This window comes from Streptomyces griseus subsp. griseus, from assembly GCF_000720255.1.
Classification (GTDB): Bacteria; Actinomycetota; Actinomycetes; order Streptomycetales; family Streptomycetaceae; genus Streptomyces; species Streptomyces griseus_I.
Map to the genome: position 1 here is coordinate 57,156 of NZ_JOJE01000017.1, position 57,123 is coordinate 114,278.

A 57,123-nucleotide genomic window follows, 5' to 3' on the forward strand; every position below is an offset into this window, starting at 1 on the left:
CGGAGGCGGGCGTACCGGGCAGCGAGGCCGCTCGCGGGTGGTCCGCGTGCACCGCACCGCCCCACGGGCGGGGGCCCGTCATGTCTAAGGGGCCCTTTTACCGTGCCCGCCCGGGTCGCGCGGCCCGGCACCGCACCTCGCCGCGTTGCCGAAAAGCCCTGGCAGCTCCACTGCAAGAACCCTCCGGCGCCTTGCGATGCACGGCACCAGACCACGCGACCTCACGGGCGCTCATAGTGAAAGGACCCCTAAGGTGGGCCGTGTGACGGAAACGGGGGTGGTGCGGGCGCTGTGGCACGTCCCGCGCCGGCTGCGGGTGCTGCGCGACGACCTGCTGACGCTCAAATCGGACCCGCTGCCGCCGTCCCTGTGGGTGCGCTGGCTGCCGCACGGCCTGCTCTGCCTGGTCGGGTTCGGTGTGGCGTTCGGAGCCGTGGCGCAGTTCGTGGACAACGGGGGAGTGGGCCCGCAGCTCGCCCTGCTGCTCGGGCTCGCGCAGGGCGGCGCGGTGGTGCTCGCGCTGCGGCGTCCCGTCCCGGCCTGGCTGCTCACGACGGCGGCCATGGTGGTGAGCGCCGTCGAGGTGCGGCGCCATCTGCTGGCCGGTGGCGCCCACGACTTCCCCTGGCCCTGGGCGGCGGCCGGGATCATCGGGCAGATGGCCGTGCTGCTGCTGCTCGCCCTGCGCGTGCCCACCCGGGTGACCGTCGAGGCGCTGGGCGTGACGGCGTTCCTCACGTACGTCGTCCAGGGCCTGCTGGGTGCCAACAGGTACCAGCCGACCGGGCTGCTCTCGATCATCCTGTTCACGGTCGTCGCGGTGCTCGGCACAGCCCTGCGCGGCCGCCGCGAGGCCCGCGCGGAGCTCGTCGAACAGACCACGCTCACCGCTGAGGAACGCGGCCGCCGCACCCTGCTGGAGGAGCGCAGCCGGATAGCGCGCGAGCTGCACGACGTGGTGGCCCACCACATGTCGGTGATCTCCATCCAGGCCCAGGTCGCCCCGCACCTGGTCGAGAACCCCTCCGACGAGCTGAAGGAGAACCTCGACGGCATCCGGCAGAACGCGCTGGAGGCGCTGACCGAACTGCGCCGGGTGCTGGGTGTCCTGCGCTCGGAACAGCTCGGCGTGCCCAAGGCGCCCGACGGAACGGGAGCGGAGGGCGACACGGCCCCGCACGCCCCGCAGCCCACCCTCGACCGGCTCGACGCGCTCGTGGAGAACACCCGTACCGCGGGCCTGGCGGTGAGTCTCGAGGTCACCGGCGACCGGCGGTCGTTGTCGCCGGGGGCGGAGCTGTCGGCGTACCGGATCGTGCAGGAGGCGCTGAGCAACGTCCTGCGTCACGCGCCCGGCGCGAGCGTCCGCGTGATGGTCGAGTACCACACGTTCGGGTTGAGCATGATGGTCGTCAACTCCCGTCCGACCCGGCCCGCCCCGCCGTCGTCGGGTGCCGGGCACGGACTGCTCGGCATGCGGGAGCGGGCCGCGATGCTGGGCGGCGGCCTGTGGGCGGGCCCCGAACCCGACGGCGGCTACCAGGTGTCCGCCTTCCTCCCGGCGCAGGTGCCCACCGACGGCCTCGACCACGTCTTCCCGGCCCCCGCCCCCGCTTCGGACCCCGACCCGGCCGCCCCGGCCACCCACCCGAAGGACTCCCCAGCATGACGAGCAGCCCCATCCGTGTCCTCATCGCCGACGACCAGCAGATGGTCCGGCAGGGCTTCACCGTGCTGCTCAACACCCAGCCCGACATCGAGGTGGTCGGCCAGGCGGTGCACGGCCTCGACGCCGTCGCCAAGGTGGCCGAACTGACCCCGGACGTCGTCCTCATGGACATCCGCATGCCCGAACTCGGCGGCATCGAGGCCACCCGCCGCATCACCGGTGAGCGGCCGGACATCAGGGTGCTGGTGCTGACCACCTTCGACCTCGACGAGTACGTGTACGACGCGCTGCGCGCCGGCGCGTCCGGGTTCATGCTGAAGGACGCGTCCGCCGATCAACTGGCCGAGGCGGTACGGGTGATCGCCGCCGGTGACGCCCTGCTCGCACCCGGTGTCACCCGGCGGCTGATCGCCGAGTTCTCCCGGTTGGACGACAGACCCCGCGCCCCGGTGAAGGAACGCGTGGGCGGCCTGACCGAGCGGGAGACGGAGGTGCTCGCCCTGATCGCCCAGGGCCTGTCGAACGCGGAGATCGCCGAGCGTCTCTTCGTCGCCGAGCAGACCGTGAAGACCCACGTGGGCCGCATCCTGGTGAAGCTGGGCCTCAGGGACCGTACGCAGGCGGCGGTGTTCGCGTACGAGTCGGGACTGGTGAGGCCGTCCGGGTACTGATGGCGGTGCCCGGTCCTCGCCCCGGTCGTCCTCGTCGCCCCCGTAGTACCTGAGGTGGATGCCGAAGGACCCCCCTCACTGGTGACGACCGCTACCACCGTCGCGGCCTACCGTTCTGTACGTGACCGAGACGACCCAGCACCTCAGCTCCCCGGACGAGGGGACCAGGCCGCGCAGTCCGGAGTTCCGGATGGCGGTGGAAGCCCTGCGCGGGCTGCGACAGGACCTGTTCCACGACGCCTTCGCCTATGACCCTCTTCCGCGCATGCGGGTCGACGGCCCGTTGACCAGGTTGCTGCCCCCGCGCCTTCGGCACTACGCGGTGTGGACGCCGCACGCCGTCGTGGTGTTCATGGGCCTCATGGCGATGATGATCGGCGCCTCGTCGGCGGGCTATGGGGGCTATGGGGGCTACGGGGGCGACTACGACAGGCTGCTGATCGGCTTCCTCTCGCTGGCCCCGGTGCTGCTGACGCTGGTGCGACCGGTCGGCGCCTTCTGGTTCTCCCTGGCGGCCACCCCGGTCACCGCGGTGCTCGCCGACAGCTGGGACGAGTGGCCGTGGCAGGCGGGCAGCTTCGCCTGCCACCTCGCGGTGCTGGCGGTGGTGGCGCTGCGGACCGGGCCCCGCGTCGCCGCGTGGATGTGGGCCCTGACCGCGGCGTACGGCATGGTCGTGACCGTGCTCCTCGGCGCCGGCCACTACTCGTCGAACACCGCCCCCCTGCTGGTCATATCCGCGCTCGTGCTGCTCGGCGTCACCGTCTGGCACACCCGCCGTCAGGCCCGGCAGGAGGTGACCGCCCAGCAGACGGTGACCGCGCACGAGCGGTCCCGGCGCACCCTGCTGGAGGAGCGCACCACGATCGCCCGCGAGCTGCACGACGTGGTCGCCCACCACATGTCGGTGGTCGCCATCCAGGCGGAGGCCGCGCCCTACCGGGTGGAGAACCCGCCGCCGGAGCTGGAGCGCGCCTTCGTCACCATCCGGGAGAACGCGGTGGCGGCCCTGACCGAACTGCGCCGCGTCCTGGGCGTGGTCCGCGCCGAGGACTACGAGGCTCCGGACGCCCCGCAGCCCACCCTCGCCGACCTGGAGGCACTGCTCGACAACGTGCGCGACGCCGGCCTCGACGTCGACAAGGCGGTCACCGGCGCCGTCCGCGAACTCCCGCAGGGCGTCGAGCTCTCGGCGTACCGCATCGTCCAGGAGGCGCTGAGCAACACCCTCCGGCACGCCCCCGGCGCGAGCGCCCGCGTGGAGATCGGCTACGTCCTCGGGGGCCTGGGTCTGCGTATAGTCAACGACGCTCCGCCCGCGCTGCACCTGGTCAAGCCCTCGCCCGGCGCGGGTCACGGCATCACGGGCATGCGGGAGCGGGTGTCGATGCTCAACGGCGAGATGACGGCGGGCGCGACGGACGACGGTGGCTACGAGGTGACGGTGTTCCTGCCGGTCCCCGCCCTGAACGAAGGTGACGCATGACCCCGGGCACGATTCGCGTGCTGATCGCCGACGACCAGATGATGGTCCGGGAGGGCTTCTCCGTCCTGCTGAACGCGATGCCGGACATCGAGGTCGTCGGCGAGGCGGTCAACGGCCGCGAGGCGGTCGACCGGGTCCGTGAACTGGCCCCCGACGTGGTCCTGATGGACATCCGTATGCCGGAGCTGAACGGCATCGAGGCGACGCGCGAGATAGTCGCCGCCGACGGCACGGCGAAGGTGCTCGTCCTGACCACCTTCGACCTCGACGAGTACGTCTACCAGGCGCTGCGCGCCGGCGCCTCCGGCTTCCTCCTGAAGGACGCCTCGGCCCGCCAGCTCGCGGACGGGGTACGGGTGGTGGCGGCCGGTGAGGCGTTGCTGGCCCCCTCCGTGACGAAGCGCCTGATCACGGAGTTCTCCAAACTGTCCGACGCCCCCCGCCTCCCCGCCGCCGCCCAGGCGGCCTACGGCGACCTCACCGAACGCGAGACGGAGGTCCTCGTGCTCATAGCCCAGGGCCTCTCCAACGCGGAGATCGCCGAACGCCTGGTGGTGGCCGAGTCCACGATCAAGACCCATGTGAGCAGGGTCCTTGTGAAACTCGGCCTGCGCGACCGCACCCAGGCAGCCGTCTTCGCCTACGAGGCCCGTCTGGTGACACCGGGATAGAGGGCAACTCGCCCTCCCCGTCAGCACATGAGAAAGGCAAGAGTGAGTACCGCCCCACCTCTTGCCACTCTCAACATATAGCGCACCGGGGGGCTTGCGGCAAGGCCCCCCTCGTGCCGCAGAATCGCAGGCCAAAGCCAAGTACCTGCGGAAATGAGGGCCACGCCACATATGTGCAGTGCTGTCCGTCCAGTGAGTGGAGCCGGTGCCGTGAACCCCGTGACCACCAGCGCGTTCGACCTCCCCGCCCGCCTCTCCGCCAAGGCCGACCCGGCGCTGATCGCCGGCGACGAGCAGCACTTCGCCGCCATCGCGGAGAGCCTCGAGCAGACGATCGCCGAGCTGTCCGACCGTCTCGAGGCCGAGCTCAGGGCACCCGGCGGCAGTGGCAGGCAGGCGATGGACCGGGACGCCGAGGTCCACCGGCTGACCGCCCGCCTGCGCGCCCTGCGCCGCTTCGGGCTGGACCTGTGCCTGGGGCACATGGTCGGCGCGGACGACTCCGAACCCCTGTACGTGGGGCGGCTCGGCCTGACGGACAGCACCGGTCGCCGGCTGCTGGTCGACTGGCGTTCCCCCGCGGCCGAACCGTTCTTCGGGGCCACCCACGCCAACCCGATGGGCCTGGCGAGCCGCCGCAGGTACCGCTGGAGCGGCGGCCGCGTCAGCGACTACTGGGACGAGGTGTTCACCTCGGACGCCTTCGCCGGGCACGCGGCGCTGGACGACCAGTCCGCCTTCATCGCCAGCCTGGGCAGCGACCGTTCGCCCCGGATGCGGGACGTGCTCGGCACCATCCAGGCCGACCAGGACGCCATCATCCGCGCGGGTTCCCGCGGCGCGCTCGTCGTCGACGGCGGCCCGGGAACCGGCAAGACGGTCGTCGCGCTGCACCGCTCCGCCTACCTCGTGTACTCCGACCCGCGTCTGGGTCACCGTCGCGGCGGTGTGCTGTTCGTCGGCCCGCACCAGCCCTACCTGGGCTATGTGGCCGACGTCCTGCCCAGCCTCGGCGAGGAGGGGGTACAGACCTGCACCCTGCGGGACCTGGTGGCCGAGGGAGCCGCGGCGGCGCCCGAGACCGACCCGGAGGTGGCCCGCCTGAAGTCGTCCGCGGACATGGTGAAGGCGATCGAGAAGGCCGTCAGGTTCTACGAGGAGCCGCCCGCCGAGGGGATGACGGTCACCACCGAGTGGGCCGACCTCTGGCTGAGCGCCGACGACTGGACCGAGGCGTTCGAGGCACCCGGGCCGAGCACCGCGCACAACGACGCGCGTGACCAGATCTGGGAGGAACTGGTCACCATCCTCATGGACAAGCACGACGGCGACGTCCCGCGCGAGCAGTTCCGCCGGTCGCTGCTGCACGACAAGGAGCTGGTCGGGACCCTCAAGCGGGCCTGGCCCCTGCTGGAAGCGGCCGACCTCGTCTCGGACCTGTGGACGGTGCCCGCCTACCTGCGGATGTGCGCTCCCTGGCTCGGCCCCGACGACGTACGCAGGCTGCAGCGCGCTCAGGCGCAGGCGTGGACGGTGTCCGACCTGCCGCTCCTGGACGCGGCGCGGCAGCGGCTCGGCGATCCGGCGGCGGTGCGGCGCAGGCGTCGGCAGGAATCCGCGCTCGCCGCCCAGCGCACCCGCATGGCGCGGGTCGTCGACAACCTGATCGCGGCCGACGACGACGGTGAAGGACTCATGACGCAGCTGCGCCGGGCGGACTTCCAGCGCAACCTGGTCGACGAGTCCGAGCTGCCGACCGCCGAACCCGACGTGCTCGCGGGTCCGTTCGCGCACGTCGTCGTGGACGAGGCGCAGGAACTGACCGACGCGGAGTGGCAGATGCTGCTGCAGCGCTGCCCGTCGCGGAGCTTCACCATCGTCGGGGACCGCGCCCAGGCCAGGCACGGGTTCACGGAGTCGTGGCGGGAGCGGCTGGAACGGGTCGGTTTCGACCGGATCACCCTGGCCTCCCTGAGCGTCAACTACCGCACCCCGGAGGAGATCATGGCGGAGGCCGAGCCGGTCATCCGGGCCGTCCTCCCCGACGCCAACGTCCCGACCTCCATCCGCAGCAACGGCCTCCCCGTCGTCCACGGATCCGTCCGTGAACGGGACTCCATCCTCGACACCTGGCTCACCACCCACCCCGAAGGCATCGCCTGCGTCATCGGCGACCCCACCTTCCAGGCCACCCCCCGCGTCCGCTCCCTCCCCCCGGAACTCTCCAAGGGCCTCGAGTTCGACCTCGTCATCCTCATCGACCCCGACACCTTCGGCACCACCATCGAAGGCACGGTCGACCGCTACGTGGCCATGACCCGGGCGACCCGGCAACTCGCCATCCTCACCAGTTCCTGAGGCCGGCACCGGACGCGAGACCGCACGACACCCCTGGTCAGCCGGGGGTGTGCCGGGCTAGCGTCCGGACATGGCTGCCTTCGATCCATGGGACCCGGCGTTCGTCGCCGACCCCTACCCCGCCTATGCCGAGCTGCGCGCACAGGGCCGGGTGATCCGTTACGAGCCGACCGACCAGTGGCTCGTGCCGCACCACGCGGACGTCTCGGCGCTGCTGCGGGACCGGCGGCTGGGGCGGACGTATCAGCACCGGTTCAGTCACGAGGACTTCGGCCGCACCCCGCCACCGCCGGAGCACGAGCCGTTCCACACGCTCAACGACCACGGCATGCTCGACCTCGAGCCCCCGGACCACACCCGCATCCGGCGCCTGGTGTCGAAGGCGTTCACCCCGCGCACGGTGGAACGGCTCAAGCCGTACGTGCACGGGCTGGCGAACGACCTCGTGGGCGCCCTCGTCGAGGCGGGCGGCGGCGATCTGCTGACGGACGTGGCGGAGCCGCTGCCCGTCGCGGTGATCGCGGAGATGCTGGGCATCCCGGAGGCGGACCGCCCGCAGCTGCGGCCCTGGTCGGCGGACATCTGCGGGATGTACGAGCTGAACCCCTCGCAGGAGACCGCGACGAAGGCGGTGCGGGCGTCCGTGGAGTTCTCCGAGTACCTCACGGAGTTGATCGCGGCCCGCCGCAAGGAGCCCGGCGACGACCTCGTCTCCGGGCTGATCGAGGCGCACGACGAGGGGGACCGGCTCACCGAACAGGAGATGGTCTCCACCGCCGTTCTGCTGCTGAACGCCGGCCACGAGGCGACGGTCAACGCCACGGTGAACGGCTGGTGGGCCCTGTTCCGCAACCCCGGCCAGCTCGCCGCCCTGCGCGCCGACCACTCCCTCGTCCCCTCGGCCGTCGAGGAGCTGATGCGCTACGACACCCCGCTCCAGCTCTTCGAACGCTGGGTCCTGGACGACATCGAGATCGACGGCACGGTCGTTCCCCGTGGCGCGGAGATCGCCATGCTCTTCGGCTCCGCCAACCACGACCCGGCCGTCTTCGACCGACCCGAGCGTCTCGACCTGACCCGCGCCGACAACCCTCACATATCCTTCAGCGCCGGCATCCACTACTGCATCGGCGCCCCCCTGGCCCGTATCGAACTGGCCGCCTCGATGACGGCCCTGCTGGAGCGGGCCCCGACGCTCGCCCTTGCCCAGGAGCCGCGGAGGAAGCCGAATTTCGTGATCCGGGGGCTGGAGGGACTCGACGTCGTGCTCTGACGACGGAGTGAGAGACCGCCAAAAAAGTCCAATTAAATCCGTTTTGTTCGATTAGCTTCTCCTTCCGGTGGTTAGACGGTGGGCCTACCGCTGAAAAACCACATGTGAAGGAGGGTGATCGTGATCACCCGCGAGCAGCTGTCCACCGTTCTCGACCATCCCGTTTACGACGATCATGGCGACAAGATCGGCGAGGCCAAGCACGTCTTCCTGGACGACACCACCGGCCAGCCCGAGTGGATCAGCGTCAGGACCGGCCTCTTCGGGATCAAGGAGTCGTTCGTCCCGATGCGGGACGCGACCGTGGCGGGGGACCACATTGAGGTGCCCTACGCCAAGGACCGCGTGAAGGACGCCCCGAACGTCGACGTGGAAGCAGGCGGTCATCTCTCGGAGGACGAGGAGCACCGCCTCTACGAGTACTACGGCGTCGACTGGGACGCCGCCTGGCAACAGCAGGCGGGCGGCCCCGGTGACATGCCTGCCGGTACCGCGGCCGGTCCCGCAGAGCAGTTGGACCTCGAGGGAGCGGAGGGCACCGGCGATGACGCGATGACGCGCTCCGAGGAGCGGATGCACGTCGGAGTCGAACGGCACGCGACCGGGCGGGCCCGGCTGCGTAAGTACGTGGTCACCGAGGAAGTGCAGCAGACCGTCCCCGTACGCCACGAGGAGGTGGTGGTCGAGCGTGAGCCGATCACCGACGCCAATGTGGACGCCGCGCTGTCCGGCCCGGAGATCACCGAGGCGGAGCACGAGGTGACCCTGCACGAGGAACGCCCGGTCACCCGGACCGAGACCGTACCCGTCGAACGCGTCCGGCTGGGCACCGAGGAGCGCGTCGAGGAGGAGACGGTCGGGGGTGAGATCCGCAAGGAGCGCATCGAGACCACCGTCTCCGACGAAACCGATGAAACCGGTGGCATCGGCGAAAAGGGCGAACGCGACCGGTGACCCGGCTCGCGCGGGGCGGCCGTGCTCGACCGCACCTTCAGCGACACGCAACGGAGAAACCCATGGCCCAGGTCACCCAGCCGCTCACCGATGACAGCATCAAGGTCCGGCAGCTCAACCACTACCAGTTCAGCTGGGTCGCCGGAGAAGCCGGCGCCCGGGGCACCTTCACCTTGCAGCTGGTGCTCGACGAAGGCGCCTGGGAAGAGGTGCTGACCCTCGACGCCGACGACGCCGACGTTCTGCAGGACCTGCTGCAGAACACGGAAACCGTGCACTACGACGTGGGCCGCCGGACCCTGATGTTCGGCGTCACCTCCGCCGGCAGCTGAGGCGTGACCGCCCATCCGCGATCGCGGCTGACGGTGCCCCCGCCGCCCGGCGAGCGCACCGTCAGCCCTCAGCGTCCTCCACCGCATCGGGAACGGCACGGCGTCACCGCTCCTTCGTCTCCTCCAGCACCGTCCGCCCCAGGAGCGCGTACCGCTGCGGCGAGCGCCGCTTGAGGTACTGCGCGCAACCCACGCCCGTCCCCGCGACCAGCGCCACGATCCACGGCGTCGCCTTCAACACCAGCGAACCCGACTCCGAACCGGCCGCGGCCCCCATGTTGGACACCAGCAGCACGACCACCGCGAGCATCGCGACCCCGCCCACCAGTGGAGCCGCAAAGGTCCTGAACCAGTGCCGGCTCTCGGGGTGGTGGGAGCGGAAGTAGACCAGCACCGCGAACGAGCACACCGCCTGCACCACCAGGATCGCCATCGTCCCGAGGATCGCGAGCAGCACGTACGTACCGCTGTAAGGGTCCTTGCCCGCGGCCCAGAACGCGCCGATCAGCACCGCGGAGACGACCGTCTGCACCAGGCCCGCGATGTGCGGGGAACCGTGCCGGGCGTGGGTGCGGCCGATGGTGTTCCTGAGCGAGGGCAGGACGCCCTCGCGTCCCAGCGCGTACATGTAGCGGGCGGCGCAGTTGTGGAAGGCCATGCCGCAGGCCAGCGAGCCGCTGATCATCAGCCACTGCATGACGACGACCGCCCAGTGGCCGACGTACTGCTCGGTGGGGCCGAAGAACAGGGCCAGCGGGTCGGCGGTGGCGACCTTCACGGCCCTCGACTCCCCGGTGCCCGAGATGGCCATCCAGGAGACGAAGACGTAGAAGACGCCGACCCCGAGGACCGAGATCATCGTCGCCTTGGGGATGATCTTCTTGGGGTTGCGGGACTCCTCGCCGTACATCGCCGTCGACTCGAAGCCGACCCACGACCAGAACGCGAAGAACAGGCCGAGCCCGGCGCTGGTCCCCTTGAAGGCGTTGACCGGGTTGACCGGGTCGAGCCCGAAGCCGTCCGGGCCTCCGCCGTGGAAGGCGACCGAGACCGCCATCGCGGCGAGGATCGTCACCTCCGTGCCCAGCAGCACCACGAGCAGTTTCTCGGCGACGGAGATGCCGAACCAGGTGCCGCTCGCGTTGATCGCCAGCATCAGCACCGCGAACGCCCACCACGGCACGTGCAGGCCGGTCTGGTCCTTCAGGGTCGTGGTGGCGAAGGACGAGAAGATCCCGATGAGCGCCGGCTCGAAGACCACGTACGCGAAGGTGGCCAGCAGCCCGGAGGCGAGTCCGGCGGTGCGGCCCAGTCCGTAGGAGATGAAGCCGTAGAAGGCGCCCGTGGACGTGATGTGCTTCGCCATCGAGGTGAAGCCGACGGAAAAGATTGCCAGGACGACCATTGCGACGAGGTAGCTCGCCGGTGCGCCGACGCCGTTGCCGGACGACACCATGAAGGGCACGTTGCCCGTCATCGCGGTGATCGGCGCGGCCGTCGCGACGGCCATGAAGACGACGCCGAGCAGGCCGACGGCATTGGGCTTCAGCCGGTGAACAGCGCTCTCTGCGCCTGCCTTCGCCGCCGGAGCGACTCCCTCGTCCACTGCCATCGGGTGGCCCCTTCCTCACCGGTGCACGATCCTCCGCCGAGCTCCTGCTGAAGGAGGATGCTGCACCCCGGATGAGTCGCTCAAGGGTTTGGACGAGTTAAATATTTGTCAACCAGACCTTTAGAGGGTCGAAGTCGGTGCCGCAGCCGGCCTCAACGGGCCATCGACCGGTCCAGCTCCCGGGCCCGCTCCCGCGCCGCCCCTGCCCAGTCCTGGCGAAGCGGCCCCGGCACCTGGATGTCCCGTCGGCCCTCCAGCCCCACACGAGGTTCCGGCCAGCGCAGCTCGACACCGGCACGCTCCGCGAGGGCCACCGCGGTGCCGAGGAAACCGGCGCTCAGGGCGTCGACGATCCCGTGCCGGGTGCCGTCGCGCCACTCCAGCAGGGCGTTCACGAACGCTCCGTAGGCGACCGGGTCGACCTGGCACTCGTCGCTCTCCATCGGCCCGATCCCCGACGGCACGCCCAGCTCGTCCTCGTACAGGCCCACATGGCGCAGGAACAGCCGGGCCGCCCCGTTGGACGGGTTCCACAGGGTCTCGTCACCCACATCGAAGTACTGGCTCATGACTGCCCCTCCCGGGTCCCGATCAAGAAGGGGCACGTTAACCACGCGGCTCAGCCGACGGCAGCTGAATTATGACGTCACCGGCACCGTCAGACCCCAGGCGTCCTCCCACACCGTCCACGTCCGCCTCCGCACCGGACCCGACACCACCGCGTCCGCCCGGTAGTGGAAGTCCGCGCCCGACACGGTGACCGTCCGCCCCGCCGCCCGCAGCGGCGACGCCTCCGCGCCCACCGACGCCGGCCGCACCTCGACCGTGGCGGCACCGGCGCCCTCCGCCGACACGGACACCGCCGCCACCGGCTGGTCCAGGTCGACCAGCATCACCCCGTCGACCTCCACCCGCAGCCGGGAGGGCCCGGGACCCGGCACGGAGGGCTCCCGGGCCGGACGCGCCGGCACCAGCGTCCGTACCAGCGACTGGCAGTTCCGCAGCCAGGGGCGCCCCGGCACCCCGGACTCCTCCTCCGTCACCGCCCCGTGCACCGGCGGTATCCGCAACGCGTCCAGCACCACCCCGTCGCTGTCGTCGACGAGCATGTCCATCCGCCGCTCCACCCCGTCGAGCACCGCCCGCGCCGCGGCCACCGTCCCCGTCGGCACGCCCAGCGCACCCGCCAGCGACAGCCCGCCCCCCACCGGCACCATCGACAGCACGCATCCGGCCAGCTCCCGCCGCCGGTGCAGCAACGACACCGCCCGCAGCAGCGCCCGGTCGTCCCCGACCACCACCGGCCGCCGCGTCCCGCGCCGTGCCAGCACCCGGTCGAATTCCTCCGGACCGTCCGGGAGACACACTTTCGCGGTCGCACCCGCGCTGAGCACGTCTTTCGCGATCCGTACGGCCTCCCCGTCCGCCCTACGGGCGACCGGATCGATGACGACCAGCAGCTGATCGGACGTCGCGAAAGTCGCCACCTCGGCCATGCCTCGCTTCCTCGGGTAGCATCTTGGTGCAAGAGCCCCTTGCGCTATTGCGCCAGGGGCTTCGTCTATTCCGGGGCATCCGGTCCGACGGGTTGCGGCCAACGAAGGTCGCTGGTGTACCAGGCATGTTCGTGCCATGTCCACCTCTGACCTTGGACATGCCCCGCCCGGAAGGGGTGTACGCGCGTGCCCGCACTTGTGCTGCTCGGTGCTCAGTGGGGTGACGAAGGCAAGGGAAAGGCAACCGACCTGCTCGGTGGCTCGGTGGACTATGTAGTGCGGTACCAGGGCGGCAACAACGCCGGCCACACGGTCGTCGTCGGCGACCAGAAGTACGCCCTCCACCTCCTCCCTTCCGGAATCCTGTCCCCCGGCTGCACGCCGGTCATCGGTAACGGTGTCGTCGTCGACCCATCGGTACTGCTCTCCGAGCTGAGCGGACTGAACGACCGCGGCGTCGACACGTCCAAGCTCCTGATCAGCGGTAACGCTCACATCATCACGCCGTACAACGTCACCGTCGACAAGGTGACGGAACGCTTCCTCGGCAAGCGGAAGATCGGGACCACCGGACGCGGCATCGGGCCGACGTACGCGGACAAGATCAACCGTGTGGGCATCCGTGTGCAGGACCTCTACGACGAGTCGATCCTGACGCAGAAGGTCGAGGCGGCCCTCGACGTCAAGAACCAGGTCCTCACCAAGCTCTACAACCGGCGCGCGATCGCCGTCGACCAGGTGGTCGAGGAGCTGCTGACCTACGCCGACAAGCTCGCGCCGTACGTCGCCGACACCGTCCTGGTCCTCAACCAGGCGCTGGAGGACGACAAGGTCGTCCTGTTCGAGGGCGGCCAGGGCACGCTCCTCGACATCGACCACGGCACGTACCCCTTCGTCACCTCCTCGAACCCGACCGCGGGCGGCGCCTGCACCGGCGCCGGCGTGGGCCCGACGAAGATCAGCCGGGTCATCGGCATCCTCAAGGCGTACACGACCCGTGTCGGCGCCGGCCCGTTCCCGACCGAGCTCTTCGACGAGGACGGCGCGGCGCTGCGCCGCATCGGCGGCGAGCGGGGCGTGACCACCGGCCGCGACCGCCGCTGCGGCTGGTTCGACGCGGTGATCGCCCGTTACGCGACCCGCGTGAACGGCCTGACGGACTTCTTCCTCACCAAGCTGGACGTCCTGACCGGCTGGGAGCAGATCCCCGTCTGCGTCGCCTACGAGATCGACGGCAAGCGCGTCGAGGAGCTCCCGTACTCCCAGACGGACTTCCACCACGCGAAGCCCGTCTACGAGACCCTCCCGGGCTGGTCCGAGGACATCACCAAGGCGAAGTCGTTCTCCGACCTGCCCAAGAACGCCCAGAACTACGTGAAGGCGCTGGAGGACATGTCCGGCGCCCCGATCTCCGCGATCGGCGTGGGCCCGGGCCGGGACGAGACGATCGAGATCAACTCGTTCATCTAGCCCGAGAGGGCTCCGCACACGCCTGTGCCCCTGGCCGACATCGGCCAGGGGCACAGGCGCATCGGGGCCGCGCACCGAAGGGGCGCGGGGAACTGCGCGATCAGCCACGACGGCACCGCAGACGACCGGCGAGGCGGCGCGGCACCATCAGCGGAGCACTAGCGTGCCGTCAGTTTCCACAGGTGGTCGGCGGTGCCGTTGTCCGTCCACTGCAGGACCTGCGCGCCGGACGAGGTGCTCATCTGGTCCACGCCGAGCAGACGTCCGCTGTTGTAGTTGGCGATCTTGTAGAAGCCGTCGCGGGCCGGGATGACCTGCCAGAGGTGGTCGGCGGTGCCGTTGTCGCCCCAGATCAGGGCGGTCCCGCCATCGGCGGTGCTCATCTGGTTGATGCCGAGCAGCAGACCGCTCTTCTGGTTGACGATCTTGTACAGGCCCGAGCCGGCCGCGACCAGCGTCCAGTTCTCGTCCGTGCCCGTGGTGGACGTGGCCTGGACGACCGAGGTGCCCTGGGCGGTGCCCGCGTTCAGGGTGTCGAGGGCGAGGCCGCTGTTCTTGTTGGTGATCTGGTAGCGCCCGGCCAGCGAGGTGTTGGTGCCGCTGGGGGTGACGATCAGGTGGTAGCCGTCGGTGGCGTTCATCGTCACCGGCACGGTGATCGAGCCGTTGCTGACCGTGTAGTCGGCGTCGGAGACGGTGATCGGGCCGGAGGAGGCGGTCGTACGACCGGTGTTGGGGCTGTACTCCAGCTTCACGTGGACCGTGGAGCCGAAGGCCGACAGGGACGACAGTCCGTTGACGGTCACCGCGCAGGAGCCGCTGCAGCCGCCCGCGACGACGCTGATCTGGTTGCCCGAGCCGTTGAGGGAGGCGAGACCGTCGATGCCGGTCTGGGCGGGAGGCGTGGTGACGAGCATGTTGCCCGACATGTCGCCGTACCACTTGTACGTCCAGTACGAGCCGTTGGGCGAGCCGCCGGTGTCGGTCAGGGTGTCGCCGAGGGTGCCGTAGTGGTTCCAGAAGGCGAGTTCCGCGTCCCGGATCCCCGTCCGCTCGAACTTGGCGGCGTAACCGATGAGGGCACCGGAGTTGCCCATCTCGGAGGGCGTGCCGTACTCCTCGATGTCGATCGGGCGCGGGCTGATGCCGAGGCTCGACTCCAGCGCGCGGTACGCGGAGACGTGCGCGGCGATGTCCTTGCTGCCCTGGAGCTCGTGCCAGGCGATGACGTCCGGGACGGTGCCCGAGGCCTTCGCGTCGGTGAGGAAGGAGCTCATCCAGGACTGGTTCCAGGCCGAGTAGCTCGGGCCCTGGATCGGGGTGGTGGCGTCCTTGGAACGGACCTCCTTGAAGGTGCGCGCCCAGCCCGCGTCGAAGGCACCCGCGTTGGTGGTGTCCCACGTCCAGTCGGGCTCGTTCCACAGCGCGTACGCGCTGATGTTGGTGGCGCCGGAAGCCTTCACGGAGGCGACCTGCTTGTCGACCGCCGAGAGCCAGTCGCTCCAGCTGACCCACTTGTAGGGGAAGTTCGGGTACCAGTCCGGCATCCGTACGACCACCTTGGCACCGGCGCGGGCCGCCTTCGGCGCCACGACGAGCGCGTCACCGGCGGGGGCGGGCTCGCCGTTCGGCAGCTGGGAGCCGCCCGGGGCCATCTGTATGAAGGTGTTCGGCTTCAGCGGGGTGACCAGGCTGTCGGCGGGCGTGCTGTTGTCGGCGAGGCCGTAGAGGCTGCCGGTGCCTACATGGGTGACCGAGCGCAGGGTCTGGTTGGCGTTGACCACCAGGGTCGTGGAGGAGGTGGGCACCGCCTCGGCCGGGGCTCCGGCGGCGAGGGCGGCGGTGGCGGCCAGGGCGACGACGCCCAGGACGGCGGTGGACGATCTTGTGCGGCTCATGACAGGGAGTTCTCCTCGAAGGGAGGGAATGGAGAGGGGAGGGGTGTCAGTCCTTCACCGCGCCCGCGGTGACACCCGCGGCCACGTAACGCTGAGCCAGGACCAGCAGGACTGCCGCGGGGACGGAGGCGACGACGGCGGTGGCCATGATCGCGTTCCACTCCTGGTTGTTGTTCCCGATGTACTTGTAGATGCCGAGGGTGATCGGCCTCAGGTCGCCGCCGCCGTCCAGGGTGTTGGCGAAGACGAAGTCGGACCAGGCCCACAGGAAACTGAAGAGCGAGACGGTGACCAGTGCGTTGCGGCTCACCGGCAGCACCACCGACCAGAAGGTACGGAAGGTGCCCGCGCCGTCGATGCGGGAGGCGGCGATCAGTTCACCGGGGATGCCCGACATGAACGCGGTGAAGATCATGACGCCGAACGGCACCGCGATCGTGGAGTCGGCGATGATCAGGCCCCACCAGGAGTTCTGCAGGCCCAGGTCGAGGAAGACGCCGTAGAAGCCCATCGCCATGACGATTCCCGGGATCATCTGGGCGATCAGCAGGACCAGACCGAGCGCTCCGGCGCCCCGTGGGCGGAGCTTGGCGAGGGAGTAGCCGGCCGGGGCGGCGATCAGCAGGGTGAGGGCGACCGTGCCCAGGCCGATCAGCAGACTCGTGCCCAGGTACGGCATCTGGTCGTCGAGGACGGCCCGGTAGCCCTCGAACGTCGGGTGCAGCGGAAACAGATCGGGCGGGCTCTTGCGCATGTCCTGCTGCGGGGTGAGGGACACGTTGAGCATCCAGTACACCGGGAACAGCATCAGCCCGGTGAGGAGGAGACCGATGACCGTGTAGCGGCGGCGCGACTTCACGCTTCCTGCCTCCTCTGGACACGCACGTACAGCAGACCGAAGACGAGGGCGATGAGGATGAGGAGGTTGCCGACCGCGGCACCCGGCCCGAACTTCGGCAGCAGCGTGCCGAAGCCGAGCTGGTAGGACCAGGTCGCCAGGGTCGAGGAGGCGTCCCCCGGCCCGCCCTTGGTCATGATCCAGATCAGGTCGAACACCTTCAGCGTGTAGACGAGCCCGAGGAGCAGCGTGATCGCCGACACCGGCCGCAGCAGCGGGAAGGTGATCCGGCGGAACACCTGCCAGGCGCTCGCCCCGTCCAGCGACGCCGCCTCGTACAGCTCCGCCGGGATGTTCTGCAGCCCGCTGTAGAGGATGACCAGGTTGAACGGGATGCCGATCCAGACGTTGGCGATGATCACCGAGGTCAGCGCCCAGTCCGGCGAGGTGAGCCAGCCGACCGCGTCCACCCCGAAGAAGTGCAGGAAGTAGTTCACCACCCCCGACTCGCTGTTGAACATCCACGACCACGTCGACGCCGACACGATCAGCGGCAGCAGCCACGGGATCAGGAACAGCGCTCTCAGGGTCGGGGCGAGCCGGAAGCGCCGGTTGAAGAAGATCGCGAGGGCCAGGCCGATGACGTACTGGAAGGCGATCGACACGAAGGTGAAGACCATCGTGTGGCGCAGCGCCGGACCGAACGTCGGGTCGTCCAGGACCTTCTGGAAGTTGTCCCAGCCGGAGAACGGCGCGTCCCCGGCCACGAAGGAGCGGACGGTGTAGTCGCGCAGGCTCAGGTCGAGGTTGCGGTAGAGGGGATAGAGGTAGAAGGCGGCGAGGTAGGCGATCAGCGGGGCGACGAAGGCGAGCGCGGTCAGCCGGCTCCGGCGCCGCTGCCTGCGGTGCAGCGGCAGGGCGTCGGAGCCACTCGCCTTCGCCGTCGCGGGCGCCCGTCGCGGACGGTCGACGCGGGCGATGGTCATCTGTGTCGGCCTCAGTTCTTCTGCGCGCTCGCCTGCGCCGTGTCCATCGCGGCCTGCGGGCTCTTGCTGCCGGAGAGGGCCGCCTGGACGGCGGTCCACATCGGCTGCGAGATGGTCGGGTACTTGGTGCCGAGCCCGCCGCTGGTACGGCCCCGGGCCGCGGCCACCGCGTCCACCCACGGCTTCAGCTTCGGGTTCTGCTTGACCTGCTCGGCCTGCACGGACGCGGTGGGCGCCACGTACGTCAGCGTCGTGTCGCTGGCCAGGAGGTTGGCGTCGTTGGTCAGACAGGTGACGATCTTCTTGCTGACGTCGTAGCGCGCGGTGTCCTTCTGCACGGGCACGGTGACGAACTCACCGCCCGTCGGCACCGGCGCCGAACCGCCGCTCTGCCCCGGCACGTTGATGACGCCGTAGTCGAAGCCGGCCTTGTCGGCGTTGCCGAGCTGCCAGGTGCCGTTCTCGCCGAACGCGTAGTCGCCGGTGGCGAACTCCTGCCAGCTGGTGGTCTGCGTGTTCTGCAGGACGTCCTTCGGGGCCAGCCCGTCGTCCACCCAGCCCTTCCACAGCGACAGCGCGGCCACGCCCTTCGCCGAGTTCAGCTTGGTGAGGTCACCGCCCGCGCCCCAGAACCAGGGCAGGAACTGGAAGCTGCCCTCCTCCGTGTTGATCGCGGAGAAGGTGATGCCCTTCTTCCCGGCCGCCTTGACCTTCTTCAGCGCCGCCGTGAGCGAGTTCCAGTCCTTGATCGAGGCCGGGTCGACGCCCGCGGCGGAGAGGACCTTCTTGTTGTAGTAGAGGGCGAGCGTGTTGGCGCCGATCGGCACTCCGTACGCGGAGCCGTCGATCTCGCCCGCGCCGATGATGTTCTTCTGGATCGACTTCGTGTCGAGGCCCAGGTCGCTCGTCTTGTTGAGGATCCCCGCCTCCACCAGCGTCGAGACGACCGGGTTGTCCACCATCATCACGTCGGGCGCGTTGCCCTGCTGGGCGGCCAGCAGCGCCTTGTTGCCCAGGTCGGTGGTGTCGTACGCGGTGCGCTTGACGGTCACCCCGGCCTTCGTCCCGCACTCGGCGACCCGCTTGCCCCACGGGGAGGACGCGTCGAACTGCGGGTACGGGTCCCAGAAGGTGTACGTCCCCCCGGACGCGTCGGTGGTGCCGGAGGAGTCGGAGCCGCCTCCGCAGGCGGTGACGGAAGCGAGCACGCCGGCGACGGTGAGCGCGGCGAGGAGTGTGCGGCGGGTGGATATCACGGGGCTGACCTCGATGTTCGTAGGGCGAGGGTGTGAGGTGGGTCAGGGGGGTCAGGGGGGTCAGGAGGTGGGCAGCCAGACGCGCATGCTGCCGTCTTCGCGGTTGGCCCACGCGTAGTAGGGGATGGCGGTCAACTCGACGGGCTCACCAGGGGTGGAGCTGTCGGTGGGGGGCCGGGAGCCGGACGAGGTGTCGACGGGGCTGTAGGGCCACCAGCCCGCCTCCGGGATGTGGCGCCGTCGGCCTGCGGCCACGACGGTGGTCACGCCGCCCAGCAGATCGGGCCGGTGCTTCACGGCGAGCGGCCGGGTGGTGTCCAGGACGATGTCGTCCAGGCCCCCACCCGGGTGGTCGACCTGCTCCAGGCAGTACACGAGCGGCCCGCGCTCGATCGCCACGCAGCCGCGCACGGAGTCGACCCGGGGGTCGGCAGCGGTGAGCCGCGGCTCCAGCCCGAGCTCCAGGACGACCCGGTCACCGGGCGCCCAGGTCCGCTCCAGCCGCAGCCAGCCGTCGACCACGGGAGCCTCGTACGACTCCTCCCCAGGCTCCTTCCCGCACCGCACCCGCACGTCGCCGCACCACTGCGGGACCCGCAGGGACAGTGTCCAGGGGCGGTCGGCCGGGGTCTCCTCGACGGTGAGGGCGATCGTGCCGTGCCAGGGGTACTCGGTTTCGCAGCGGACGGTCACCCCCGGGGCGCCGGTGTAGCGGCCGTTGACGTACTGGTGGACCTGGAGGCCGCCGTCGGCGTCGGTGCTGGCCAGGTAGTGCTCGAGCGAGGCCAGCAGCCGCATCACGTTGGGCGGGCAGCAGGCGCACCGGAACCAGCGGGTGCGGCGGGCCGACTGGTCGCCGCCGGGGTCGGTGTGACCGTCGCGGACCTGGAGCGGGTTGACGTACAGCCAGTGCTCGCCGTCCAGCGAGACCCCGGCCAGGAAGCCGTTGTACAGGGTCCGCTCGATCAGGTCCGAGTAGCGGGCCTCGCCGGTGAGCAGGGCCATGCGCCAGCTCCACTGCACGGAGGCGATGGCGGCACAGGTCTCGCAGTACGCGCGCTCGTTGGGCAGCTCGTACGGATCCCCGAAGTCCTCCTCGTCATGATGGGCGCCGAGCCCGCCGGTGACATGCGTCTTGGTCGTGGTCATGGCCTGCCACAACCGCTCGGAGGCGGTGCGGAGCTCGTCGTCGCCGGTCTCGGTGGCGAGATCGGCGGCGGCGGCCAGCAGGTACAACTGCCGTACGGCGTGCCCCTCGACGTTGGTCGCCTCGCGTACCGGGACGCGGTCCTGGCAGTAGGCCTCGCCGCCGAGCAGACCGTGGCCGTGCCGGTCGACGAAGTAGGCGGCGAGGTCGAGGTAGCGGCGCTCGCCGGTCTCCCGGTAGAGCTCGACCAGGGCGGTCTCGACCTCCGGGTGACCGTCGATGCCGTCGATGGCCCTGCCGCTGCCGGGCAGACCGAACACGGAGTCGATCTGGTCGGCGAACTTCCTCGCCACATCCAGGAGTTCGGGGCGGCCGGTGGTGCGGTGGTGCGCGACGGCGGCCTGGATCAGATGTCCCGCGCAGTACAACTCGTGGCCCCAGCGCAGGTCCTGGTACTGCTCGCCGCCCTTGGTCAGCTGGAACCAGGTGTTGAGGTAGCCGTCGGGCTGCTGGGCGGCGGCGACGAGGTCGATGATCCGGCCGACGTGGCCCGCGAGGTCCCCGTCCGCCTCCTGCGGAAGCTGCCAGGCCGCCGCCTCCAGCCACTTGTAGACGTCCGTGTCCACGAAGGGGTACGCGCCCTGGAACTCGCCCTCGGCCGTACCTGCCGCGAGCCGCAGGTTGTGCAGGTTGCCCGCGGACTCCAGGAGTTCGGGGCCCTGCGGGATGGACGTACGGGCGTTGACCTCACGCCGGTCGAGCCAGAAGCCCGCGTCGATGCCGACGACCGCGGGTCGCAGCGCGACACGGGCGTCGGGGCCGAGGCGGACGGGGCCGACGGGGGTGGGCGGGACGGAGCTTGTGCGGGACATGGTTCTCCGAGGGAGGGAGCGGGAGGGAGCGTGTTTGAGCAACCGTTTTCCTGAGCGAGAAGTAGAGGGCAGTGGGGCATCCCGGTCAAGAGCTGCGACAAGAATTTTTTCCGCTTGCCCAGGGACTGGCACCCAACTCCAGTGCCTGCCACGATGGGCCGCACCATTGCCGCAGAGGAAAAGGTTTGCTCGTGACGCGTGCCGCAGGTGCTCCAGGCTCTCCTCCCACCGGCCGGGCCCGCCTCGCCGACGTCGCCGCGCTCGCGGGCGTCAGCGTGGGCACGGCCTCGAAGGCGCTGAGCGGCGCCGGCCGGATGCGCCCGGAGACCCGGCAGCGGGTACTGGACGCGGTGGCCACCCTCGGCTTCCGCCCCAACCAGCACGCCCAGAGCCTGCACACCGGCCGCAGTTGGACGGTCGGCCTGATGACCACCGACGGCATCGGCCGCTTCAGCACCCCGGTCCTCCTGGGCGCCGAGGACGCGCTCGGCGCCGGCAAGATCTCCGTCCTGCTGTGCGACACCCGCGGCGACGCGATCCGCGAACAGCACCATTTGCGCAACCTCATGGACCGCCGGGTCGACGGCATCATCGTCACCGGCCGCCGCACGGACGCGCGTCCGCCCCTGACCGGCATCAGCGGCCTGGAGTCCATCCCGGTCGTCTACGCGCTGTCCCCCTCGACCGATCCGGCCGACACCTCGGTGGTCTCCGACGACGAGGGCGGCGCCCAGCTGGCCGTCGACCACCTCCTGTCCACCGGCCGCACCCGCATCGCCCACGTCACCGGCCCCGAACACCACGCCGCCGCCCGCGACCGCGCCCACCACGCGGTCGACCACCTGCGAGCGACCGGCCTCGACCTGTCCACCGAGCGCGTCCACTTCGGCGAGTGGAGCGAGGCCTGGGGCCGCCGCGCCGCCGACGCGGTCCTGCGCACCGCCCCCGACACCGACGCGTTCTTCTGCGGCAACGACCAGATAGCGCGGGGCGTCGCGGACGCGCTGAGGGAAAAAGGGGTCGGCGTGCCCGGTGACATCGCTGTCGTCGGCTACGACAACTGGGACACGATGGCGCTGGCGAGTCGGCCTCCGCTCACCACGATCGACATGAACCTCGCGGAGATAGGCCGTATCGCGGCGCTGCGGTTGCTGGAGGCGATAGAGGGCGCCGACGCGACCCCGGGGGCGCGGCCGGTGCCGTGCCGGCTGGTGGTGCGGGAGTCGACGTGAGGGTCAGCTCTGGGCGGGGCGGTCGAAGCCGGTGGTGTCGAGGGTGCAGTTGAAGGGGGCGGGGATGTCGAGCTTCTCGCCGAAGGGCTTGCTGCAGCGGGCCTGGTATCCCTGCCCGGACGGCTCCCAGAGCACCGTGGCCTTCTGCTCCTGCATGTCGAGGATGAGATAGACGGGGACGCCGGCCTTGGCGTACGTCTCGACCTTGTCGGTCAGGTCGTCGTCGCGGGTCGCGGAGGAGGTCAGCTCGGCGACGAAGGAGAGGGCTTCGCCGTCCAGGTGGTTGCTCACTGTCTCGAGGGTCTGCTCGTGTGCCGCGTAGATGTCCGGCCCGTAGGCTCGCTCGAACCCAGGAAAGACGAAGAGGTTCGGAGCCTGGCTGATGAAGTGGCCGTCGGGGAGGTGGACCTGCAGTTGTCGGCACACCAGATTCATCACCCGGGTGTAGTACCCCTTCGGCCACGGCGACATGACGATGCTCCCCCTGATGATCTCGGCCTTGTAGCCGTCCAGCACGTCCAGCCTGTCGAGGTCGTTCAGCAGGTCCTCGAAGCTGTGGGGTTCGGTGCTGCTCATCGTCGGTCGCTCAGCCATCAGCGTCATGATGCGCCCTTCCACCCGAGGCTGGCCAGTCGCCACACAGAGTAGCCGAACGATTACATGACGACAGCCCTTTGCTTGTTTCCGATTATTGACCCGGACATGGCCAACCCCTGGTTCCAGGACGCGTCCTCCGCCGCAACCATCTACGCGTGTAGTCCCGTACGGCGCACCAATCACACCCTCCTCCCGGGAGCCCCGAATGCCCGTCCACCACCCCATGAACCGCCGTGAGTTCGTGCAGAAGTCGGCCATGACCGGAGCCGCAGTGGCCGCAGCCGGAACCGTCGCGGCAGCCGCGCCCGCGGAGGCGGCGGACCAGGCCCCGGCAGCACCCCAACACACGTCCCGTACCTGGTCGTTCTCCATCCTCGGCACCACCGACCTGCACAGCCACGTCTTCGACTGGGACTACTACACGGACGCCGCCTACCAGGACGGCAAGGGCAACTCCGTGGGCGTGGCCCGAGTCGCCACCCTCATCAAGCAGCAGCGCGGGGCGAAGGGCGAGGGCCGCGTCCTCCTGGTCGACGCCGGGGACATCATCCAGGGCACGTCACTGGCGTACTACTACGCACGGGTGGACCCCATCACCGGCAAGGACGCCCCGCAGCACCCCATGGCCGTCGCGATGAACCACATGCGCTACGACGCCGCCGCCCTCGGCAACCACGAGTTCAACTACGGCATCGACGTCCTGCGCAAGTTCGAGAGCCAGTGCCGCTTCCCGCTGCTGGGCGCGAACGCGCTGGACGCGAAGACTCTGCGGCCGGCGTTCCAGCCGTACACCGTGAAGCGGATCTGTGTCCCCGGCGCCCCGGACATCAAGGTCGGCATCCTCGGCCTGACGAACCCCGGTATCGCGCTGTGGGACAAGGACAACGTGAGCGGGAAGATGGTGTTTCCGGGACTGGTGGAGCAGGCGAGGAAGTACGTACCGCGCCTGCGCGCCCTGGGCTGCGACGTGGTGTTCCTGACGGACCACTCGGGCCTCGACGGCTCGTCGTCGTACGGCGACGAACTCCCCTACGTCGAGAACGCGTCGAACCTCGTGGCCGAGCAGGTCCCCGGCATCGACGCGATCCTGGTGGGCCACACGCACGTCGAGGTCCCCTCCTACACGGTGAAGAACGAGCAGACCGGCAAGGACGTGGTCCTCTCCGAGCCGTACTGCTGGGGCATGCGTCTGACCGTCTTCGACTTCGGCCTGGAGCTGGTGCGGGGCCAGTGGAAGGTGAAGGAGATCAAGGCGCAGACGCTGAATCCGAACGGGGTGGAGGAGGACGCGGACATCACCAAGCTCCTCCAGGCGGACCACGAGCTGGTGGTGAAGTACGTCAACACTCCCGTCGGCACCTGCACGCAGGACCTCTCGGCGGCGGAGTCGTGCTGGAAGGATGTCCCGATCATGGACTTCATCCACGAGGTCCAGATGAAGACGGTGGCGGCGGGCCTGTCGACCTCGGACGCGGCGTTGCCGTTGATCTCGGTCGCGGCCCCCTTCAGCCGCACGGCGGACATCCCGGCCGGCGACGTCACGATCCGCGACATCGCCGGCCTCTACATCTACGACAACACGTTGTATGGCAAGAAGCTGACGGGCGCGCAGTTGCGGGACTACCTGGAGTACGCGGCGAAGTATTACCACCAGGTCCCGTCCGGTACGAAGGTCGACACGTCCACCCTGACGAACGCCAACAACTTCTGGGACTACATGTACGACACGGCCGCGGGCGTCTCCTACGACATCGACATCGCCCAGCCCGAGGGCTCCCGCATCCAGAACCTCACGTACGGCGGCGAGGCGGTGCGGGACGACCAGGTCTTCGTGGTCGCCGTCAACAACTACCGTGCCAACGGCGGCTCCGGCTACCCCCACATCGCCGCCGCGGACATCGCCTACAGCTCCACCAACGAGATCCGCCAGCTGATGATCGACTACGTGACCGGGAAGGGCACGCTGGATCCGGCGGACTTCGCGGCGACGAACTGGAGGCTGACGCAGGCGGGGACGGCGGTGTTCTGAGGGGGAGGGGGCGAACTCAGCGCCCGCATCCAGACCCGCTGAGAAAAGCGGACCAGGCTTCGCCGGAGACGGTGAGGGTGGGGCCGTCGGGGGACTTGGAGTCGCGGAGGTGGATGGCGTCGGAGTCGTGAGCGGCTTCGAGGCATTCGCCGCCGCTGGCGTTGCTGTAGCTGGACTTGAACCACCGCAGGGTGCCGGTCATCGTTGCTCTCCTGCCAACTGCTCAATGAGCCCCAGCGATTCGTCCGGGCCCAAGGCCTGTGCTCGGATCTTCGCATACCGGTGGGTGTATGTCGTCACCTTTGCAGGGTCGCTGATCAGCAGACTTTCCTCCTGAGGCTGCAGGTAGACGAGGTGGTGGTGGTCCGGGGTCTCCAGCAGCGTGATCTCGCCGTGCAGTCCAGCGTGATCACCCCGGAGTCCGCGCATCATCGGCATCACCTGGAGCGTGACGTTGCGTCGTTCGGCGCACTTGGCGAGGTGGAGCAACTGTTCCCGCATGATCTCCTGGCTGCCCACAATGCGCCGCAATGTGGACTCGTCCAGGACCAGCTCGATCAGGGCTGGGGGGTCGCGATCGAAAAGCACCCTCCGCGCCAGACGGGCCTCGACCAGCTCGTCGACGCGTCGCATGGGAAGGGGCGGGTAGCCTCCGCCGATCAGTGCACGGGCGTACGCCTCGGTCTGGAACAGGCCGTGGATCACCACCATCGCGTAGGTCTGCAGGGTGAGTGCCCGCTGCTCCAGTAGCGCGAAATCCTTGAACTGCGGCGGATACCGATCCAGCCGAATGAACTCCCGGGCCCTCTCGAACACCCCCAGCCCGCTCCCCAGCACCTCCTCCAACCGCACCAGCATCTGATCGCTGGCCGGCTGCGCGCACGTCTCCATCGCGCTCACCGCTGAGCCGGTGTAACCGATCTTCTTGCCCAGGTCCTCCTGGGAAAGCTCCTGTTGCTCACGCAGTGCCTTCGCCAGGGCGGCGACGAGATACGCCGTACCGCCCGCCTCCATCTTGTTCACTGCCCGCGCCACGGCGATCACCCCCGAACTCAACCGAACTCAACCAGCCACAAACGCATCGCACCGATTTCCGACCGTTGCCGGTGGTCGACGCTGAGTTATGGAAGACCGTAGCTCCACCTGCCGAAACTGGCTCCATGAATACGGAAAGTGACGTGGATTGGATCCCGAGTGCCGGCATCCAACTCCGCAAGGCGGGCGTGCGGTTCGATGCGGTCAGGGTCGACGGGGAGGAGGGGCGCGCACTTGCCGATCGCCTCGCCGGCATGACGGGTGGTGCACCCGGACCGGTGGTCGAGGAGGACACGGGTAGTCGTGGCGTCTACTTCCTGGTCCCGGTCGGCAGCGTGTCCCACAGGCCGTGGCCGCCCGGGGTCACCCGTCTCACCGCAGGCCCGGGGCACATCTCGTACATCCCGGTTCCGGCCCTGGACGGTCTGACCTGGCCCCTGAGTTGGCGTTATCGCCCGACTTCGCCGGACCACCTCGTCCACACCCTGCTCCTGCGCACCGCCCTTCACTCCCCGGAGTGAATTAGGCGAACCCCCGCCCAGGAAAAGCCAGTTCCGGCTTGCTTTCGTCGCTCTGCGTGCCCGTAGAGTCACGCCGATAAAGAAACGCCCCCGCAGTGCGCCAACACCCGGGGGCTCGGCACCAGGAGCGAACACCTCCCAATGCGCATTCATCGTACGACGCCCACGCGCGCGTTTTCCGTCTTCTCCAATGCCCTTCTCCGCGACCGGAGCATCTCCTGGTGTGCGGTGGGCGTACTGACGTACCTACTGAGCCTTCCGAACGAGGCCCGCGTCACCATCCGCACGCTCGCCGAGCAGCGGAAGGAAGGGCGGGCGCGGATCGCGGGGGCCCTGCATGAGCTGGAGGAATCCCGGTATCTGCGGCGGGTGGTGCGCAAGGACCGGGAGACGGGTCAACTCTTCGCGGTGTACGAGGTGTTCGACACTCCGTACGAGGACGTGCCACCCGCGGGTGAAACCGAAGAAGGTCAGAACCTGGCCTCCGGCGAGTCGGCCGTCGCGTCTTCGGGCGCTCCCCCTTCGGGGGAAAAGACCAGGGAACAAGAACCTCCCTCCCCGCCCCCGGCCGAGCCGGCCGAGCCGGCCGACGTGGGCGAGCGCACCGCGCTTGCCGCGCGGTTGCTCGGCTCGCTGGGCCGTACCGACGCCCGCCTCACCCTCGGCGCCGCCGAGGCGCTGCGGCTCGCGCCGCTCGTGGAGGCGTGGTGGGACGCGGGGGCCAGCAGTGCGCAGGTGCGGGCCGCGCTGACGGACGGTCTGCCGCGCCCGCTGTACTCGGCGCGAGCCCTCGTCGAGAACCGGCTGCGGCGCAAGTGCCCCGCGGGGACCCCGGCCGAGCCCGTCACCACCGTTCAGGTCGAGCCGCGCAAGCCCGGCGCCTCCGGCTACCGCGAGGCCGCGCGGCGGGGCGGAGTGGTGGCGCGGGCGCTGCTGCGGGGGCAGCCGACGCCGGCCTAGCGGCACGCCGACCCCGGCCCCACGCCCGTGAGGGCCGGTTCTTCGAGAGAAATGGAGTGTTGATGACTGTCACACTCGTACGCCCAGAGGCGGTATACCGTCAGTATACTTTCCTCATGGCTGACACCACGATCAAGGTCGACCCCGCCGTCCGAGACCGCCTACAGGAGCTCGCCCGTGAGCGTGGGATGAGCATGCGAGATTTTGTGGCGGAGCTGGCCGGGGCTACGCCCACCAAGGAAGAACTGCGCAAGCGGTACGAGGCAACCAAGGCGTACGTCGAAGAGCACTTCCTCGGCAGGCCGTACACCGAGGAGGACGAGAAGGCCGGCGAGAAACTGTGGGCCGATCTGGAGGCCGGGCGCATCGGGGAGGTTCAGTGACGGGGGAGAAGCGGTATCCGCTGCCGCGTGCCGTCATCTTCGACGACACTGCCGCCCTCGCGCTCGGCGCGGGGAATGCCATGGCCTCCCGACTCGTCGTAGAGGCCGAGAAGGATCCCGCCTTGCGTGTCTACGTCCCGGCGCTCAGCCTGGCTGCCGCGGAGCGTGAGCGAGCCGGTGTGGCGGAGCATGTCGGGGCGCTGCCGTCCGTCCACATCGAGGGGCTGGACTTCGCAGCGGCCACAGCTGTCGGCAAACGTCTGCGAACGGCGGTCGCTGGGGACCACGAGCCGGACGGCAAGGTCGAAGACGACTGGAGTGGCGCCCATGTCCTGCATCTCGCGCTGCCCACCGTCGAGTGGCCATGCGGGCGGCCCGTCCTGACACGGACACCCACGCGGTACCGGGGGACAGGAGTCCGTACGATCCGCATCGTCGAGCAGAACTGACCGTGAGGGCGAGGGGCGCCCCCGCCGAGCGCGCCTCGCCTCCCTCACGGGTGAAACTTCGCAAACCGGCATATCCTGAATTCATACAAAGCCCCAGCCCCGCCCGCCTGCCCGGCCAGAGGAAGGTGACTGCGATGCGCGTGATGATGAAGGCCGAGTTCGACACGGAGAAGACGAACGACCTGATCCGCAGCGGCAAGCTGCCGCAGATCGTCCAGGAGGCGGTGGAGCATCTCCATCCGGAGACTTCCTACTTCACTGTCGACGACGGGCAGCGCACGATGTTCCTCGTCTTCGACATGCAGGACACCTCCACCATGCCGGCGATCGCCGAGCCCTTCTTCATGCAGATGGGGGCGAAGATCGACTACACGCCGGTCATGAACCTCGACGACCTCCAGAGGGGGCTCGCCCAACTCCGCTGATCAGGGCGGCAGCCCTCAGCTGAAGATGATCATCGATCCCTGCGCCAGACTGCGCGTCGCCGCAGCGTGCAGGCCCAGCCACACGTGCCGTTCGCGGGCGAAGGGGCTCGGGTCGTACGGCGCGGGGACGGCCGGTTCCTCCAACTCCGTGGGGCCCGGCGGGGGGGTCGGGGGTGCCGGAGGGTTCGCCGGGTCGATGCCGATCGACGCGGCCACGTACTCCAGCTCCCGCAGCAGCGCCTGGGAGGAGCCCAGGGGGCCGCCGCCCGCGAGGAGTTCGTCGTTGGAGAGCGGCTGGGGGAAGTCGACGGGGACGTACGCGCCCGCGTGGTCGTAGTGCCAGACCAGGTGGGACTGCTGGGCCGTCGACTCGAACATCTCCAGCAGCTGCTCGTAGTCACCGCCCAGCTCGTCCACCGGCGTCACCGGCAGCCCGCACACCTGGAGCAGGTAGGCGCGGCGCAGGAAGTGCAACGCGTCGTAGTCGAAGCCGGCCACCGGGGCGACGTCGCCGGAGAGGCCCGGCATGTACTGGTACACCGGAACGGGCGGGAGTCCGGATTCACCGAGCACCTTGTTGTACTGCGCGAGTTCCTCGGCGAACGGGTTGTCGGGGGTGTGGCACAACACGTCGACGAGCGGTACCAGCCACAGGTCACAGGCCAAAAGAGGGCTCCTCAACTCAGCGCGCGGTACGGTCCTGGAAAGGGTGTAAAGAGCCTAGTCGGTGCGGCCCTGGATCAGCTCCCCTCGTGCAGATCCCATACCCACACACCGTCCACCCATTTACCCGGGCGGCCCACCAGCTTTCGTACGACTTCCCGCAGGGGACCGTCGTTGGGCTGCGGAGCCAGCACCAGGACGCCCGCCTTCCAGTGCGCGAAGTCACGCGCGGCCTCCGCCCGCGCGCTCGCGGTGACCACCGGGACGTCACCCGTGTAGCGCACGGTCCGCAGCAGGTCGGCGGTGTAGCGCAGAGGCGCGCCGTACACGCCGGTGCGGTCGTCGCCGAAGGGGCCGTTGAAGTAGCCGCCGGGCATACGGAAGCCCAGGCCGGCGGCGGTCTGCCAGTGCAGGGCCTCCGCCGCGCCCGGGTCGGGCAGCGGCACCGGCACGAGCGCCTCGCCCTCCCCGACGTACCTCTGCCAGGTGCCGTCCGTGAAGAAGGCGGGCACCTCCGCGCGGTCCACCGCCTTCAGTGGGGCGGGGACGAGCGGGAGCAGCGCGACACAGACGGCCAGCAGGCCGGTGTACTGGACGCTCAGTTTCCGGGTGGCCGCCAGCCGCCCGACCGCCACGGCGAGCAGCATGCCGAGGACGGGCGCGCAGATCATGGCGACCCGGCTCTCGATGACCGACTCGAACAGGGGGCGATCGGCGAGCAGGGCCCAGGGGCCGGGCAGGACGGTGTCGGTGAGGGGGATCCGGACGCGGGGGCCGAGCGACAACACCGCCGCGCCGACCGCCGTGAACGCCAGCGCCCTCACCAGGGTCCGTTCCCACAGCCGTACGGTGATCGCGAAGGCGAGAAGGGCGAGCGGCCAGCCGTAGAAGGCGTTCTGCTCGGTGGGGTTGAGGGAGAGGGTGTCGGCGCGGTGCGCGTCGCCGGCGAGCAGGGAGCGCTCGGCGAAGGAGAGCAGGGCCAGCGGGCTGTTGGCCGCGTTGTCGCCGTGCAGGATGGAGTCGTAGCTCTGCGGGCCGCGGAACTGCCAGAGCAGGGGGTAGCAGATCAGGGGGAGACAGACCGCCGCCGCGATGGTCAGGCCGCGCAGCAGGGGACGCCACGACTGCCGCACCACCTCCCACCGGACGGTCCCGTAGGACACGGCGAACAGCAGCATCCCCAGCGCCGCCAGCAGCAGGGTCTCCTCGCCCAGGAACACCTGGTACGTCGCCATCAGGCCGAGGACCACCGCGTCCCGGGTCACCCGGGTGCCCTCGCACAGGCGCAGGGCGCGGTCGATGATCAGCGGGATCATGAAGAGGATCACGAAGTTGGGGTGCGCGTTGGCGTGGCTGACCATCGGCGGGGCGAAGGCGGCCAGCGCGGCGCCGAGGAAGGCGGCCGCGCGCTGCCGTACGACCCGTTTCACGATCAGCCAGTACCAGGCGGCCGCGGTGGCGGCGAGGCCCAGCGTCATGCAGAGGCTCAGTGACACGGCCGGGCCGAAGAACAGCGTGATCGGGGTGAACGGCACCGACAGGCCCAGCATGACCGTGTTGGCCATGAGGTTGACGCCCTCGGGGAAGCCCTGGAGGTCGCTGAAGAGGGGATTGCGTAAATGGGCGACGCTGTCGGCGGTCACCGCGAAGAACCACTCCCACTGGTTCTGGTCCTGGAGGGAGTCGGGGAGGTAGCGGTGGCCGGGGTCGAGGACGCGGCCCGAGTACAGGGCCGCCGACATCATCAGGAAGAGAACGGCGGCGACCAGGTCGGCCGGGCCGAGGGGGCGGATGCGGATGCGGGCGAGCTCGGCGAGGACGCGGGGGTAGTCCCAGGGGCGCACCTTGGAGCCCGGCTGGTGCGACCAGTGCACCGGGACCTCGGCGACCGGCCAGTCGGCGCGGTGGAAGTGGTGCAGCACCTCGATGTCGATGCCCCAGCCGTTGAGGCGGGAGGCGGCGAACGCCTCGCGGGCACGATCGCCGACGAACAGCTTGAAGCCGCACTGGGTGTCACGTAACCCCGGGACCATCGTCCGGCGTATGAGGGCGTTGCCGGCCCGGCCGAGCAGCTCGCGCAGCCGGTGCTGGCGGGTGGTCTGTGTCGCGCCCGGCATCGCGCGGGAGCCGATGGCCGCCGCGTGCCCGTCGGTGAGGGCCCGGTCGAGGTGCTCCAACTCCTCTATGGGGGCGGCCAGATCGGCGTCCGTGACGAGCAGGAGACGGCCACGGGTCACGGCGGCGCCCCGGCGCAGGGCGTGGCCCTTGCCGCGGTTGCGGGGGCCGACGACCAGCTGGACGCGGGGGTCGCGGCGGGACACGACGACCTCGCGGGTGGCGTCGGTGGAGCCGTCGTCGGCGACGACGATCTCCCAGGTGGGCCAGCGGTCCTCGTGGGCCCTCAGGTACGCCGTGATGGCGTCGAGGGTACGGACGAGCCGCTGCTCCTCGTTGTAGGCGGGGATGAGGACGGAGAGGTCGACGCCGCGCGGTCGCCCGGAGACCGCGGGCCACGGCTCACGGGTCGAGCGCAGCGGCGGTGCGCCGGGAGCGGGTGTGCGGGGAGCGGGTGTGCGGGAAGCGGGTGCGCCGGGAGCGGGTGTGCCGGAGACGCGCTGGCCTGGAAGGTTCGTGCCGGTAGCGCTCGTGCCGGGCGTGAGCGCGCCGGATGCGGGTGTGCCGGACGCGGGTGTGCCGGACGCGTGCGCGCCGGATGCGGGTGTGCCGGATGCGGGTGTGCCGGATGCGGGTGTGCCGGATGCGCCCGCGCCGGATGCGGGTGTGCCGGAGACACGCGTGCGTGAAAGGCCCGTGCCGGAAGCGCTCCTGCCGGAAGCGGTCCTGCCCGTAGCGCTCCTGCCGGAAGCGGTCGTGCCGGTAGCGCTCCTGCCTGCTGCGGTCGTGCCGGTGGGGCTCGCGCCGGCAGCGGTCGTGCCGTCGGCGTCCGGGTCGGAGACGCTCCAGCTGGGCACACCCCTCCGGCCCCCGGCCGCCTTCTCGGCCGGTGAGTGCCTCGCGCTCACTCGGCGGCCAGCCGCTCGATCAGGGCCAGGGAGTCCGCGCTGTACGTCGTGAGGATCGCGCGGGCGGCGGTGATATCGCGGCGCGACAGGGCGTCGACCAGTTCGGTGTGGCCGGACCACAGGTGGCCGCGCAGGTCGGTCAGGCGGCGCAGGTGTTGTACCGCGCACGCCCAGGACTGCAGGCGCAGCCGGTGCAGGAAGTCGGCGAGGTAGGGGTTGCCGAAGAAGGCGGCGAGCTCGCGCCAGAACCGCAGGTCGTAGCCGATGAGGACGGTCAGGTCACCGGCCGAGGCGGCGCGCTGGGCCTCCTCGCCGCGGCGGCGTACGCCCGCGACGGAGGCGGCGAGCCGGGGGTCGTCCGGGTCCTGGAACCGCTCGGGCCCGGCCTCCAGGGCGTGGAACATGCCCTCGATGATCAGGTTGCGGGCCTCCAGCATGCCCCGGTAGTCCTCGACGGAGTACTCGTGGACGTGGAAGCCGCGGTGCTGGTCGGCGTCCAGGAGGCCCTGGGCGGAGAGATCCACCAGGGCCTCGCGGACGGGGGTCGCGGAGACGCCGTACTGTTCGGCGATCTCCTTCACCGTGAACTCCTGACCCGGCTTCAGTCGCCCCGCCAGCACCTCGTCACGAAGCGCGGCGGCGATCTGCTGCCGCAGGGTGCTGCGGGTCACGGCGCCGTTGCCGCTGGAGCCGGGCATGGTCGGGGCGTCTCCCGTCGCGTAGGGGGTGGCGTACGGCTATATGTACGGGCACGCCACCTTACGCGTTCGACTCCGCCCCGAAACCGCCGCAACTACTCCGTGTACTCGTCGGCCACCGACAGGGCCGCGTCGAGCGCCGAGAGGCCCTCCGTCAGCTCCGCCTCGCTCACGTTGCACGGCGGCACCACGTGGGTGCGGTTCATGTTCAGGAAGGGCCAGATGCCGTGCTTCTTCGCGGCCGCGCCGAAGGCGGCCATCGGGGCGTTCGCCTCGCCCGCCGCGTTGTACGGCACCAGCGGCTCGCGCGTCTCCCGGTTCTTCACCAGCTCGATCGCCCAGAACATGCCGACCCCGCGCACCTCGCCGACGCTCGGGTGCCGCTCGGCCAGCTGCCGCAGCGCGGGCTCGACGACGGAGGCGCCGAGCTTCGCCGCGTTCTCGACGATGCCCTCCTCCGCCATCACGTTGATGGTCGCGACGGCCGCCGCGCAGGCCAGCGGATGCCCGGAGTACGTCAGCCCGCCCGGGTACGGCCGCTTGGCGAAGGTCTGCGCGATCTCCCCGGAGATGGCGACGCCGCCGAGCGGCACATAGCCGGAGTTCACGCCCTTGGCGAAGGTCATCAGGTCCGGTACGACGTCGAACAGGTCGGCGGCGAACCACTCACCGGTCCGCCCGAACCCGGCCATGACCTCGTCCAGGACGAAGACGATGCCGTACTTGTCGCAGATCTCGCGGACACCGGCGAGGTAGCCGGGCGGCGGGACCATGATCCCGGCCGTGCCCGGGATGGTCTCCAGGATGATCGCGGCGATCGTGCCCGGCCCCTCGAAGGCGATCGTCGTCTCCAGGTGCTCCAGCGCCCGCGCGCACTCCTGCTCCTCGGTCTCCGCGTAGAAGCGGGAGCGGTAGAGGAAGGGCGCCCAGAAGTGCACGACACCGGCGGAGGCGCTGTCGGAGGCCCAGCGACGCGGGTCACCGGTGAGGTTCACGGCCTGCTGGGTGCCGCCGTGGTAGGAGCGGTACGCCGACAGCACCTTCGCGCGGCCGGTGTGCAGCCGCGCCATGCGCACGGCGTGCTCCACGGCGTCGGCGCCGGCGTTGGTGAAGAAGATCTTGTCCAGGTCGCCGGGGGTCCGCTCGGCGATCAGCCGGGCCGCCTCGGAGCGCGCCTCGATGGCGAAGGCGGGCGCGAACGTGGTCATCGTCGCGGCCTGCTCCTGGATCGCGGCGACGACCTTGGGGTGCTGGTAGCCGATGTTCGTGTAGACGAGCCCGCTCGTGAAGTCGAGGTAGCGCTTGCCGTCGTAGTCCCAGAAGTACGACCCCTCGGCGCCGGCGACGGCGAGCGGGTCGATGAGCTCCTGGGCGGACCAGGAGTGGAAGACGTGCGCACGGTCCGCGGCCTTCACGGCGGCGCCGGCCTGAGGATTGGGCTGTGGGGTCATGCGAGTGAGCGTAAATGTCCGCGATGCGGAAACGGAATCGGCGTCCTGTCTGTGGACGGGGGGTTTCCGCGACAGGTTGTCGAAGGAACTGTGAGGGACCGCACGGATTGACAGCACACTGTCTAAATGACAGGCTGCTGTCATGAGTGATGGAGTGCACGGCACAAGGAACGGCACGAGGAGACAGCCATGACCCGCAAGCCCGTCCATCTCGCCGTCTACGACACCTACGCCGACTGGGAGACCGGCCACGCCACGGCCTACCTCGCCCGCGCCGGGTACGAGGTGCGTACCGTCGGCCCGACCGTGTCACCGGTCCGCAGCATCGGCGGCCTGCGCGTCCAGCCGGACCTCGCGCTGGACGCCGTACGACCGCAGGACAGCTCCCTGCTGATCCTCCCGGGCGCCGACGCCTGGGAGACCGGCGACGACCTCGCCCCCTTCGCCCGCACGGCCCGCGCCTTCCTGGACGCCGGGGTCCCCGTCGCCGCGATCTGCGGGGCCACCGCCGGACTCGCCCGCGAGGGCCTGCTCGACGACCGCGACCACACCAGCGCGGTCTCCTTCTACCTGGCGGCGACCGGCTACGGCGGCGGCGCGCGGTACGTGGACGCGGACGCCGTGACCGACCGGGGCCTGATCACCGCCGGACCCACCGAGCCCGTCGCCTTCGCCCGGGAGATCTTCCGGCTCCTCGGGGTGTACGAGGGTGAGGTGCTGGACGCCTGGTACCGGCTGTTCCACGACTCCGACGCGCAGGCGTACGCCGTATTGGAGGAGGCGGCAGCCCGGTGAGCCATGAACGTCAGGACCTGCTCAGCCGCGGCGCGCTCGGGGTCTTCCGGCTGAACGGGCAGTTCCTCGCCCTCGCCGAGGAACTGGCCCGGCCCGCCGGGCTCACCGCCGCGTGGTGGCAGGTGCTCGGCGCGGTGCTGCGCGAGCCGCTGTCCGTGGCCGGGATCGCCCGGGCCATGGGCATCACCCGGCAGAGCGTGCAGCGCATCGCCGACCTGCTGGTGGAACGCGGACTCGCCGAGTACCGACCCAACCCGGCCCACCGCCGCGCCAAGCTGCTCGCGCCGACCGAGGAGGGCCGGGCCGCGATCGCCCGGATCGACCCCGGGCACGCGGCGTTCGCCGACCGGCTGGCGGAGGCGTTCGGGGAGGCGGAACTCGCCGAGGCGGTGCGGGTGCTGGAGCGGTTGTCGCAGGTCCTGGGGAAGACCGGGCCCCTCGTTACCGAACCGTAGAAAAACCGCCGCCCACCTGCGGGGATCGCCGCATTATCCTCGGTCCGTCCGTGCAGGGGCGGGCGGCGGAGAGGGCGGGGCGGATGGCGATGGCCATGGGGGCACTGGGACCGGGGGACCCGCGGCACATCGGGACCTACCGGTTGCTCGCCCGGCTCGGGGCCGGCGGGATGGGGCACGTGTTCCTCGCCCGGTCGGAGCGGGGGCGGACCGTCGCCGTGAAGCTGGTGCGCGCGGAACTGGCCGCCGAGGAGGAGTTCCGGGCCAGGTTCCGCCGTGAGGTGCGGGCCGCTCGGCGGGTCGGCGGATCCTGGACCGCGCCGGTACTGGACGCCGACACCGAGGCCGCCGTGCCCTGGGTCGCCACCGGGTACATCGCCGGGCCCAGCCTCCAGCAGGTCGTCGGCCATGACCACGGCCCGCTGCCCGAGCGGACGGTACGGATCCTCGCCACCGGCCTCGCCCACGCGCTCACGGACATCCACGCCGCGGGGATCGTCCACCGCGACCTCAAGCCGTCCAACGTGCTGGTGACCATCGACGGTCCGCGCGTCATCGACTTCGGCATCGCGCGGGCCCTGGAGACGGTGACGGACGGGGCGGTCGAGACCGTGATGGACGGCGGCCTCACCCACACCGGGGCCATGATCGGCTCGCCCGGTTTCATGGCGCCCGAGCAGGTGCTCGGGGAGCCCATCACGCCCGCGTGCGACGTCTTCTGCCTCGGCTCCCTGCTGGCGTACGCCGCCACCGGCAGGCTCCCCTTCGGCTCCGCCGACTCCGGTGCCCACGCCCTGATGTTCCGCATCGCCGAGAAGGAACCCGACCTGACCGGCGTCCCCGAGGGCATCGCCGACCTCGTCCGCGCCTGCCTGCGCAAGGATCCCGCCGCCCGGCCCTCACTCACCCGCGTCCTGGAACGCACCGGCGCCCAGGACACGGCCGCCGACGGCCGGTTCCGCGAGCCGTGGCTGCCGAGTGCCCTGGTCGCCCAACTGGGGCGGCACGCGGTGCGGTTGCTGGAGGTGGAGGGGCCGGAGAGGGGGAGTGCGGAGGGGCGCCGTCCGGAAGGGGGCGGTGCTTCGGAAGCGGCCGGTGGGGTGAGGCACGCTCCCGAGGCGACCCCGGAGCACGCACCCGCGTCCGACGACATCACCATCCCCGGCCGGGAGGCCGCACCGGGTGAGCCCGGCGGCAACGGTCATCCTCAGCAGCCCGCCATCGGGGCCTGGAACGACCCACCCGCTCCGGCCGACGCCTGGAACCCGCCGCCGTACCCCCCGTACGTCCTGACCACCCCCTACCCCGCCATCGACCACGGCCCCGCGGAAACCCTCGAACCCCCGCGCCGCAACGGCCGTTCCACCGCGCTGCTCGTGGTGGTCGCCCTGGTCGTCGCGCTCGCCGCGGGCGGCTCGGTGTACGCCCTGATGAACGGCGACACCACCCGCGTCCCGGACCCCGGCACGTCATCACGGACCGCCACCGCCCCCACATCACCCGAGCCCACGACGCCCACCCCCAGCAGCACCCCCAGCTCCACTCCCACCGACGCCGCCGTCCCCACCGCCTACCTCGGTACCTGGACCGCGACGATCGACAGCGCCGGTGGCAGCAACACCCGCCAACTGACCATCGAGCAGGGCGGGGTGGGTGACACCGTCCTCACCCTCGTCGCCGACGGCACCACCGAAGGCGGCGGCTACCACTGCGAGTTCGAGGCCACCTTGGCCGAGAAGCCTTCGCCAGGAGGCCCGTTGTCCATCGGCCCCTCCACCGTCACCTCGGGCGAACCCCGCTCCTCCTGCAACCCCGGCGCCCCCACCGAGATCACGCTGCTGCCCGACGGCAGACTCCAGCGGACCAGCCCCGGCACGGGGGAGAAGCTGACGTACACGAGGCGGTGAACGTAGGGGGAACGCTCACCTGGGCTCCGGTGGCCGCTGGCGGGGCATGTTCGGCCGGGTGGACGCCCCCGGCGGCATGGGGAACCGCCCCTGTCCCGCCCCGGCGTCCTGCCGTACGCCGGACGACAACGCCCCCTGGATCCCCGTGGGCGCGCAGCCCGTACGGAACTCCACCATCCAGTCCGTGGTCTCCACCCGCACCAGTTCCGTCACGTCCTCGGAGAACCGCCGCAGCACCCCCAGGCACCGCTCCGCCGCCTCACTGGCGGTGCCCTCGGCCGGTCCGAGCACCTCCCGCACGCTCTCCGACGCCCAATCGAACTGCAACACCTGAAGTCGCCGCTGCACCGCCTGCGCGGTGGCGACGTCCCTTATCCACCCCGAGGTGACCCCGAAGAACCGGTCGACGGCCATGCAGGCCACCGCGGTCATCAACGCGAGGTAACCCCACGGGGCGACCCCGCCCACCACCCCCGTCAGATCCAGCAACGGCAGGGACGCGCCCGCCACAGCCCCGCCGGCCGCACCGCCCCGCAGCACCCGGGCCCCCCGCCGCTTCCACACCCGGTCGGCGAGATACCAGGCGGCCGTCTCCAGCGCCCCCCGCTCCACCCACCGGTACAGCTCGTCCAGCCGCTCCGCGGGCTCCGCCCAGTCGCCGAGCGGAAGCGTCCGCCCGGTCAGGTCGCCCGGCCGCCGCCCGGCCGCCCCCTCACCCCGCCCGTCCTGAGGCGGACCCTCGGGCTGCATCTCCGGCTGACCCACGCGGCACTCCCTACCTCATCCGACCGATCACGCTGCGTGGCGGCGCGAACCACCGTGACACCGTGACACTGCGAAACGTGACACTGCGAAACCGTGAACCGTCACACCGTGACGCCTGGTGCTGATGCGCCGCACCCTTCCTACCGCCCAATGGGTGGCGAAGGAGTCTCTTTCATCGCTTTTCCGCCCGGAAGGGGGCCTTGGTTAGGTATACGCCCGCCGTCCCACTCACTCGAAAGAGTGCCGGGGCGACGGCTGCGCCGAACACGTAGGCTCGTGCTGAACGGGAAAACCCGTACAGACGGAGGAGCTGATCGTGATCCCCGGTGGTGGCCAGCCCAACATGCAGCAGCTGCTGCAGCAGGCCCAGAAGATGCAGCAGGACCTGGCGAACGCGCAGGAGGAACTGGCGCGGACCGAGGTCGAAGGACAGGCCGGCGGCGGCCTGGTGAAGGCGACCGTCACGGGTTCCGGAGAGCTGCGCGCGCTGCGGATCGACCCGAAGGCCGTGGACCCCGAGGACACCGAGACCCTCGCCGACCTGGTAGTGGCGGCCGTACAGGCGGCCAACGAGAACGCGCAGGCGCTCCAGCAGCAGAAGCTGGGCCCGCTCGCCCAGGGCCTGGGCGGCGGCATCCCGGGCCTGCCTTTCTAAGTCGGCCGTCGGCCAACTACGGTACGTACTGAAGGAACCTCGGGAAGGACGGCAGTCCGTTGTACGAAGGCGTGGTGCAGGACCTCATCGACGAGCTGGGGCGGTTGCCCGGCGTCGGTCCCAAGAGCGCCCAGCGGATCGCCTTCCACATCCTGCAGGCGGAACCGACGGACGTACGGCGTCTCGCGCAGGCCCTGATGGAGGTCAAGGCGAAGGTCCGCTTCTGCGCGACCTGCGGCAACGTGGCACAGGAGGAGCTGTGCAACATCTGCCGCGACAGCCGCCGCGACCTCTCGGTCATCTGTGTCGTGGAGGAGCCGAAGGACGTGGTGGCGATCGAGCGCACGCGGGAGTTCCGCGGCCGCTACCACGTCCTGGGCGGGGCCATCAGCCCGATCGAGGGTGTAGGACCAGATGATCTGCGCATAAGAGAACTGTTGGCCCGCCTGGCCGACGGCACGGTCACCGAACTGATCCTGGCCACCGACCCGAACCTGGAGGGGGAGGCGACGGCGACGTACCTCGCCCGCATGATCAAGCCCATGGGCCTCAAGGTCACCCGCCTGGCCAGCGGCCTCCCGGTGGGTGGCGACCTGGAATACGCGGACGAGGTCACCCTCGGCCGCGCCTTCGAGGGGAGACGACTCCTAGATGTCTGACGCCACGCTGCACGCGACCGAACAGAACCCGGACGATTTCGCGGTCCAGATCGCGGACCAGGTCGAGAGTTTCCTGGTCGCCGTCATGGAGGTTGCGAAGGGCGACGAGCCGGACTCGGCGGTCCCCTTCCTGCTGTTGGAGGTCTCCCAACTCCTCCTCGCCGGCGGCCGTCTGGGCGCGCACGAGGACATCGTCCCGGACGAGCGCTACGAGCCCGACCCGGGTCCGGAGGCCGACGTGGACGAACTCCGCGAGAACCTCGCCCGGCTGCTGGAGCCGATCGACGTCTACTCGGAGGTCTTCGACCCCTACGAGCCCCGCAAGGCGCCCGTACCGGCCCGTATCTCCGACGACCTCACGGACGTCATCACCGACCTCCGCCACGGCATGGTCCACTACCGCGCCGGCCGCACGTCGGAGGCGCTGTGGTGGTGGCAGTTCTCCTACTTCTCCAACTGGGGAGCCACGGCGTCGGCCACCCTCCGCGCCCTCCACTCGGTCCTGGCCCACGTCCGCCTCAACCAGCCCCTGGCGGAACTCGACGGGCTCGACACCGACCTGTCCGCCGGTGACGACACCCTGGAGTTCGAGGCGGGCAGGGTGATGGCGGAGGAGATCGGCGGTCGACTGGGCCTGCGGGCGAAGTAGGACCGGCGCGCTTGCGCCTCGGTTCTTCCGGGGCGCTGTGCGTGCCTCAGATCTTCACGGCCGTGCCGGTGACACCGATGCCGGAGTCCCGGTTCTCGGGCACGGAGACCGTGAGAGTGCTGGGGCGGCCCATGTCGTCGCCCTGATGGATCGTCAAGGTCGCCGGGGTGGTGACCAGTTCGAGTTCCCGCAGGTAGCCGCCGAAGGCCGCGGCCGCCGCGCCGGTGGCGGGGTCCTCGACGACCCCGCCGGGCGGGAACGGGTTGCGGGCGTGGAAGACGGTGGGTGATTCCCGCCAGAGCAGGTCGACGGTGGTCCAGTCCCTGCGGCGCATGAGGTCGGCGAGGGCCGGCATGTCGTAGTCGAGGTCGGCCAGACGGCTCCGGTCGGCCGCGGCCACGATCGGATGGAAGGCGCCGGCGTAGGCCACGCGGGGCGGCAGCGTCGGGTCGAGTTCGTCGGCGGACCAGCGCAGGGCGGAGAGCAGTTCGGCCAGGTCGGCCTCCGGGAGGGGCTCGGTACGCGGTGCGACGCTCACCAGGGTCGCCACGGTCGTCCCGTCGTCGGCCACCGAGGTGGTGACGGCGACCGCGCCCGCGCTGGTGCGTAGATGGAGCGGTCCGACGCCGTGCCGGTCGGCGTGGGCGACGGCCAGGGCGATGGTCGCGTGACCGCAGAACGGCACCTCGGCCAGCGGACTGAAGTACCTCACGTCCAGGCCCTCTTCGTCGGACGACACCACGAACGCCGTCTCCGAGTAGCCGACTTCGGCCGCCGCCGCCAGCATGGTCGCGTCATCGACTCCGGTGGCGTCGAGCACCACACCGGCGGGATTGCCTCCCGCGGGGTCGGTGCTGAAGGCCACGTAGCGCAAGATCTCCATCGGGCGAACCTAACCCAGACAAGTGATCGTCAGAAGCAAGTTTCCAGCCCCCACCTCACGGCCCGGCGCCCGGCCCCCGCCTCACGGCGCCCGGCCCCCACCTCACGGCCCGGCGCCCGGCCCCCACCTCACGGCGCCCGGCCCCCACCTCACGGCCCGGTGCCTGGCCCATCGCCTTACGGCGTCCGTCCCATCGCCTCGCGGCACCCGGCCTGCACCCCACAGCGTCCGGCCCGCGCCTCGCGGCACCCGGCCCGCTCACTCGGCCCGTGCCTCAGAGCCCCCACAGTCCCTTCCCCACCGCTGTCACCCCGCCCGCCAGTGCCAGTGTCAGTACTAGGAGGCGGGCCCGCCGCTCGGGCAGTCGTCCGGCGAGGCTCCGGCCGATCAGCCCGCCCAGGATCATCGCGGCGACGACCGACGCCCACTTCGGTGTGGTCAGCTGCGGCATTCCGTTCGCCGCCACCGAGAAGGCGTTGACGATCACGCCGTAGAACTGGGCGTTGGGGACGAACTCCCGTACCGTCCAGCCCGCGTTGACGGCGTAGAGGGAGACCGGAGGGCCTCCGACGCCCGCCGCGGAGTTCATGAAGCCGCCGAGCGCGCCGGCCGTGACCGCGCCGCGGGTGCCGCGCAGGGCGGGGACGCGTGCGCCGCGCATGACCAGGACGACCGCCACGGTCACCAGACCGCCCATGACCAACAGGAGTACGGGTTCGGGGAGTCGGCGGGTCATCCAGGTACCCGCCGGGACCGTGCACGCCGCCGCCGCACACAACGGCAGCATCGCGGCGGGACGTACCCGGCGGAAGCCGCCCGCGAGGCCCACGACGCTGATGGCCCCGGCGGCGCAGTTCGCGAGGGCGACGCCCTGGGTGGGCCCGAGGAGCAGGACTAGGGCCGGTACGGCGACCAGGGCGAAGCCCATGCCCGTCAGCCACTGCACGGACGAGCCGAGCAGCACGATGCCGGCCAGCAGTACGTCTCCCGACCACCCGTTCGTCATGGCTCAGCAGCATCCCACGCCGGTGGGTGCCCGCAGATTTGGACCGGCCTTGGACGTGCGTTGTACGACGCCTGCACGGGCGCTAACCGGCGGAAAGCGAGTCTGGAGTCCGCACCACCGCACCACACAGCACCACCCAGCACCACACCGCACCGCACGCACAGGAGTAGCGATGACCCGTCGTCCCGCAGGCAAGCCCGCAGGCAAGTCCATACGCAAGCGTGCAGCCGTCGTCACCGCCGCCGCGCTCGTCGCCACCGGCACCGTCGCCGCCGGGGTGAGCGCGGCCGGACCGGAGCGGTCGGCCAAGCCGTCGAAGAGACAGATCGCCTCCCTCTTCGACCAGTGGAACGCCGCCCTGCAGACGCGTGACCCGGAGAAGGTGGCCGACCTCTACGCCGACGACGCGGTCCTCCTGCCCACCCTCTCCAACAAGATCCGTACCGACCACGCCGAAATCGCCGACTACTTCGAGCACTTCCTGCAGAAGAAGCCCGTCGGCAAGAAGGTCGAGACGATCGTCAACGTCCTCGACGGCAACTCCGCCATCGACGCCGGCGTCTACCGGTTCACCTTCACCGACCCGAAGACCGGCAAGAAGAGCGTCGCCGAGGCCCGCTACACCTACGAGTACGAGAAGCGGGACGGCGAGTGGAAGATCGTCAACCACCACTCGTCGGCGATGCCCGAGGGCTGACCCGGGCTTCTCACCCGGTGCGCTGCGCCGCCCGCAGGGCGACCCGTACGCACAGGCCGCTGTCCGGGGCGTCCCGCAACGTCACGCTTCCGCCGTCGTCCGTCACCAGCTGTTTGACGACGGCGAGGCCGAGGCCGGAGCCGGAGCGGCCGGTCAGCCCCTGACCGCGCCAGAAGCGGTCGAAGGCGCGGGACTTCTCCGCGTCCGACATACCCGGACCCTCGTCGAGGACCGACAGCACCACCTCGTCGGCGCTCGACTCCACCCGGACGGTGATGGTGCCGCCGTCCGGTGACACCTCCAGGGCGTTCGAGAGCACGTTGTCCAGAACCTGGTCCAGATGACCGGGGCTGGCCAACACGAGCGGCCGGTCGTCGACACCACTCCCCCTGAGCGCGATGGTGACTCCGCGCTCGTCGGCGGCCGGCCTCCACACCGCGAGGCGTTCGGCCACGATGTCCGTCAGCGGCAGCGGTTCGGCCACGGACACCTTGGCCTCCGCCCGCGCCAGCACCAGCAGCCCGTTGACCAGGCGGCTCATCCGGACCACCTCCGCGGTCGCCTGCTCCACGTCCTCCCGTACGAACTCGTCGTCCACGCCGTCCGAGATGTTGTCCAGCGACAGCCGCAGAGCGGTCAGGGGCGTACGGAGTTGGTGGGAGGCGTCGGCGACGAAGATGCGCTGGGAGGCGACCAGGGTCTCCAGGCGTTCCGCGCCCTGGTTGAGGGTGCGCGCCAGTGTCTGCGTCTCCTGGGGGCCTGTCACGGGGGAGCGGGCGGTCAGGTCGCCGTCGCTGAACTTGCTCGCCATGTCGTTGAGTTGGCGCAGCGGACGGGTGAGGCGGCGGGCCACGACGGCGCCGATCAGCGCGGCCACGCCGAGGACCGCCACGGCGAGGCCCGCCCGGAAGCCCCAGATGGTCCACAGGCGGTGGGTCAGTTCACTCGTGGAGTAGACGATCCGGACCGCGCCTACGACCCGGCCCCCGTCGCTCGCGGGCACGGTGACCACCAGGTACCGGCCCCAGATGAAGTCCGACCCCCAGTCGACCCGGGTGCTGCCGTCGGCCATGGCCCTGGCCAGGTCGCCGTCCCTCGCCGGGCGGGGCAGGTCGGCCGCGCACTCGTCGGTGGCGGTGACCTCGACCCGGTCGTGGGTCTTGTCGGCGTACGCCTTGGCCATCTCCTCCAGCGCCTGGCAGGACGCCCGGTCGCCGTTGCCGAGGAGCAGCGCCATCGTGGTCGCCTCGCGCCTGACGGACAGCTCGGTGTCGCCGCGCAGCTGGGCGGTGAGCGTGAAGGCGACCGGCACCGTGAACAGGAAGATGGCGACGGCGACGAGCAGCACATAGCTGCGGATGAGCTGGCGGATCATGAGGCGGCGTTCCCCGTGCCGTCCCCGGTGCCGTCCCCGGTGCCGTCCTCGTTCGTGGGGTTCACGACGAGCCGGAATCCCACGCCCCGGACCGCCTCGATCATGATCGCGCCGGTCAGCTTCCGCCGCAGCGCGGCCACGTGCACGTCGAGTGTCTTGGTCGGCCCGAACCAGTTGGCGTCCCAGACGGCCTCCATGATCTGCTCGCGCGTCATCAGCGCGCCCGGCTCCTCGGTGAGGAAGGACAGCAGGTCGTACTCCTTGGGTGCCAGCGGCACCTCCTCGCCGTCCAGGTGGACGCGGGCGGCCTTGCGGTCGACCGTGAGGCGGGGGCCGTAGCGGTCGGGCCCGGCCGTCTCGGCGGTACGGGGCTGGACGCGCCGCATGACGGCCCGTATTCGCGCGATGACCTCGCGCACGCCGAACGGCTTGGAGACGTAGTCGTCGGCGCCCAGTTCGAGTCCGACCACGCGGTCCGTCTCGTCGCTGCGGGCGCTGATCACGATGATCGGCACGGCGCCGCGGTGGCGCAGCGCCTTGCAGACGTCGAGGCCGTCGGTGTCGGGCAGTCCGAGGTCGAGGAGGACGACGTCGTAGGGGCCGGGGTGGGCCAGGGCGGCCGCGCCGGTGGTGACCCACTCGACGTCGAAGCTGTAGCGCTTCAAGCCGCGCCGGAGCGATTCGGCGACCGGTTCATCGTCTTCGACCAGGAGTACGCGCACGGATCGCACCCTAATGCTTGAAACTTAATCCACAGTCTTCACAACCCTTCACTGTGGCGTCGATTTGTGACGCCGGGCACTTTCCGAGTGGTCTCTCGCGGCTGCGGGCAGGTGCAGTCCTGGAACAAGGGCGGCCGAGGTCTCACCGTGGGGTCTCACCATGCGATACCGCGGAGGCGGATTTCGGGCGCTCGTTAGACTGAGCCGACCGCAGTGCATATGCGTATCTGCGGAAAGAGACGGATTGAGCGAGGAGCGCACGTGGGCCTTGTCGTGCAGAAGTACGGAGGCTCCTCCGTAGCCGATGCCGAGGGCATCAAGCGCGTCGCCAAGCGGATCGTGGAAGCGAAGAAGAACGGCCACCAGGTGGTCGTCGTCGTTTCCGCGATGGGCGACACGACGGACGAGCTGATCGATCTCGCCGAGCAGGTATCCCCGATGCCGGCCGGGCGTGAGTTCGACATGCTGCTGACCGCCGGGGAGCGTATCTCCATGGCACTGCTGGCCATGGCGATCAAGAACCTGGGCCACGAGGCCCAGTCCTTCACCGGCAGCCAGGCAGGCGTCATCACCGACTCGGTCCACAACAAAGCCCGGATCATCGACGTCACGCCGGGCCGGATCCAGGACTCGGTGGACCAGGGCAACATCGCCATCGTCGCCGGTTTCCAGGGTGTCAGCCAGGACAAGAAGGACATCACCACGCTCGGTCGCGGTGGTTCCGACACCACCGCCGTCGCCCTCGCCGCCGCCCTCAACGCCGAGGTCTGCGAGATCTACACCGACGTGGACGGCGTGTTCACCGCCGACCCGCGTGTGGTGAAGAAGGCGAAGAAGATCGACTGGATCTCCTTCGAGGACATGCTGGAGCTGGCCTCGTCCGGGTCCAAGGTGCTGCTCCACCGCTGTGTGGAGTACGCCCGCCGCTACAACATCCCGATCCACGTCCGGTCCAGCTTCAGCGGACTTCAGGGCACGTGGGTCAGCAGTGAGCCGATCGAGCAAGGGGACAAGAAGGTGGAGCAGGCCATCATCTCCGGTGTCGCGCACGACACCTCGGAGGCCAAGGTCACGGTCGTCGGTGTCCCCGACAAGCCGGGCGAGGCCGCCGCCATCTTCCGCACCATCGCCGATGCCGAGATCAACATCGACATGGTCGTGCAGAACGTGTCCGCCGCCTCCACCGGTCTGACGGACATCTCCTTCACGCTGCCGAAGACCGAGGGCCGCAAGGCCATCGACGCCCTGGAGCGCAACAAGAGCGGCATCGGCTTCGACTCGCTGCGCTACGACGACCAGATCGGCAAGATCTCCCTGGTCGGCGCGGGTATGAAGACCAACCCGGGCGTCACCGCCGCGTTCTTCGAGGCGCTGTCCGGCGCGAGCGTGAACATCGAGCTGATCTCGACCTCCGAGATCCGTATCTCGGTCGTCACCCGCGCCGACGACGTGCCCGAGGCCGTGCGCGCCGTGCACACCGCCTTCGGACTGGACTCCGACAGCGACGAGGCCGTCGTCTACGGAGGCACTGGCCGCTGATGGAGCGGTCCGGGCGACCGACGCTCGCCGTCGTGGGGGCAACCGGTGCCGTCGGCACCGTGATGCTCAAGATCCTCTCCCAGCGCGCCGACGTCTGGGGCGAGATCAGACTGATCGCCTCGCCGCGCTCGGCCGGCCGCAAGCTGGCCGTGCGCGGGGAGGAGGTCGAGGTGCTGGCCCTGTCGGAGGACGCCTTCGACGGGGTCGACGTCGCCATGTTCGACGTACCCGACGAGGTCTCGGCGAAGTGGGCGCCCGTCGCCGCCGCCAAGGGCGCGGTGGTGGTCGACAACTCCGGCACCTTCCGGATGGACCCGGAGGTGCCGCTCGTCGTGCCCGAGGTCAATCCGCACGCGGTGCGCAACCGGCCGCGCGGGATCGTCGCCAACCCCAACTGCACGACCCTGTCGATGATCGTCGCGCTGGGCGCGCTGCACGCCGAGTTCGGGCTGCGCGAGCTGGTGGTGTCGTCGTACCAGGCGGTCAGCGGCGCGGGCCGGGCCGGGGTCGAGGCCCTGCGCCGGCAGCTGTCCCTGGTGGCCGGTACGGAGCTGGGGACGAACCCCGGCGACGTACGGCGGGCCGTCGGGGACGACACCGGGCCGTTCCCGGAGCCGCTGGCGCTGAACGTCGTACCGTGGGCCGGGTCGCTGCGCGAGGACGGCTGGTCGTCGGAGGAGATGAAGGTGCGGGACGAGTCCCGCAAGATCCTCGGACTGCCCAAGCTGCCCGTCGCCGTGACCTGTGTGCGGGTCCCTGTGATCACCACGCACTCGCTGACCGTCCACGCCCGCTTCCAGGGCGAGGTCAGTGTGGGCGGAGCCCGCGAGATCCTCGCCACGGCGCCCGGCGTGGTCCTGTGCGACGACCCGGCAGCCGGGGAGTTCCCGACCCCTGTCGACGTGGTCGGCACCGACCCGACCTGGGTCGGCCGGGTACGCCGGGCCCTCGACGACCCCACCGCCCTGGAGCTCTTCGTGTGCGGCGACAACCTCCGCAAGGGAGCCGCGCTGAACACCGCGCAGGTCGCCGAGCTGGTGGCGGCGGAGTTCGCGTGAGGCGCGTCCTCGACGCTCCGCGGCACCCATGACGGTCGTATGACTCACTTCTGGTGAACTGCTGGGCCGGAAAGCTGCTGGCCGGAGGGGCAAACGTTTGTAGGATTTATGCCGAGCGCGTGTGAGCCGACCGATGGTCCGGACCACTTGTTTCGGACCCGGTCGGCATCCGAAGATTTTCTCCCCGCTCTCCGCAACCGTGCGGAGGGCGGGGAGCGTCTTTGCGGTCACCCTTTCGGGGGCGTGAAGATGCATGATCCCGGCGCATGGGGGCGCTGTGATCCGGGCGTGGGGACGCCCGTTCATATGGGACACAGGGGAAGAGCGGGACGCATGAGGGCATGTGAGACGCCGTCGGTTGTGCTGCCTGGCGCGAGAACGTTGTCGGCCAGATGGACTGACGCGAAAGTGACGCTCGGCACGTACAACCCTGACGGGGGCAAGCGTGTCCAACAGGCGTGGCAATGGCAGAGGTACTCGACTTCAGCGCGGCGGCGCGTGGTACGGCAGTGCGGCCCGGCATCCGGACCCGCGTCGCCGGGGCGCCCGGTGGCATGCCGGTGATCGCGCCCATGCCCGCAGCGCGGCCCGCCCGCATACCCGGACAGCGTGACGGCGCCGAGTCCGCCGAGTACGCGGCAGACACACTGGCCGCCGGCACCACCGTCGACCACCTCACCGAGACCTACCGGGCCCACTACCGCTCGCTGCTCGGTCTCGCCGCCCTCCTCCTCGACGACACCGCCTCCTGCGAGGACGTCGTCCAGGAGGCCTTCATACGCGTCCACTCGGCGCGCAAACGCGTCCGGGACCCGGAGAAGACCCTCGCCTACCTGCGCCAGACCGTCGTCAACCTCTCCCGCTCGGCCCTGCGCCGCCGCATCCTCGGACTGAAGCTGCTGTCCAAGCCGATGCCGGACATGGCGAGCGCCGAGGAGGGGGCGTACGACCAGCTGGAGCGGGACTCCCTGATCAAGGCGATGAAGGGCCTGCAGCGCCGCCAGCGCGAGGTCCTGGTGCTGCGCTACTTCGCGGACATGACCGAGGCCCAGGTCGCCGAGACGCTCGGCATCTCGCTGGGCTCGGTCAAGGCCTACGGCTCCCGGGGCATCGCCGCGCTGCGCACCGCCATGGAGACGCCGGCGTGACCGGGGAAGCCGAGGGACGGGACTCCCACGAGCGGCACGAGCCCTACGCGTGGCACGAGCCGACTCCGCCACAGCACAAGCAAGAGCCGAAGCAATCGCACGCTGGGAACGGAACCGTGAACCACCACCTCGACGACCAGGGCTCCGGCGGGCTCGACTCGGACGAGCTGGCACTGCGCCGGATGCTCCACCGGGCCGTCGACGAGATCGAGCCGAGCGACGGCACCCTGGAGCACCTCAGGCGGGCGGTGCCCGCCCGGCGGGCCCGCAAGCGACAGGCCGCCGTCGGCATGGCGGCCGCGGCCCTCTTCGTCGGCACCGCCATCCCGGCCCTGGTGCACGTCTCCAACGCCACCGGATCCGACGTCAACCCCTCTGTCGCGGGGCACGGCTCCCAGGCGCAGGGCGGAGCGAGCCAGGGCAACCACCCCGACGGCGGGGAGAGCACCTCCGGCACCACGTCCGGCAGGACCGAGGACAAGGGCAAGGGCGACAAGAAGGTCGAGGACAAGGGCAAGAGCCCCGGCGCCACCGCCGGCGCGACCAGCGGGGCCGACCCGACCGCGAGCAGCCCCGCGACCGCCCCGGCCTGCACCACCGCAGAGCTCGGCTCCGCCACGGCCAACGTCGACGTCCCCGACTCCGCGGGCATCGTCTACGGCACCTTCCGCGTCACCAACGTCTCCGGCACCGCCTGCACCGTCGGCGGGCAGGGCACCGTCTCGCCGCTCCCGCAGGGCGCCGCCGACGGCACGAAGATCACCGTCGTGCAGCATGCCTCCGGCGACGCGGCGGCCGCGCTGCCCGACCCCTCGCTCTACGTCAGCCAGCTGGTCCTCGCGCCCGGCTCGGCCTACGACGTGAAGTTCGCCTGGGTGCCCTCGGAGACCTGCCCCACCGACAACGGCGGCGGCACGGACGGCGGCACCGGCGAGCCCTCGCCCAGCCCGACCCCGAGCGAGAACACCGACCCCACGGCCGGCTCGACCACCGGCGGCGACACGGGCACCTCGACCCAGCTGATGCGGGAGGACGGCACGCTCGACGGCAGCGTCGTCGTCTCGCACACCCCGGAGGCGGGCTCGCCGACGGTGTCGGCGACGGTGTCCAACGCGTGCGCGGGGACGATCTACCGCACGGGGCTGCTGGCGGGGTCCTGAGCCGAGGGGCTCGCCTGCTCGGCGGTGGGTCCCTCGGGGACGATCCCCAGCTCCGCGTCCCGGATCATCTCGACCTCCCGGCGCAACAGCCGGAACCACATGAACACCACGAAGCCGGCGAACACGAACCACTCGCCGGTGTAGCCGAGGTTCTGGAACGCCTTCAGGTCCAGCCCGGTGTCGGCCGGTGAACTCGCCGGCACCGCCGCCATCCCCGAGTCGCCCTTGTCGAGCGTGACCCACGCGTCGTACACGTCGTACGGCACCAGGTTCACCAGCGACGCCGAGCTGATCGCCGCCGTCTGCCCGGCCGGCAGACCGCCCTGGGCGCTCACCCCGTTGTCACCCGGCGTCTCGGACGCCTGCAGCGCACCGGTGATCGTGACCTGCCCGGCGGGCGGCGCGGGGGCCTTGGCCGGGTCGGGGGTGCCGGGCAGCCAGCCCCGGACGACGGGCAGCGCCCGGCCGCCGTCGACCCGCAGCATCGTCAGCACGTAGTACCCGCTGCGGCCGTCCAGCTCCCGGTCGGGCACCAGGAGCTGCTTGTCGTACCGGCCGGTCGCGGTGGTCTGCTTGCCGGAGGTCGCCTTGTCCACGGGCAGCAGCTCCGCGAGGGGACGGGCCGGCTCCTTCTCGTTCGACACGTCCTGCGCACGCGCGGTCCGGTGGTCGTCGACGCGCGCCTCGAACCGGCCGAGCTGCCAGGACCCCATGAACACACAGAAGGGGATGGCCAGCAGCACGAAGACGTTGATCCCCCACCAGCGGGGCGTCAGCAGGAACCGGTACACACCCCAAAGGTACGGTGCCGTCCCGTGACGGCGGGCCGCGGGGTCGGCGCCGGGCGGCGCGGGCGTGGAGGTTGTCCACAGGTTGGGGACCTGGCCAGCGCGTTGTCGGTCCGGGCGGGCAGTATGGGGTCATGACTGAGAGCAACGGGTCCGACTCCCGGGATCAGCAGGTGCCCGGTGACGACACGCCGGACTGGGAGAAGCGCTTCCGGGCGCCCCGCGTGTGGCTGCCCGACTGGGCGGAGGACGCGCCGGAGCGCTCCCTGTTCGTGTCCAACGCGACGGGGACCTACGAGCTGTACGCGTGGGACCGGTCGACCGGCGACCAGCGTCAGGTCACGGACCGGCCGAACGGGACGACCGACGGCGTGCTCTCCCCGGACGGCGCGTGGATCTGGTGGTTCGACGACAAGGACGGCGACGAATTCGGTGTCTGGCGCCGCCAGCGTTTCGAGGGCGGCGCGGACGAGCTCGCGACCCCCGGCCTCGACCCGTCGTACCCGGCCGGCCTGGCCCTCGGCCGGGACGGCCGCACGGCGGTGGTCGGCCGCTCCACCGACGAGGAGGGTACGACGATCCACCTCGCCCTCGTGGACGAGGCCCCCGTGGAGATCTACCGCCACCGCGAGTCGGCGGGCGTCGGCGACCTCTCCCACGACGGCTCACTGATCGCCGTCGAGCACACCGAGCACGGCGACGCCATGCACTCGGCGCTGCGCGTCCTGCGCCGGGACGGCACGGTCGTCGCCGAGCTCGACGACACGAAGGCCGGCACGCAGGAGATGGGCCTGGAGGTGCTGGGCTTCGCACCCGTCGACGGCGACAGCCGCCTGCTCATCGGCCACCAGAGGCGCGGCCGCTGGGAGCCCCTGGTGTGGGACGTCGTCACGGGCGAGGAGACCGACCTCGGCCTGGACCTGCCGGGTGACGTGAGCGCCGAGTGGTATCCGGACGGCTCGGGCCTGCTGATCGTGCACAGCTTCGAGGCACGCAGCGAGCTGTTCCGCTACGACCTGACGGCCGGCGAACTGGTGAAGGTCCCCACCCCGGCCGGCACCGTCTCCGGCGCGACGGCCCGCCCCGACGGCACCGTGGAGTACCTGTGGTCGTCGTCCGCCGAGCCGTCGGCGGTCCGCTCGACGACGGGCGGGATCGTCCTCGACCCGCCCGGGATGAGGTCGCCGGGCTCGGTCCCGGTGGAGGACGTGTGGGTGGAGGGTCCCGGCGGCCGCATCCACGCGCTGGTCCAGAAGCCCGCGGGCGCGAGCGGTCCCCTGCCCACCGTCTTCGACATCCACGGCGGTCCCACCTGGCACGACAGCGACGCCTTCGCGGCGGGCCCGGCGGCCTGGGTGGACCACGGTTACGCGGTCGTCCGGATCAACTACCGCGGCTCCACGGGCTACGGCCGGGCCTGGACGGACGCGCTGAAGCACCGGGTGGGCCTGATCGAGCTGGAGGACATCGCCGCGGTCCGGGAGTGGGCGATCACCTCGGGCCTCGCCGACCCCGCCCGCCTGATCCTCACCGGCGGCTCCTGGGGCGGCTACCTCACCCTGCTCGGCCTCGGCGTCCAGCCCGAGGCGTGGACGCTGGGCATCGCGGCGGTGCCCGTCGCGGACTACGTCACGGCCTACCACGACGAGATGGAGGCGCTGAAGGCGATGGACCGCACGTTGCTGGGCGGCACGCCGGAGGAGGTCCCGGAACGCTTCGAGGCGTCGTCCCCGTTGACGTACGTCGACGCGGTGAAGGCGCCTGTCTACATCTCCGCCGGTGTCAACGACCCCCGCTGCCCGATCCGCCAGATCGAGAACTACGTCAAGCGTCTTGAGGCGCGCGGGGCGGTTCACGAGGTGTACAGGTATGACGCGGGCCACGGTTCACTGGTCGTCGACGAGCGCATCAAGCAGGTGCGGCTGGAGCTGGAGTTCGCGGAGCGCAACTTGAAGTAGGGGCCGGGGTTGTTCCGGGTGCCTGGGGTGCGGGGCGGCTGCGGGCCGGTGGGGGCTGATCGCGCAGTTCCCCGCGCCCCTGACGGCGCTGCGGACACCGGCGCCAGATAGCTCCCCGCCCCAGCCGCACGAGTTCCCCGGCCCCTAGTCGCACGCGTTCCCCGGCCCCTAGTCGCACGCGTTCCCCGGCCCTAGCCGCATGTGTTCCCCGGCCCTAGCCGCATGTGTTCCCCGGCCCTAGCCGCATGTGTTCCCCGGCCCCAGCCGCACGTGTTCCCCGGCCCCAGCCGCACGCGTTCCCCCGGCCCCAGCCGCGGGCAGGCGTGCCGCTGGGGCGGCACGGGTGGGCGCGGGGGCACCCTGCCAGCGCAGGCGAGCAATGCCCACCCCCCCCTCAGCCGCAGCACAGGGCATCCTGTTATGCCTCCGCCCGCTCCCGCCCTCTCCGCCCCAGCAGCTCCGCCAATCCCCTCCGCGTCGCCGCCAACACCACCCGGTCCTCCGCCTTCAGCACGTACGACTCCGGCAGATCCCACACCAGCCCCGAACCCGGGGTTTCCGGTTCAGAGTCCTCCTCACCGGCCTCCCCCCGCGCCCCCGTGCGAGCCGTGTCCAGCGCCAACACACGCCACGCCCCCGCCCGGAACGCCTCAGCCATCGTCTTCCCCTCCAGTTGCGGATGCCCACCCACCCGCACCGCGGCGAACAGCAACACCCGCCGCTCCACCGGAATCGCCCCCAGAATCTGCCGCCCCAGCATCGCCCCGGCGAACGCGGGCGCCGCCAGATGGGACACGCTCCGGCTCCGGGTCAGCGCGTGCGGATGCGCGGCCCGCAGCGTGCGGTACACCGCCGTGGCGAAGTCGTCGTCGTACAGCCGCAGCACCACCCGCAGATCCGGCCGCAACGACCGCGCGTACAACGCGGCCTCCAGATTCGTCGTGTCCGAACTCGTCACCGCCAGCAGCGCGTGCGCCCGCTGGATCTTGGCGGCCTCCAGCACCCCCTCCTGCGTGACGTCCCCCAACACCACCGGTACCCTGAGCCGCCGCGCCGTCGCCAGTCCGCGCGCCTCGGGGCCGGCCTCCACGCACACCACGGGAATGTTCAACTCCCGCAACCGCGTGAGCACCCGCGTCCCGATCTTCCCCAGCCCCAGCAGCACCACATGCCCGTCCAGCCCCCGAGGCGGCTTCCGCAACGCCCCCGCGGTCCGGAAGGTCCCGAGCGCCTCCAGCACCGCCGCCAGCAGCACCGGCAGCAACAGCAACCCCACCAGCCCCGACAGCAGCTGAAGGATCTGCCGCTCCGTCGACGCCCCGATCGCCGGATCGTTGATGGAGAACAGATCCAGCAGCGTCAGATACAACGCCCCCAGCGGGTGCACCCCGGTGGCCAGCCACAAGGCGACCGCCAGCGCCAGCACACACACCACCAGCCCCGCCAGCGACCAACGCAGCCGCCGCGAGAACAGCGACGCGAACGACGCCACCACCCCGCCCCCGCGCCCCGCCGACACCGCGGGACCGGCGGAGTCGGAGTACGACACCTGCTCGAGCACCACGGTCCCGCGCCCCGTCGCCTCCCGCACCGCCGCCGTGTCCGGCAGCAGTTGCGGCCCGTGCTCCCCACTGCTCTCCGAACCGTCCGCACCGGCCGGATCGTTGCTCGTCGTGGACAGCAGGGCCAGTGTCGCCAGCCCGGGATCGGCGACCTGCCCGGGACCGGGCGGCGGCCGGTCCACCGCGCGCAGCAGCAGCCCGTCGGTGTGGACGACCTTGGTGGTGCCGGCGACCGCCGTCGCCGCCAGCGCGGGCGCCGCGGTGTCGGCGTCGGACAGGACGGTGGTGGAGGCGTCCCCCGCCGCCGGGTCCCCGGCGCCGGTCGCCAACGCGGCCGCCTGGTCGAGGAGTTCCTCGATGTGCTGCCCCAGCCGCCGGTTGTACAGCCGCAGGACGAGCCGCAGCCGGGGGTTGAGCCGGCGCGCGGTGAGCGCGGCACGGATGTTGGTCTCGTCGTCGTCGTACACGAGCGCCAGTGACGCGGCCCGCTCCACGCCCGCGTCGGCGAGCACGGTCTCGGTGGGCTCGGCCGCCTCCACCACCCGCTCGTTGCCCTGAGGTTCTGTGGTGGTGGCGGCGTTGGTCCCGTTGCCCGCCGCCCGGTTGACCGCCGCGCTCACCACCCGGTCGAGCAGCGCCGCCGACACCGCCCGGGCCCGCCCGACGACCGGTGGCCGTACCGTGCGCTCGTTGGGCGGTACGACCAGGGTGACCTGTTCGCCGTACACACCGCGCAGTTCGGCGGCCAGTCGGTGCGCGAGCCCGTCGTCGCCGCACACCACCATGTGCGCGCCGACATCGCTCGGCAGACCTTGATTCGGAACGCTTGCCACGAGTGAGAAGACTGCCTCACCGGGACGGGTGATTCCAGACGGGGTCCAGGACGTGAGTGCCAGGGGCGCCGGGGCGGCTGAACGGGCCCTCCCGCGGTGCCGTATGAAAGGGGAGGCAGAGCACGGCAACCCGGAGGGACCCGACCGTGGCCATCACCGAAGACGCCCCGCCGCGGGCGGATCACACCGGCGGGCCGCCCGGACCGGGCGCGCCGGAGCAGGAGGGCCGGCGCCTGACCTCCCCGCTGGTCCTGACGATGGTGTTGCTGCTGGTGGTGGTGGCCCAGTCACCGATCCGACGCGCCCTGTCCGCGCCGGTGATGCAGAGCTGGATGACGGTGTTCGTGGCGGTGGTCGTCCAGGCCCTGCCGTTCCTGGTGCTCGGGGTCCTGCTGTCGGCGGCCATCGCCGTGTTCGTCCCGCCGTCCTTCTTCGCCCGCGCCCTGCCGAAGCGGCCCGCGCTCGCGGTCCCGGTCGCCGGAGTCGCGGGCGCGGTGCTGCCGGGCTGTGAGTGCGCGTCGGTGCCGGTGGCCGGAGCGCTGGTCAGGCGCGGGGTGACCCCGGCGGCCGCGCTCGCCTTCCTGCTCTCCGCCCCCGCCATCAACCCCATCGTGCTGACCGCGACCGCCGTCGCCTTCCCCCGGAATCCGGAGATGGTCCTGGCCCGGTTGGTCGCGAGCCTGCTCGTGGCGTGCGCGATGGGCTGGCTGTGGCAGCGCGTCGGCCGCACCGACTGGCTGCGCCCGCCGACGCACGCCTCGTACGAGGGGCAGAGCAAGGGCGCGGCGTTCTGGGACTCGGTCCGGCACGACGTGATGCACGCGGGCGGCTTCCTGGTGGTGGGCGCGATGGCCGCCGCCACCCTCAAGGCGGTCACGCCGGAGAGCTGGCTGCGCACGGCGGCCGGCAGCCCCGTCTTCTCCGTCCTCGCGCTCGCGGTCCTGGCGGTGGTGCTGTCGATCTGCTCGGAGGCGGACGCGTTCGTGGCGGCCTCCCTGACCCAGTTCTCGCTCACCGCCCGGCTCGCCTTCCTGGTCGTCGGGCCGATGATCGACCTGAAGCTGTTCGCGATGCAGGCGGGCACCTTCGGCCGTGGCTTCGCCCTGCGCTTCGCCCCGGCCACGTTCGTCCTCGCGATCACCGGCTCGGTGCTGACCGGGGCGGTGCTCCTGTGAACCGCCAGGCCCAGGCGGCCGTCCTGTTCCTCCTCGGCGCGGCCCTGCTGCACGCCGGCTTCACCGACCTGTACCTGCGCTACGTCAAGGCGGGCCTGCAACCGCTGCTCCTGGCGTCCGGCGCCGTCCTGGTCGCGGCGGCCCTGGCGACGGCGTGGTACGAGTGGCGGCAGACGAAAGCGAGCGAGGGGGACGACGGACACGGCCACCACCACGAAGGTCACCGCGAACCCCGCGTCTCCTGGCTCCTCGTCCTCCCCCTCTTCGCACTGATCCTCGTCGCCCCGCCCGCCCTCGGCTCCTACAGCGCGACCCGCACGGGTACGGCCCTCCAGGAACCCCTCGCCTACCCGGCCCTCCCGGCGTCCGCCGGCCCCCTGCGCCTCGACGTGGCGGACTACGCGGGCCGCGCGGCCTACGGCCACGGCCGTTCCCTGGCCGGCCGCCGCATCGAACTCACCGGCTTCGTCGCCCTGGACCGGGCCGGCACCCCCTACCTGGTGCGCATGGCCCTCAACTGCTGTGCCGCGGACGCCCAGCCGGTCAAGGTCGGCCTCACCGGCCGTATCCCCCCGGTGCTGCAGCCGGACACCTGGCTGACGGTGACCGGCACCTACACCGCCCGGCAGACCAGGGACCCCGTCAACAACGGCCGGATCCCGTTCCTCGAGGTCACCTCCGCCAAACCGGTACCGGTCCCGCACGACCCGTACGACGAGACCTGGAACAACTGACACCGGCGTACCCGGCTCGGGCGACGGGTAAGGGGCTCCCATGGGGGAAACGGGGCAGGGTCTGGAGCCTGGGCGGGTCGCCGAGGTACTGGTGGGGCGGCCGGACGGACTGCCGGGCCGGCGCGGTTCGGGCTACCGGGTGGGC

General features: G+C 70.8%; 54 protein-coding genes (2 of these 54 running past the window's edge). 32 read left to right on the forward strand and 22 right to left on the reverse strand.

Translation table 11 applies throughout. The features are described from left to right. The 9 genes from IG99_RS23425 to IG99_RS23465 form a co-directional block, all read left to right on the forward strand. On the forward strand, positions 1–88 hold the final stretch of the coding sequence (locus IG99_RS23425) for an acyltransferase family protein (protein WP_037676854.1). The gene continues 1,121 nt to the left of window position 1, outside the view; the window shows 88 of its 1,209 coding nt (coding positions 1,122–1,209); its start codon lies off the left edge, out of view; the stop codon is at positions 86–88. A gap of 174 nt (positions 89–262) precedes the next feature. After that, complete coding sequence (locus IG99_RS23430; protein WP_051865826.1) at positions 263–1,669, forward strand: sensor histidine kinase; 1,407 nt, start codon at positions 263–265, stop codon at positions 1,667–1,669. Continuing rightward, positions 1,666–2,340 (forward strand): response regulator, encoded by a 675-nt coding sequence (locus IG99_RS23435; protein ID WP_037676855.1) that lies wholly within the window; start codon positions 1,666–1,668, stop codon positions 2,338–2,340. The genes IG99_RS23430 and IG99_RS23435 overlap by 4 nt, the downstream gene beginning before the upstream one ends. 121 nt (positions 2,341–2,461) lie before the next feature. Then, positions 2,462–3,826: a sensor histidine kinase gene (locus IG99_RS23440; protein WP_037676856.1), complete on the forward strand. Its 1,365-nt coding sequence runs from the start codon at positions 2,462–2,464 to the stop codon at positions 3,824–3,826. Then, positions 3,823–4,497, forward strand: a complete 675-nt coding sequence (locus tag IG99_RS23445; protein ID WP_037676857.1) for a response regulator — start codon at positions 3,823–3,825, stop codon at positions 4,495–4,497. The genes IG99_RS23440 and IG99_RS23445 overlap by 4 nt, the downstream gene beginning before the upstream one ends. A gap of 210 nt (positions 4,498–4,707) precedes the next feature. Next, complete coding sequence (helR, locus tag IG99_RS23450; protein WP_037676858.1) at positions 4,708–6,855, forward strand: RNA polymerase recycling motor ATPase HelR; 2,148 nt, start codon at positions 4,708–4,710, stop codon at positions 6,853–6,855. A 70-nt stretch (positions 6,856–6,925) separates the two neighbouring features. Then, complete coding sequence (locus IG99_RS23455) at positions 6,926–8,128, forward strand: cytochrome P450 (RefSeq protein ID WP_037676859.1); 1,203 nt, start codon at positions 6,926–6,928, stop codon at positions 8,126–8,128. 120 nt (positions 8,129–8,248) lie between these two features. Beyond that, positions 8,249–9,082, forward strand: coding sequence for a DUF2382 domain-containing protein (locus tag IG99_RS23460; RefSeq protein WP_037676952.1), 834 nt, complete (start codon positions 8,249–8,251; stop codon positions 9,080–9,082). Between the two features lie 62 nt (positions 9,083–9,144). After that, complete coding sequence (locus IG99_RS23465) at positions 9,145–9,414, forward strand: hypothetical protein (RefSeq protein WP_037676860.1); 270 nt, start codon at positions 9,145–9,147, stop codon at positions 9,412–9,414. Between the two features lie 103 nt (positions 9,415–9,517). Here the strand turns inward: IG99_RS23465 and IG99_RS23470 are convergent, their stop codons facing one another. The 3 genes from IG99_RS23470 to IG99_RS23480 form a co-directional block, all read right to left on the reverse strand. Further along, the gene (locus IG99_RS23470; RefSeq protein WP_037676861.1) at positions 9,518–11,026 is read right to left on the reverse strand and encodes an APC family permease; all 1,509 of its coding nucleotides are present in this window, start codon (positions 11,024–11,026) and stop codon (positions 9,518–9,520) included. A 152-nt stretch (positions 11,027–11,178) separates the two neighbouring features. Beyond that, positions 11,179–11,595 carry a DUF6086 family protein gene (locus tag IG99_RS23475; RefSeq protein ID WP_037676862.1) on the reverse strand — a complete coding sequence of 139 codons (417 nt, stop codon included), beginning with the start codon at positions 11,593–11,595 and terminating at the stop codon, positions 11,179–11,181. Between the two features lie 69 nt (positions 11,596–11,664). After that, positions 11,665–12,522 (reverse strand): diacylglycerol kinase family protein, encoded by an 858-nt coding sequence (locus IG99_RS23480; protein WP_037676863.1) that lies wholly within the window; start codon positions 12,520–12,522, stop codon positions 11,665–11,667. Positions 12,523–12,708: 186 nt separating this feature from the next. Between IG99_RS23480 and IG99_RS23485 the strand changes: the two genes are divergently transcribed. Continuing rightward, positions 12,709–13,992 (forward strand): adenylosuccinate synthase, encoded by a 1,284-nt coding sequence (locus IG99_RS23485; RefSeq protein WP_037676864.1) that lies wholly within the window; start codon positions 12,709–12,711, stop codon positions 13,990–13,992. Between the two features lie 158 nt (positions 13,993–14,150). On the opposite strand, the gene IG99_RS23490 is transcribed toward IG99_RS23485, so the two are convergent. The 5 genes from IG99_RS23490 to IG99_RS23510 are packed head-to-tail and all read right to left on the reverse strand — an operon-like array spanning position 14,151 to position 20,989. Continuing rightward, a complete protein-coding gene (locus IG99_RS23490; RefSeq protein WP_037676865.1) occupies positions 14,151–15,890 on the reverse strand; it encodes an RICIN domain-containing protein in 1,740 nt (579 codons plus the stop codon). 46 nt (positions 15,891–15,936) lie between these two features. Continuing rightward, positions 15,937–16,698: a carbohydrate ABC transporter permease gene (locus IG99_RS23495; protein ID WP_051865828.1), complete on the reverse strand. Its 762-nt coding sequence runs from the start codon at positions 16,696–16,698 to the stop codon at positions 15,937–15,939. Between the two features lie 47 nt (positions 16,699–16,745). Next, positions 16,746–17,714, reverse strand: a complete 969-nt coding sequence (locus IG99_RS23500) for a carbohydrate ABC transporter permease (RefSeq protein WP_037676867.1) — start codon at positions 17,712–17,714, stop codon at positions 16,746–16,748. Positions 17,715–17,725: 11 nt separating this feature from the next. Next, positions 17,726–18,970, reverse strand: coding sequence for a sugar ABC transporter substrate-binding protein (locus IG99_RS23505; RefSeq protein WP_037676868.1), 1,245 nt, complete (start codon positions 18,968–18,970; stop codon positions 17,726–17,728). A 60-nt stretch (positions 18,971–19,030) separates the two neighbouring features. Continuing rightward, positions 19,031–20,989: a glycoside hydrolase family 127 protein gene (locus tag IG99_RS23510; protein WP_037676869.1), complete on the reverse strand. Its 1,959-nt coding sequence runs from the start codon at positions 20,987–20,989 to the stop codon at positions 19,031–19,033. Positions 20,990–21,180: 191 nt separating this feature from the next. Here IG99_RS23510 and IG99_RS23515 point away from each other — a divergent pair, with 191 nt between their 5' ends. Next, complete coding sequence (locus IG99_RS23515) at positions 21,181–22,221, forward strand: LacI family DNA-binding transcriptional regulator (protein WP_078947866.1); 1,041 nt, start codon at positions 21,181–21,183, stop codon at positions 22,219–22,221. 3 nt (positions 22,222–22,224) lie between these two features. On the opposite strand, the gene IG99_RS23520 is transcribed toward IG99_RS23515, so the two are convergent. Continuing rightward, on the reverse strand, positions 22,225–22,824 hold the full coding sequence (locus IG99_RS23520) for a Uma2 family endonuclease (RefSeq protein ID WP_037676871.1): 600 nt from the start codon (positions 22,822–22,824) through the stop codon (positions 22,225–22,227). Positions 22,825–23,023: 199 nt separating this feature from the next. On the opposite strand from IG99_RS23520, the gene IG99_RS23525 reads away from it, so the two are divergent. Beyond that, on the forward strand, positions 23,024–24,847 hold the full coding sequence (locus IG99_RS23525) for a bifunctional metallophosphatase/5'-nucleotidase (protein WP_037676872.1): 1,824 nt from the start codon (positions 23,024–23,026) through the stop codon (positions 24,845–24,847). Positions 24,848–24,863: 16 nt separating this feature from the next. Here the strand turns inward: IG99_RS23525 and IG99_RS23530 are convergent, their stop codons facing one another. Both IG99_RS23530 and IG99_RS23535 read right to left on the reverse strand, forming a co-directional pair. Next, entirely contained in the window at positions 24,864–25,049 is a 186-nt protein-coding gene (locus IG99_RS23530) for a DUF397 domain-containing protein (RefSeq protein WP_037676873.1), read from the reverse strand. Next, on the reverse strand, positions 25,046–25,882 hold the full coding sequence (locus tag IG99_RS23535) for a helix-turn-helix domain-containing protein (protein ID WP_037676954.1): 837 nt from the start codon (positions 25,880–25,882) through the stop codon (positions 25,046–25,048). The genes IG99_RS23530 and IG99_RS23535 overlap by 4 nt, the downstream gene beginning before the upstream one ends. Before the next feature lie 125 nt (positions 25,883–26,007). Between IG99_RS23535 and IG99_RS23540 the strand changes: the two genes are divergently transcribed. The 5 genes from IG99_RS23540 (at position 26,008) to IG99_RS23560 (ending at position 28,620) form a co-directional block, all read left to right on the forward strand. Continuing rightward, a complete protein-coding gene (locus IG99_RS23540; RefSeq protein ID WP_037676874.1) occupies positions 26,008–26,403 on the forward strand; it encodes a hypothetical protein in 396 nt (131 codons plus the stop codon). 228 nt (positions 26,404–26,631) lie between these two features. After that, complete coding sequence (locus IG99_RS23545; protein ID WP_037676875.1) at positions 26,632–27,363, forward strand: hypothetical protein; 732 nt, start codon at positions 26,632–26,634, stop codon at positions 27,361–27,363. 116 nt (positions 27,364–27,479) lie between these two features. After that, positions 27,480–27,746: a cupin domain-containing protein gene (locus IG99_RS23550; protein ID WP_234311931.1), complete on the forward strand. Its 267-nt coding sequence runs from the start codon at positions 27,480–27,482 to the stop codon at positions 27,744–27,746. Then, positions 27,743–28,195, forward strand: a complete 453-nt coding sequence (locus IG99_RS23555) for a PIN domain-containing protein (RefSeq protein WP_051865807.1) — start codon at positions 27,743–27,745, stop codon at positions 28,193–28,195. Before IG99_RS23550 ends, IG99_RS23555 begins: the two co-directional genes overlap by 4 nt. Positions 28,196–28,329: 134 nt before the next feature. Beyond that, positions 28,330–28,620, forward strand: coding sequence for a DUF3303 family protein (locus IG99_RS23560; protein WP_037676877.1), 291 nt, complete (start codon positions 28,330–28,332; stop codon positions 28,618–28,620). A gap of 15 nt (positions 28,621–28,635) precedes the next feature. Here the strand turns inward: IG99_RS23560 and IG99_RS23565 are convergent, their stop codons facing one another. The 4 genes from IG99_RS23565 to IG99_RS23580 all read right to left on the reverse strand — a co-directional run bounded on the left by IG99_RS23565 (position 28,636) and on the right by IG99_RS23580 (position 34,455). Further along, complete coding sequence (locus tag IG99_RS23565) at positions 28,636–29,286, reverse strand: hypothetical protein (RefSeq protein WP_037676878.1); 651 nt, start codon at positions 29,284–29,286, stop codon at positions 28,636–28,638. 74 nt (positions 29,287–29,360) lie between these two features. After that, a complete protein-coding gene (locus tag IG99_RS23570; RefSeq protein ID WP_037676957.1) occupies positions 29,361–31,817 on the reverse strand; it encodes a dolichyl-phosphate beta-glucosyltransferase in 2,457 nt (818 codons plus the stop codon). Between the two features lie 485 nt (positions 31,818–32,302). Next, positions 32,303–33,004 (reverse strand): GntR family transcriptional regulator, encoded by a 702-nt coding sequence (locus IG99_RS23575; protein ID WP_037676879.1) that lies wholly within the window; start codon positions 33,002–33,004, stop codon positions 32,303–32,305. A gap of 95 nt (positions 33,005–33,099) precedes the next feature. Beyond that, the gene (locus IG99_RS23580; RefSeq protein ID WP_037676880.1) at positions 33,100–34,455 is read right to left on the reverse strand and encodes an aspartate aminotransferase family protein; all 1,356 of its coding nucleotides are present in this window, start codon (positions 34,453–34,455) and stop codon (positions 33,100–33,102) included. A 189-nt stretch (positions 34,456–34,644) separates the two neighbouring features. On the opposite strand from IG99_RS23580, the gene IG99_RS23585 reads away from it, so the two are divergent. The 3 genes from IG99_RS23585 (at position 34,645) to IG99_RS23595 (ending at position 37,612) form a co-directional block, all read left to right on the forward strand. After that, entirely contained in the window at positions 34,645–35,250 is a 606-nt protein-coding gene (locus IG99_RS23585; RefSeq protein WP_037676881.1) for a type 1 glutamine amidotransferase family protein, read from the forward strand. Then, positions 35,247–35,705 (forward strand): MarR family winged helix-turn-helix transcriptional regulator, encoded by a 459-nt coding sequence (locus tag IG99_RS23590; protein ID WP_037676882.1) that lies wholly within the window; start codon positions 35,247–35,249, stop codon positions 35,703–35,705. The genes IG99_RS23585 and IG99_RS23590 overlap by 4 nt, the downstream gene beginning before the upstream one ends. A 95-nt stretch (positions 35,706–35,800) precedes the next feature. Further along, positions 35,801–37,612 (forward strand): serine/threonine-protein kinase, encoded by a 1,812-nt coding sequence (locus IG99_RS23595; protein ID WP_037676960.1) that lies wholly within the window; start codon positions 35,801–35,803, stop codon positions 37,610–37,612. A 15-nt stretch (positions 37,613–37,627) separates the two neighbouring features. Here IG99_RS23595 and IG99_RS23600 read toward each other — a convergent pair whose 3' ends face one another. Then, positions 37,628–38,377 carry an SLATT domain-containing protein gene (locus IG99_RS23600; RefSeq protein WP_037676883.1) on the reverse strand — a complete coding sequence of 250 codons (750 nt, stop codon included), beginning with the start codon at positions 38,375–38,377 and terminating at the stop codon, positions 37,628–37,630. Between the two features lie 316 nt (positions 38,378–38,693). Here IG99_RS23600 and IG99_RS23605 point away from each other — a divergent pair, with 316 nt between their 5' ends. From IG99_RS23605 to IG99_RS23615, 3 genes are read left to right on the forward strand one after another with little or no spacing between them, the layout of a single operon-like run. Then, positions 38,694–39,032 carry a YbaB/EbfC family nucleoid-associated protein gene (locus IG99_RS23605; protein ID WP_037676884.1) on the forward strand — a complete coding sequence of 113 codons (339 nt, stop codon included), beginning with the start codon at positions 38,694–38,696 and terminating at the stop codon, positions 39,030–39,032. 59 nt (positions 39,033–39,091) lie between these two features. Next, positions 39,092–39,691, forward strand: a complete 600-nt coding sequence (gene recR, locus IG99_RS23610; protein WP_030942251.1) for a recombination mediator RecR — start codon at positions 39,092–39,094, stop codon at positions 39,689–39,691. Continuing rightward, on the forward strand, positions 39,684–40,340 hold the full coding sequence (locus IG99_RS23615) for a DUF5063 domain-containing protein (RefSeq protein WP_037676885.1): 657 nt from the start codon (positions 39,684–39,686) through the stop codon (positions 40,338–40,340). Before recR ends, IG99_RS23615 begins: the two co-directional genes overlap by 8 nt. 46 nt (positions 40,341–40,386) lie before the next feature. Here IG99_RS23615 and IG99_RS23620 read toward each other — a convergent pair whose 3' ends face one another. Together IG99_RS23620 and IG99_RS23625 are read right to left on the reverse strand one after the other, a co-directional pair. After that, a complete protein-coding gene (locus IG99_RS23620) occupies positions 40,387–41,223 on the reverse strand; it encodes a PhzF family phenazine biosynthesis protein (protein ID WP_037676886.1) in 837 nt (278 codons plus the stop codon). A 274-nt stretch (positions 41,224–41,497) separates the two neighbouring features. Next, complete coding sequence (locus tag IG99_RS23625) at positions 41,498–42,229, reverse strand: sulfite exporter TauE/SafE family protein (protein WP_037676887.1); 732 nt, start codon at positions 42,227–42,229, stop codon at positions 41,498–41,500. Positions 42,230–42,401: 172 nt separating this feature from the next. Here IG99_RS23625 and IG99_RS23630 point away from each other — a divergent pair, with 172 nt between their 5' ends. Beyond that, positions 42,402–42,926, forward strand: coding sequence for an SgcJ/EcaC family oxidoreductase (locus tag IG99_RS23630; protein WP_037676888.1), 525 nt, complete (start codon positions 42,402–42,404; stop codon positions 42,924–42,926). A 10-nt stretch (positions 42,927–42,936) separates the two neighbouring features. Here the strand turns inward: IG99_RS23630 and IG99_RS23635 are convergent, their stop codons facing one another. Together IG99_RS23635 and IG99_RS23640 are read right to left on the reverse strand one after the other, a co-directional pair. Next, positions 42,937–44,301: a HAMP domain-containing sensor histidine kinase gene (locus IG99_RS23635; protein ID WP_037676889.1), complete on the reverse strand. Its 1,365-nt coding sequence runs from the start codon at positions 44,299–44,301 to the stop codon at positions 42,937–42,939. Beyond that, complete coding sequence (locus IG99_RS23640) at positions 44,298–45,023, reverse strand: response regulator transcription factor (protein ID WP_037676890.1); 726 nt, start codon at positions 45,021–45,023, stop codon at positions 44,298–44,300. Before IG99_RS23640 ends, IG99_RS23635 begins: the two co-directional genes overlap by 4 nt. Before the next feature lie 261 nt (positions 45,024–45,284). On the opposite strand from IG99_RS23640, the gene IG99_RS23645 reads away from it, so the two are divergent. The 4 genes from IG99_RS23645 to IG99_RS23660 all read left to right on the forward strand — a co-directional run bounded on the left by IG99_RS23645 (position 45,285) and on the right by IG99_RS23660 (position 49,928). Continuing rightward, the gene (locus IG99_RS23645; protein WP_037676891.1) at positions 45,285–46,562 is read left to right on the forward strand and encodes an aspartate kinase; all 1,278 of its coding nucleotides are present in this window, start codon (positions 45,285–45,287) and stop codon (positions 46,560–46,562) included. Continuing rightward, positions 46,562–47,620: an aspartate-semialdehyde dehydrogenase gene (locus IG99_RS23650; protein WP_037676892.1), complete on the forward strand. Its 1,059-nt coding sequence runs from the start codon at positions 46,562–46,564 to the stop codon at positions 47,618–47,620. Before IG99_RS23645 ends, IG99_RS23650 begins: the two co-directional genes overlap by 1 nt. 464 nt (positions 47,621–48,084) lie before the next feature. After that, positions 48,085–48,768: a SigE family RNA polymerase sigma factor gene (locus IG99_RS23655; RefSeq protein ID WP_078947849.1), complete on the forward strand. Its 684-nt coding sequence runs from the start codon at positions 48,085–48,087 to the stop codon at positions 48,766–48,768. 116 nt (positions 48,769–48,884) lie between these two features. Continuing rightward, on the forward strand, positions 48,885–49,928 hold the full coding sequence (locus IG99_RS23660; RefSeq protein ID WP_037676963.1) for a hypothetical protein: 1,044 nt from the start codon (positions 48,885–48,887) through the stop codon (positions 49,926–49,928). On the opposite strand, the gene IG99_RS23665 is transcribed toward IG99_RS23660, so the two are convergent. Continuing rightward, on the reverse strand, positions 49,898–50,719 hold the full coding sequence (locus IG99_RS23665) for an SURF1 family protein (RefSeq protein WP_037676893.1): 822 nt from the start codon (positions 50,717–50,719) through the stop codon (positions 49,898–49,900). The genes IG99_RS23660 and IG99_RS23665 overlap by 31 nt on opposite strands. 131 nt (positions 50,720–50,850) lie before the next feature. On the opposite strand from IG99_RS23665, the gene IG99_RS23670 reads away from it, so the two are divergent. Then, positions 50,851–52,674 carry a S9 family peptidase gene (locus IG99_RS23670; protein WP_037676894.1) on the forward strand — a complete coding sequence of 608 codons (1,824 nt, stop codon included), beginning with the start codon at positions 50,851–50,853 and terminating at the stop codon, positions 52,672–52,674. Positions 52,675–53,092: 418 nt separating this feature from the next. Here the strand turns inward: IG99_RS23670 and IG99_RS23675 are convergent, their stop codons facing one another. Further along, a complete protein-coding gene (locus IG99_RS23675) occupies positions 53,093–55,021 on the reverse strand; it encodes an NAD(P)-binding protein (protein WP_037676895.1) in 1,929 nt (642 codons plus the stop codon). Between the two features lie 194 nt (positions 55,022–55,215). On the opposite strand from IG99_RS23675, the gene IG99_RS23680 reads away from it, so the two are divergent. The 3 genes in view from IG99_RS23680 to IG99_RS23690 are tightly spaced (at most 40 nt apart) and all read left to right on the forward strand, a layout consistent with a single transcriptional unit that may run on beyond the window. Next, entirely contained in the window at positions 55,216–56,244 is a 1,029-nt protein-coding gene (locus tag IG99_RS23680; RefSeq protein WP_037676896.1) for a permease, read from the forward strand. Beyond that, the gene (locus IG99_RS23685) at positions 56,241–56,978 is read left to right on the forward strand and encodes a TIGR03943 family putative permease subunit (protein WP_037676897.1); all 738 of its coding nucleotides are present in this window, start codon (positions 56,241–56,243) and stop codon (positions 56,976–56,978) included. The genes IG99_RS23680 and IG99_RS23685 overlap by 4 nt, the downstream gene beginning before the upstream one ends. 40 nt (positions 56,979–57,018) lie before the next feature. Further along, on the forward strand, positions 57,019–57,123 hold the 5' end (the start) of the coding sequence (locus IG99_RS23690) for an effector-associated domain 2-containing protein (protein ID WP_078947850.1). 963 nt of this gene lie beyond the right edge of the window; 105 of the gene's 1,068 nt are visible here — the first part of the coding sequence; it begins with the start codon at positions 57,019–57,021; the stop codon falls past the right edge of the window.

What these genes read in the sequence shown, in the direction of transcription:
- IG99_RS23470 (WP_037676861.1), bottom strand. Translation starts at nt 11,026, where the DNA reads ATGGCAGTGGACGAGGGAGTCGCTCCGGCGGCGAAGGCAGGCGCAGAG.
- IG99_RS23670 (WP_037676894.1), top strand. Translation starts at nt 50,851, where the DNA reads ATGACTGAGAGCAACGGGTCCGACTCCCGGGATCAGCAGGTGCCCGGT.
- IG99_RS23480 (WP_037676863.1), bottom strand. Translation starts at nt 12,522, where the DNA reads ATGGCCGAGGTGGCGACTTTCGCGACGTCCGATCAGCTGCTGGTCGTC.
- IG99_RS23550 (WP_234311931.1), top strand. Translation starts at nt 27,480, where the DNA reads ATGGCTGACACCACGATCAAGGTCGACCCCGCCGTCCGAGACCGCCTA.
- IG99_RS23650 (WP_037676892.1), top strand. Translation starts at nt 46,562, where the DNA reads ATGGAGCGGTCCGGGCGACCGACGCTCGCCGTCGTGGGGGCAACCGGT.
- IG99_RS23495 (WP_051865828.1), bottom strand. Translation starts at nt 16,698, where the DNA reads ATGCTGTTCCCGGTGTACTGGATGCTCAACGTGTCCCTCACCCCGCAG.
- IG99_RS23510 (WP_037676869.1), bottom strand. Translation starts at nt 20,989, where the DNA reads ATGTCCCGCACAAGCTCCGTCCCGCCCACCCCCGTCGGCCCCGTCCGC.
- IG99_RS23435 (WP_037676855.1), top strand. Translation starts at nt 1,666, where the DNA reads ATGACGAGCAGCCCCATCCGTGTCCTCATCGCCGACGACCAGCAGATG.
- IG99_RS23595 (WP_037676960.1), top strand. Translation starts at nt 35,801, where the DNA reads ATGGGGGCACTGGGACCGGGGGACCCGCGGCACATCGGGACCTACCGG.
- IG99_RS23615 (WP_037676885.1), top strand. Translation starts at nt 39,684, where the DNA reads ATGTCTGACGCCACGCTGCACGCGACCGAACAGAACCCGGACGATTTC.
- IG99_RS23655 (WP_078947849.1), top strand. Translation starts at nt 48,085, where the DNA reads ATGGCAGAGGTACTCGACTTCAGCGCGGCGGCGCGTGGTACGGCAGTG.
- IG99_RS23580 (WP_037676880.1), bottom strand. Translation starts at nt 34,455, where the DNA reads ATGACCCCACAGCCCAATCCTCAGGCCGGCGCCGCCGTGAAGGCCGCG.
- IG99_RS23455 (WP_037676859.1), top strand. Translation starts at nt 6,926, where the DNA reads ATGGCTGCCTTCGATCCATGGGACCCGGCGTTCGTCGCCGACCCCTAC.
- IG99_RS23475 (WP_037676862.1), bottom strand. Translation starts at nt 11,595, where the DNA reads ATGAGCCAGTACTTCGATGTGGGTGACGAGACCCTGTGGAACCCGTCC.
- IG99_RS23530 (WP_037676873.1), bottom strand. Translation starts at nt 25,049, where the DNA reads ATGACCGGCACCCTGCGGTGGTTCAAGTCCAGCTACAGCAACGCCAGC.
- IG99_RS23620 (WP_037676886.1), bottom strand. Translation starts at nt 41,223, where the DNA reads ATGGAGATCTTGCGCTACGTGGCCTTCAGCACCGACCCCGCGGGAGGC.
- IG99_RS23625 (WP_037676887.1), bottom strand. Translation starts at nt 42,229, where the DNA reads ATGACGAACGGGTGGTCGGGAGACGTACTGCTGGCCGGCATCGTGCTG.
- IG99_RS23585 (WP_037676881.1), top strand. Translation starts at nt 34,645, where the DNA reads ATGACCCGCAAGCCCGTCCATCTCGCCGTCTACGACACCTACGCCGAC.
- IG99_RS23525 (WP_037676872.1), top strand. Translation starts at nt 23,024, where the DNA reads ATGCCCGTCCACCACCCCATGAACCGCCGTGAGTTCGTGCAGAAGTCG.
- IG99_RS23635 (WP_037676889.1), bottom strand. Translation starts at nt 44,301, where the DNA reads ATGATCCGCCAGCTCATCCGCAGCTATGTGCTGCTCGTCGCCGTCGCC.
- IG99_RS23675 (WP_037676895.1), bottom strand. Translation starts at nt 55,021, where the DNA reads ATGGTGGTGTGCGGCGACGACGGGCTCGCGCACCGACTGGCCGCCGAA.
- IG99_RS23465 (WP_037676860.1), top strand. Translation starts at nt 9,145, where the DNA reads ATGGCCCAGGTCACCCAGCCGCTCACCGATGACAGCATCAAGGTCCGG.
- IG99_RS23630 (WP_037676888.1), top strand. Translation starts at nt 42,402, where the DNA reads ATGACCCGTCGTCCCGCAGGCAAGCCCGCAGGCAAGTCCATACGCAAG.
- IG99_RS23445 (WP_037676857.1), top strand. Translation starts at nt 3,823, where the DNA reads ATGACCCCGGGCACGATTCGCGTGCTGATCGCCGACGACCAGATGATG.
- IG99_RS23540 (WP_037676874.1), top strand. Translation starts at nt 26,008, where the DNA reads ATGAATACGGAAAGTGACGTGGATTGGATCCCGAGTGCCGGCATCCAA.
- IG99_RS23500 (WP_037676867.1), bottom strand. Translation starts at nt 17,714, where the DNA reads ATGACCATCGCCCGCGTCGACCGTCCGCGACGGGCGCCCGCGACGGCG.
- IG99_RS23520 (WP_037676871.1), bottom strand. Translation starts at nt 22,824, where the DNA reads ATGACGCTGATGGCTGAGCGACCGACGATGAGCAGCACCGAACCCCAC.
- IG99_RS23490 (WP_037676865.1), bottom strand. Translation starts at nt 15,890, where the DNA reads ATGAGCCGCACAAGATCGTCCACCGCCGTCCTGGGCGTCGTCGCCCTG.
- IG99_RS23575 (WP_037676879.1), bottom strand. Translation starts at nt 33,004, where the DNA reads ATGCCCGGCTCCAGCGGCAACGGCGCCGTGACCCGCAGCACCCTGCGG.
- IG99_RS23560 (WP_037676877.1), top strand. Translation starts at nt 28,330, where the DNA reads ATGCGCGTGATGATGAAGGCCGAGTTCGACACGGAGAAGACGAACGAC.